Origin of the sequence: Neorhizobium tunisiense (assembly GCF_039631515.1) — a bacterium.
GTDB lineage: Bacteria > Pseudomonadota > Alphaproteobacteria > Rhizobiales > Rhizobiaceae > Neorhizobium.
In genome coordinates, this window is the sequence record NZ_JBDIUU010000007.1 from 286149 (window position 1) to 341807 (window position 55659).

Annotated in this window: 57 protein-coding genes, 1 tRNA gene and 1 pseudogene (2 of these 59 running past the window's edge); 38 read left to right on the forward strand and 21 right to left on the reverse strand. The window is 62.3% G+C overall.

Going from position 1 to position 55659, the window contains the following annotated elements; genetic code table 11:
- On the forward strand, positions 1 to 20 hold the 3' portion of the coding sequence (locus ABCW43_RS21155) for a PH domain-containing protein (protein ID WP_345928064.1). Its footprint begins 388 nt before the window's first position; 20 of the gene's 408 nt are visible here — the last part of the coding sequence; its start codon lies off the left edge, out of view; the stop codon is at positions 18 to 20.
- A gap of 34 nt (positions 21 to 54) precedes the next feature.
- A pseudogene (ehuA, locus tag ABCW43_RS21160) lies at positions 55 to 638 on the forward strand (ectoine/hydroxyectoine ABC transporter ATP-binding protein EhuA); the annotation flags it as partial.
- 278 nt (positions 639 to 916) lie between these two features.
- Here the strand turns inward: ehuA and ABCW43_RS21165 are convergent.
- Positions 917 to 1978, reverse strand: coding sequence for a helix-turn-helix domain-containing protein (locus ABCW43_RS21165; protein WP_345928066.1), 1062 nt, complete (start codon positions 1976 to 1978; stop codon positions 917 to 919).
- A gap of 243 nt (positions 1979 to 2221) precedes the next feature.
- Between ABCW43_RS21165 and ABCW43_RS21170 the strand changes: the two genes are divergently transcribed.
- From ABCW43_RS21170 to ABCW43_RS21185, 4 genes are all read left to right on the forward strand, one after another.
- On the forward strand, positions 2222 to 3358 hold the full coding sequence (locus ABCW43_RS21170; protein WP_345928068.1) for a helix-turn-helix transcriptional regulator: 1137 nt from the start codon (positions 2222 to 2224) through the stop codon (positions 3356 to 3358).
- A gap of 223 nt (positions 3359 to 3581) precedes the next feature.
- Entirely contained in the window at positions 3582 to 3926 is a 345-nt protein-coding gene (locus tag ABCW43_RS21175) for a hypothetical protein (RefSeq protein ID WP_345928069.1), read from the forward strand.
- Positions 3927 to 4199: 273 nt separating this feature from the next.
- A complete protein-coding gene (locus tag ABCW43_RS21180; protein ID WP_345928071.1) occupies positions 4200 to 4454 on the forward strand; it encodes a YjiS-like domain-containing protein in 255 nt (84 codons plus the stop codon).
- A gap of 320 nt (positions 4455 to 4774) precedes the next feature.
- The gene (locus ABCW43_RS21185; RefSeq protein ID WP_345928073.1) at positions 4775 to 4990 is read left to right on the forward strand and encodes a hypothetical protein; all 216 of its coding nucleotides are present in this window, start codon (positions 4775 to 4777) and stop codon (positions 4988 to 4990) included.
- A gap of 144 nt (positions 4991 to 5134) precedes the next feature.
- On the opposite strand, the gene ABCW43_RS21190 is transcribed toward ABCW43_RS21185, so the two are convergent.
- A tRNA-Leu gene (locus ABCW43_RS21190) sits at positions 5135 to 5221 on the reverse strand.
- Positions 5222 to 5323: 102 nt separating this feature from the next.
- Entirely contained in the window at positions 5324 to 5626 is a 303-nt protein-coding gene (locus ABCW43_RS21195; protein WP_345928076.1) for an Rdx family protein, read from the reverse strand.
- 152 nt (positions 5627 to 5778) lie between these two features.
- On the opposite strand from ABCW43_RS21195, the gene ABCW43_RS21200 reads away from it, so the two are divergent.
- Positions 5779 to 6228 (forward strand): DoxX family protein, encoded by a 450-nt coding sequence (locus ABCW43_RS21200; RefSeq protein ID WP_345928078.1) that lies wholly within the window; start codon positions 5779 to 5781, stop codon positions 6226 to 6228.
- A gap of 34 nt (positions 6229 to 6262) precedes the next feature.
- On the opposite strand, the gene ABCW43_RS21205 is transcribed toward ABCW43_RS21200, so the two are convergent.
- Positions 6263 to 7150 (reverse strand): NAD(P)-dependent oxidoreductase, encoded by an 888-nt coding sequence (locus ABCW43_RS21205; RefSeq protein ID WP_345928079.1) that lies wholly within the window; start codon positions 7148 to 7150, stop codon positions 6263 to 6265.
- Positions 7151 to 7270: 120 nt separating this feature from the next.
- Between ABCW43_RS21205 and ABCW43_RS21210 the strand changes: the two genes are divergently transcribed.
- The 3 genes from ABCW43_RS21210 to ABCW43_RS21220 all read left to right on the forward strand — a co-directional run bounded on the left by ABCW43_RS21210 (position 7271) and on the right by ABCW43_RS21220 (position 9536).
- A complete protein-coding gene (locus tag ABCW43_RS21210) occupies positions 7271 to 7756 on the forward strand; it encodes a GFA family protein (RefSeq protein ID WP_345928081.1) in 486 nt (161 codons plus the stop codon).
- Between the two features lie 23 nt (positions 7757 to 7779).
- On the forward strand, positions 7780 to 8334 hold the full coding sequence (locus tag ABCW43_RS21215; RefSeq protein ID WP_345928083.1) for a sugar O-acetyltransferase: 555 nt from the start codon (positions 7780 to 7782) through the stop codon (positions 8332 to 8334).
- A gap of 128 nt (positions 8335 to 8462) precedes the next feature.
- On the forward strand, positions 8463 to 9536 hold the full coding sequence (locus ABCW43_RS21220; protein WP_345928084.1) for a glycoside hydrolase family 25 protein: 1074 nt from the start codon (positions 8463 to 8465) through the stop codon (positions 9534 to 9536).
- Positions 9537 to 9604: 68 nt separating this feature from the next.
- Here ABCW43_RS21220 and ABCW43_RS21225 read toward each other — a convergent pair whose 3' ends face one another.
- Positions 9605 to 10681 (reverse strand): class I SAM-dependent methyltransferase, encoded by a 1077-nt coding sequence (locus ABCW43_RS21225; protein WP_345928086.1) that lies wholly within the window; start codon positions 10679 to 10681, stop codon positions 9605 to 9607.
- Positions 10682 to 10830: 149 nt separating this feature from the next.
- Here ABCW43_RS21225 and ABCW43_RS21230 point away from each other — a divergent pair, with 149 nt between their 5' ends.
- A complete protein-coding gene (locus tag ABCW43_RS21230; protein WP_345928088.1) occupies positions 10831 to 11874 on the forward strand; it encodes a GlxA family transcriptional regulator in 1044 nt (347 codons plus the stop codon).
- A 48-nt stretch (positions 11875 to 11922) separates the two neighbouring features.
- Here the strand turns inward: ABCW43_RS21230 and ABCW43_RS21235 are convergent, their stop codons facing one another.
- Positions 11923 to 13278, reverse strand: coding sequence for an aminotransferase-like domain-containing protein (locus ABCW43_RS21235; protein WP_345928204.1), 1356 nt, complete (start codon positions 13276 to 13278; stop codon positions 11923 to 11925).
- Positions 13279 to 13495: 217 nt separating this feature from the next.
- Here ABCW43_RS21235 and ABCW43_RS21240 point away from each other — a divergent pair, with 217 nt between their 5' ends.
- Both ABCW43_RS21240 and ABCW43_RS21245 read left to right on the forward strand, forming a co-directional pair.
- On the forward strand, positions 13496 to 14359 hold the full coding sequence (locus ABCW43_RS21240) for a DMT family transporter (protein ID WP_345928090.1): 864 nt from the start codon (positions 13496 to 13498) through the stop codon (positions 14357 to 14359).
- Positions 14360 to 14446: 87 nt separating this feature from the next.
- The gene (locus ABCW43_RS21245; RefSeq protein WP_105420733.1) at positions 14447 to 14770 is read left to right on the forward strand and encodes a hypothetical protein; all 324 of its coding nucleotides are present in this window, start codon (positions 14447 to 14449) and stop codon (positions 14768 to 14770) included.
- A 67-nt stretch (positions 14771 to 14837) separates the two neighbouring features.
- On the opposite strand, the gene ABCW43_RS21250 is transcribed toward ABCW43_RS21245, so the two are convergent.
- From ABCW43_RS21250 to gcvA, 4 genes are all read right to left on the reverse strand, one after another.
- On the reverse strand, positions 14838 to 15503 hold the full coding sequence (locus ABCW43_RS21250) for a DUF2161 domain-containing phosphodiesterase (protein ID WP_345928093.1): 666 nt from the start codon (positions 15501 to 15503) through the stop codon (positions 14838 to 14840).
- A gap of 473 nt (positions 15504 to 15976) precedes the next feature.
- The gene (locus ABCW43_RS21255) at positions 15977 to 16237 is read right to left on the reverse strand and encodes a type II toxin-antitoxin system prevent-host-death family antitoxin (protein ID WP_345928095.1); all 261 of its coding nucleotides are present in this window, start codon (positions 16235 to 16237) and stop codon (positions 15977 to 15979) included.
- 78 nt (positions 16238 to 16315) lie between these two features.
- Complete coding sequence (locus ABCW43_RS21260; protein WP_345928097.1) at positions 16316 to 18034, reverse strand: ABC transporter ATP-binding protein; 1719 nt, start codon at positions 18032 to 18034, stop codon at positions 16316 to 16318.
- Between the two features lie 124 nt (positions 18035 to 18158).
- Positions 18159 to 19100 (reverse strand): transcriptional regulator GcvA, encoded by a 942-nt coding sequence (gcvA, locus tag ABCW43_RS21265; RefSeq protein ID WP_345928099.1) that lies wholly within the window; start codon positions 19098 to 19100, stop codon positions 18159 to 18161.
- A gap of 170 nt (positions 19101 to 19270) precedes the next feature.
- On the opposite strand from gcvA, the gene speB reads away from it, so the two are divergent.
- The 13 genes from speB (at position 19271) to ABCW43_RS21330 (ending at position 32484) form a co-directional block, all read left to right on the forward strand.
- On the forward strand, positions 19271 to 20329 hold the full coding sequence (gene speB, locus ABCW43_RS21270) for an agmatinase (protein WP_345928101.1): 1059 nt from the start codon (positions 19271 to 19273) through the stop codon (positions 20327 to 20329).
- A 74-nt stretch (positions 20330 to 20403) separates the two neighbouring features.
- On the forward strand, positions 20404 to 21492 hold the full coding sequence (locus ABCW43_RS21275; protein WP_345928103.1) for an ABC transporter substrate-binding protein: 1089 nt from the start codon (positions 20404 to 20406) through the stop codon (positions 21490 to 21492).
- A 205-nt stretch (positions 21493 to 21697) separates the two neighbouring features.
- Complete coding sequence (locus ABCW43_RS21280; RefSeq protein WP_345928105.1) at positions 21698 to 22735, forward strand: ABC transporter ATP-binding protein; 1038 nt, start codon at positions 21698 to 21700, stop codon at positions 22733 to 22735.
- Positions 22732 to 23586, forward strand: a complete 855-nt coding sequence (locus ABCW43_RS21285; protein WP_345928107.1) for an ABC transporter permease — start codon at positions 22732 to 22734, stop codon at positions 23584 to 23586. Before ABCW43_RS21280 ends, ABCW43_RS21285 begins: the two co-directional genes overlap by 4 nt.
- Complete coding sequence (locus tag ABCW43_RS21290; protein ID WP_345928109.1) at positions 23583 to 24377, forward strand: ABC transporter permease; 795 nt, start codon at positions 23583 to 23585, stop codon at positions 24375 to 24377. Before ABCW43_RS21285 ends, ABCW43_RS21290 begins: the two co-directional genes overlap by 4 nt.
- Positions 24378 to 24389: 12 nt before the next feature.
- Positions 24390 to 25160, forward strand: coding sequence for a carbon-nitrogen hydrolase family protein (locus ABCW43_RS21295; protein WP_345928111.1), 771 nt, complete (start codon positions 24390 to 24392; stop codon positions 25158 to 25160).
- A 108-nt stretch (positions 25161 to 25268) separates the two neighbouring features.
- Positions 25269 to 26348 (forward strand): iron-containing alcohol dehydrogenase, encoded by a 1080-nt coding sequence (locus tag ABCW43_RS21300; RefSeq protein ID WP_345928113.1) that lies wholly within the window; start codon positions 25269 to 25271, stop codon positions 26346 to 26348.
- Positions 26349 to 26407: 59 nt separating this feature from the next.
- Positions 26408 to 27310 (forward strand): IclR family transcriptional regulator, encoded by a 903-nt coding sequence (locus ABCW43_RS21305; protein WP_345928115.1) that lies wholly within the window; start codon positions 26408 to 26410, stop codon positions 27308 to 27310.
- 559 nt (positions 27311 to 27869) lie between these two features.
- A complete protein-coding gene (gene gtdA, locus ABCW43_RS21310; RefSeq protein ID WP_345928117.1) occupies positions 27870 to 28919 on the forward strand; it encodes a gentisate 1,2-dioxygenase in 1050 nt (349 codons plus the stop codon).
- Between the two features lie 25 nt (positions 28920 to 28944).
- A complete protein-coding gene (locus ABCW43_RS21315) occupies positions 28945 to 29814 on the forward strand; it encodes a fumarylacetoacetate hydrolase family protein (protein WP_345928119.1) in 870 nt (289 codons plus the stop codon).
- Positions 29811 to 30311, forward strand: coding sequence for a MarR family winged helix-turn-helix transcriptional regulator (locus ABCW43_RS21320; protein ID WP_345928121.1), 501 nt, complete (start codon positions 29811 to 29813; stop codon positions 30309 to 30311). Before ABCW43_RS21315 ends, ABCW43_RS21320 begins: the two co-directional genes overlap by 4 nt.
- 170 nt (positions 30312 to 30481) lie before the next feature.
- Positions 30482 to 31540 carry an alcohol dehydrogenase gene (locus ABCW43_RS21325; protein WP_345928123.1) on the forward strand — a complete coding sequence of 353 codons (1059 nt, stop codon included), beginning with the start codon at positions 30482 to 30484 and terminating at the stop codon, positions 31538 to 31540.
- Positions 31537 to 32484 (forward strand): thioesterase family protein, encoded by a 948-nt coding sequence (locus tag ABCW43_RS21330; RefSeq protein ID WP_345928125.1) that lies wholly within the window; start codon positions 31537 to 31539, stop codon positions 32482 to 32484. The genes ABCW43_RS21325 and ABCW43_RS21330 overlap by 4 nt, the downstream gene beginning before the upstream one ends.
- Positions 32485 to 32552: 68 nt before the next feature.
- On the opposite strand, the gene ABCW43_RS21335 is transcribed toward ABCW43_RS21330, so the two are convergent.
- The 5 genes from ABCW43_RS21335 to ABCW43_RS21355 form a co-directional block, all read right to left on the reverse strand.
- Complete coding sequence (locus ABCW43_RS21335; RefSeq protein WP_345928126.1) at positions 32553 to 33275, reverse strand: enoyl-CoA hydratase/isomerase family protein; 723 nt, start codon at positions 33273 to 33275, stop codon at positions 32553 to 32555.
- A 10-nt stretch (positions 33276 to 33285) separates the two neighbouring features.
- On the reverse strand, positions 33286 to 35637 hold the full coding sequence (locus ABCW43_RS21340; protein WP_345928128.1) for a xanthine dehydrogenase family protein molybdopterin-binding subunit: 2352 nt from the start codon (positions 35635 to 35637) through the stop codon (positions 33286 to 33288).
- 274 nt (positions 35638 to 35911) lie between these two features.
- The gene (locus tag ABCW43_RS21345) at positions 35912 to 36691 is read right to left on the reverse strand and encodes an alpha/beta fold hydrolase (RefSeq protein WP_345928130.1); all 780 of its coding nucleotides are present in this window, start codon (positions 36689 to 36691) and stop codon (positions 35912 to 35914) included.
- 14 nt (positions 36692 to 36705) lie between these two features.
- Entirely contained in the window at positions 36706 to 37830 is a 1125-nt protein-coding gene (locus tag ABCW43_RS21350) for an LLM class flavin-dependent oxidoreductase (RefSeq protein ID WP_345928132.1), read from the reverse strand.
- 69 nt (positions 37831 to 37899) lie between these two features.
- Positions 37900 to 38511, reverse strand: coding sequence for an NADPH-dependent FMN reductase (locus ABCW43_RS21355; RefSeq protein ID WP_345928134.1), 612 nt, complete (start codon positions 38509 to 38511; stop codon positions 37900 to 37902).
- A gap of 203 nt (positions 38512 to 38714) precedes the next feature.
- Here ABCW43_RS21355 and ABCW43_RS21360 point away from each other — a divergent pair, with 203 nt between their 5' ends.
- Positions 38715 to 39422, forward strand: coding sequence for a GntR family transcriptional regulator (locus ABCW43_RS21360; protein ID WP_345928136.1), 708 nt, complete (start codon positions 38715 to 38717; stop codon positions 39420 to 39422).
- 48 nt (positions 39423 to 39470) lie between these two features.
- Here ABCW43_RS21360 and ABCW43_RS21365 read toward each other — a convergent pair whose 3' ends face one another.
- The 4 genes from ABCW43_RS21365 to ABCW43_RS21380 form a co-directional block, all read right to left on the reverse strand.
- Positions 39471 to 40142, reverse strand: a complete 672-nt coding sequence (locus ABCW43_RS21365) for a spermine/spermidine synthase domain-containing protein (RefSeq protein ID WP_345928138.1) — start codon at positions 40140 to 40142, stop codon at positions 39471 to 39473.
- A 194-nt stretch (positions 40143 to 40336) separates the two neighbouring features.
- Positions 40337 to 40522 (reverse strand): hypothetical protein, encoded by a 186-nt coding sequence (locus ABCW43_RS21370; protein WP_345928140.1) that lies wholly within the window; start codon positions 40520 to 40522, stop codon positions 40337 to 40339.
- A gap of 406 nt (positions 40523 to 40928) precedes the next feature.
- Entirely contained in the window at positions 40929 to 42089 is a 1161-nt protein-coding gene (locus tag ABCW43_RS21375; protein ID WP_345928142.1) for an LLM class flavin-dependent oxidoreductase, read from the reverse strand.
- A complete protein-coding gene (locus ABCW43_RS21380) occupies positions 42086 to 42868 on the reverse strand; it encodes an alpha/beta fold hydrolase (RefSeq protein ID WP_345928144.1) in 783 nt (260 codons plus the stop codon). The genes ABCW43_RS21375 and ABCW43_RS21380 overlap by 4 nt, the downstream gene beginning before the upstream one ends.
- A 236-nt stretch (positions 42869 to 43104) precedes the next feature.
- On the opposite strand from ABCW43_RS21380, the gene ABCW43_RS21385 reads away from it, so the two are divergent.
- The 6 genes from ABCW43_RS21385 (at position 43105) to ABCW43_RS21410 (ending at position 51540) form a co-directional block, all read left to right on the forward strand.
- A complete protein-coding gene (locus ABCW43_RS21385; protein WP_345928146.1) occupies positions 43105 to 43896 on the forward strand; it encodes an SDR family NAD(P)-dependent oxidoreductase in 792 nt (263 codons plus the stop codon).
- 140 nt (positions 43897 to 44036) lie between these two features.
- A complete protein-coding gene (locus ABCW43_RS21390) occupies positions 44037 to 45500 on the forward strand; it encodes an NAD-dependent succinate-semialdehyde dehydrogenase (protein ID WP_345928148.1) in 1464 nt (487 codons plus the stop codon).
- A gap of 39 nt (positions 45501 to 45539) precedes the next feature.
- Entirely contained in the window at positions 45540 to 47240 is a 1701-nt protein-coding gene (locus ABCW43_RS21395) for a thiamine pyrophosphate-requiring protein (protein ID WP_345928150.1), read from the forward strand.
- Positions 47241 to 47252: 12 nt separating this feature from the next.
- Entirely contained in the window at positions 47253 to 48482 is a 1230-nt protein-coding gene (locus ABCW43_RS21400) for an alpha-hydroxy acid oxidase (protein WP_345928152.1), read from the forward strand.
- A gap of 29 nt (positions 48483 to 48511) precedes the next feature.
- A complete protein-coding gene (locus ABCW43_RS21405) occupies positions 48512 to 50167 on the forward strand; it encodes a thiamine pyrophosphate-requiring protein (protein ID WP_345928154.1) in 1656 nt (551 codons plus the stop codon).
- The gene (locus tag ABCW43_RS21410; RefSeq protein WP_345928155.1) at positions 50164 to 51540 is read left to right on the forward strand and encodes an FAD-binding oxidoreductase; all 1377 of its coding nucleotides are present in this window, start codon (positions 50164 to 50166) and stop codon (positions 51538 to 51540) included. The genes ABCW43_RS21405 and ABCW43_RS21410 overlap by 4 nt, the downstream gene beginning before the upstream one ends.
- A 24-nt stretch (positions 51541 to 51564) precedes the next feature.
- On the opposite strand, the gene ABCW43_RS21415 is transcribed toward ABCW43_RS21410, so the two are convergent.
- The gene (locus ABCW43_RS21415; protein ID WP_345928157.1) at positions 51565 to 52068 is read right to left on the reverse strand and encodes a hypothetical protein; all 504 of its coding nucleotides are present in this window, start codon (positions 52066 to 52068) and stop codon (positions 51565 to 51567) included.
- A gap of 110 nt (positions 52069 to 52178) precedes the next feature.
- On the opposite strand from ABCW43_RS21415, the gene ABCW43_RS21420 reads away from it, so the two are divergent.
- The 5 genes from ABCW43_RS21420 (at position 52179) to ABCW43_RS21440 (ending at position 55126) form a co-directional block, all read left to right on the forward strand.
- A complete protein-coding gene (locus ABCW43_RS21420; protein ID WP_345928159.1) occupies positions 52179 to 52367 on the forward strand; it encodes an AbrB/MazE/SpoVT family DNA-binding domain-containing protein in 189 nt (62 codons plus the stop codon).
- Positions 52368 to 52563: 196 nt separating this feature from the next.
- Positions 52564 to 52938 carry a GFA family protein gene (locus ABCW43_RS21425; RefSeq protein ID WP_345928160.1) on the forward strand — a complete coding sequence of 125 codons (375 nt, stop codon included), beginning with the start codon at positions 52564 to 52566 and terminating at the stop codon, positions 52936 to 52938.
- Between the two features lie 57 nt (positions 52939 to 52995).
- Positions 52996 to 53415, forward strand: coding sequence for an HD domain-containing protein (locus tag ABCW43_RS21430; RefSeq protein WP_345928163.1), 420 nt, complete (start codon positions 52996 to 52998; stop codon positions 53413 to 53415).
- A 74-nt stretch (positions 53416 to 53489) separates the two neighbouring features.
- Positions 53490 to 54272: an SDR family oxidoreductase gene (locus ABCW43_RS21435; RefSeq protein WP_345928164.1), complete on the forward strand. Its 783-nt coding sequence runs from the start codon at positions 53490 to 53492 to the stop codon at positions 54270 to 54272.
- A 296-nt stretch (positions 54273 to 54568) separates the two neighbouring features.
- The gene (locus ABCW43_RS21440) at positions 54569 to 55126 is read left to right on the forward strand and encodes an isochorismatase family protein (RefSeq protein ID WP_345928166.1); all 558 of its coding nucleotides are present in this window, start codon (positions 54569 to 54571) and stop codon (positions 55124 to 55126) included.
- Between the two features lie 224 nt (positions 55127 to 55350).
- On the opposite strand, the gene tmk is transcribed toward ABCW43_RS21440, so the two are convergent.
- Positions 55351 to 55659, reverse strand: the end of a protein-coding gene (gene tmk / locus ABCW43_RS21445) for a dTMP kinase (protein ID WP_345928167.1). 363 nt of this gene lie beyond the right edge of the window; the window shows 309 of its 672 coding nt (coding positions 364-672); its start codon lies beyond the right edge, outside the window; its stop codon occupies positions 55351 to 55353.

Genomic DNA, 55659 nt, shown 5'->3' on the forward strand with positions numbered 1-55659 from the left:
AGGACGCATCTCGCCCGTAGTGCCGGTTAACGGGGTTGGGAATGGTTACAGGGACTTACGCTTGCTGGCACGTCCTACCACGAGCAGGGCGGCAAGGGCCGGTTCCAGGCCTCGGAAAAACACCTTCGCCAGATCCGCAATCATGTCGGCATGGTCTTCCAGAGCTTCAATCTCTTTCCTCATATGACGGTACTTCGCAACGTTGTCGAAGCGCCGGTGCGAGTACTGGGAATGGCGCGCGCGGAAGCCGAAGCGCGTGCGCTGGACCTGCTGCAGATGGTGGGGCTCGCGGACAAGAAGGACCACTATCCGGTCCAACTTTCCGGCGGGCAGCAGCAGCGTGTGGCCATTGCGCGAGCGCTTGCGATGCGCCCACGGGTTCTGCTTTTCGATGAACCACATCGGCACTTGATCCGCAACTGGTGGGCGAAGTGCTTTCGGTCATCCGCGCCCTGGCGCATGAACATGATCTCACTATGCTGATGGTCACCCATGAGATGCGCTTTGCCCGAGAGGTGTCGGATCGGGTCTGCTTTTTCGATAAGGGGCGCATCTGCGAACAGGGTGCACCTGAAGAGATATTCGGCGCGCCGCGAATGGAGCGGGCGCGCGAATTTCTGTCATCGGTTCTAGGGTAGCCAGGAAATCCGACGGGGGGGACATAGGCGGAAGGCTTAGAAACGTTGGAAAGAAGCTCTTGATAGGATTGGAACCAAAGACCCTGTGGGCCGCAATTCATATCTTCGCAAGCGTCCGGTCAGGAGACTTCGCGCGCCCTTTCGCTTTCATGCCCTGCTCGATAGGATGGAGGACGTAAACGAACGAATGCTCTGGGAAGCGCTTCGCATGTTCGTTCGCGATTGTTCGGTCTTGCGGCAATTGCATCCAATGGTCCCGCCACACGTGAAAGCCCGCACTAGGCGATCGGCAGGGTAAGCGCTCCCCGGACGGACGCACGCCGCGCCATTTCCGTGGGTGTCGTGCCGAACCGGCGCCGAAAAGAGGCAGCGAACCGTGCCGTGTTGGTGAAACCGTATCGGCGGGCGATCGTGTTGACCGAAGCGCCGGATGCACCGGACGCGAGCTCAGCACGCGCCAGATCAAGCCGGATAGAGTGCAGCATTCCCAGGGGCGTCGTACCGCGGAAATGGTGAAACACGGCGGTCAACGTTCGCAAACTGCATCCGGCTGCCGCGGCGACATGCGACATGCGAATAGGCTGTGCACTATGAGCGCGCATAAAATCCTCCGCTCGCCGAACATAGGCTGGAATTGCGCTCCCGGCTGTACCAGTCAGCCGATCAGTATGGTTGTGCGTAGCGCCGCGAAGAACCAGCGAGACAAGCAAGTCTGTCAGAGATGCAAGAGCGACCGGGCTGCTCGCTACGCCGTCCACCTGCTGAAACTCCTGGATAACAAAATCAAGCTGGCGTTTCAGGCTTGCTGCCAGCCCGGCGCTCCAATCGAGATGAGTTTCGAAGACAAGTGGGTGGCGCAAGTTGTCATCGAGCATGTGTTCGAGAGCACTCTCCAAATCCGTCACCTTGAAGAAGATGTTCGTTCGCGCGTTGTCGTCGCTAATCAATAACCGGGTGCTCGGATCGGGTCTCCAGGCGAGTCCGACATGGTTACTGGCCGTCGTAGATTTTCCCTCTCGTTCCAGTCTCATATGGCCTGCGAGCATTGTCGTGAAACAAAATAGATCTCCTTCGTCACCATCGACGGAGACATCGGTCGCAAAACTGCTATCGACACAACTTGCCAGAATGGAGCCGGCGCCTCGCGTGGCGAGTGTGAAGATCGGCTGATCGAACCGCATGCGCCAAAGCGCACGATCCCGCAGTTGGTAAGTGTAGACGCGACTCGACCTCACAACACGTTCGCTCACGCGCATCGTGCCGCTGAGATCGTCGGGATCCTTCGCACGGACGACATCGAACATCCCTAGCAGCGCAGGATTCACTAAAGAGGCTGCCATATCACTCCCCCACCCTCGCCACCCCTGTCGATCGCCCGCCAACTTAGACAAAATCGGCAGCGCGTGGACAAATTCGGCGACAAAATCCGGTAGCCGTCAAAATCGGCATCACCCACGTCATTGGACATGGCAGTATCAAGCCAGGCGCTATTTTTCGGAGCGCAATTCCTTTCAGAGGCTACATAATTAATGCTGCAATACAATCCCATCCCCTCTCATAACATAGTTGGCTTAGACGGAATCTTGGCGCAGGCGCTATCGGATACGATCGGAGCGATCTATGATTGCGCTCTTGATCCGCACCAGTGGCCTGGCGCGTGTCGAAGTATTTCCAATCTCTGTGAAAGCTCGGCGGGCGGGATATGTGTGCACGACCTCAAACACACACAGAATGACCAGCTGTTTGTTTTTGGATATCGGCCGGAGTTCCTGGAGAAATTGGGTTCGCACTACGCACAAAGCCCGATGGCAGAGGCGGATATCGTTTCCAACGTCGGCGACGTCAGCGCCCTCTCCATGACCCCTTATGAATTGCTCGAAACCAGGTTCTTTCGCGACGTACTGAAGCCCTTTGGAATCCAGGACATCATCTGGTTCCCCGCCTTGCGGACCGAGGGCCGCATGGCCTCCATGCATGCCTCCCGAAGCGAGAAGGTCGAGCATTATAAAAAGCGCGAGATCGATCTATTCAAGCTTCTCTCACCGCATGTCTGCCGTGCGCTCGCCATCTCGGACGCGCTCGATATTAAGACGCTGAATTCAGAGATGCTCGAACGGACGCTCGATTCACTGGTTGCCGGTGTTTTCCTCACGGCACGCGATGGCCGCGTCGTTTATATGAACGCCGCCGCCGAGCGTCAGACCCGAATGGGCAACTCCATTCGCATCGTCAACAACCGGCTTTCTCCCATTGATCAGACGGCGCGCGCCGTACTGTCCAGGGCCATCGAACAGGCCGGAAGTGATGACGTGGATATCGACATGACGGCATATTCCCTGGCCATCCCGGATGCCCAGGGCACCGGCTATGTTGCGACCTTTCTTCCGGTCAAGAGTGGTCAGCGCCGCAACACTGTCGCCCCATTTGCAGCATCGTGTGCCGTGTTCATGCAGGATCCTGTTCAGGCACCGCTCATGCCCGGTGAAGCCTTTGCAAGACTTCACCGGCTGACCGGCAGCGAGCTTCGCGTGCTGCTGGCACTTGCCCAGGGATTGGGCGGAAAAGAAGCGGCTGACCTGCTCGGCATCAGCGAGGCGACCGTGCGCACGCATCTCAAGCACCTCTTCTCCAAAACAGGCACGTCCCGGCAGGCCAAGCTCCTGCAGTTGCTGCACAACTCGACGCCACCGATCCGGGCACCGCAGCGGACCGTTTGTTAAATTCCGAGGACATACTTCTCCAACCGCGCAGACTGCAGCGCTCGCGCCGTCGAGCCAGGCCCTTGATGACCGCGCCGTAAGAATAAGCACCCGCGTCATTGGTTCCGATGATGCGGGTGCCAGCAACCTGCCTAACATCCGCAACTGCCCGAACGGCGATCGGAGGCGTGGCCCATTCTTCAATGCTGAACGGGTCACGCATACCGGGACGAGGAGATGAGCGATGAAACGAAGTATCTTTGATTGGCCAGGCATTCGAGAAAAAGGGACACGAGCGCTTTTCTGCGGCTGTTTCCTCGCAGGCGCCTACCTCGCATCAACGACGGATGCAAAGACGCAAGTGCAGACGGGGCACTTTGCCCGCGAGTGCGCCCTTAAGGAAATCACTGTCATCACCCTGATCGAGGATCATGGGGCGGCCGCGGACCTGCCTGCGGATCAGCTGCACAACGCCGCATTGATGCAATTGCGCGCGCGTTCGGCTTGCTCCGAGGGTCGCGTCCACGAGGCGCAGGCGCTCTACGACAACATTCTCGATCTCGGGCCTGTGGCATCGGCCAAGCGCTAGAAACCCATCCAGCGGGTGTTCACAGGACGGGATGCCAAAGCCGATCTGCTTCATCAGAGCTTGCGGGCTCACCGCCGCCGCTTTCGGCTCGGTCAAAAACCAGCCTGATCCTGTCTAACCGCAGGGCGCACTGCAAATTGGTCTCTCTCGGCACCGTCATATAGCCGTACCGCCGTAAGAATATGCACCCGCATCATTGGTTCCGATGACGCAGCGGCACCAGCGGATCGCTTAGCATCGCTCCAGTTGCCAAGAATTTTCGGGAGACCATCGATGACGGAAACGCTTTCCAACACGCCAGAGACGAACAGCCTCGCTCGCGAACTAGCCGAGCCACTGACCAGCAAGGCGGCTTTCTATTTCAGCTTGGCCCGCCGGCATGTGCGGCGGGCTCGAACCAAGAAGATCCTTCGAACGCTGAGCAATGAACAGCTCAAGGATGCCGGCATTGACAGGTCTCTGATCCATTCTGGCCCGGAATTCGAGGTCGATACTCGCCTGCTGAGCACTCTGATGTCGCTGAGATGAAAAGTCGGAAGATTGCGGCTTGATCGAGGCTGAGCGAACTCGGAAATCCTAAATGCCTGGTCCCAACCTTAGCTTTAGGATGAGACCCGCGTGGGGGACCCCCTGCGCGGGTCTTTTGATCTGCCGCGACATGCGGGCAGGATTCGGGCCCTCGAGACCGTGAGGAAAGGGTCACCGGTACCGTGCCGGGCGCAGCACAAGGCATGTGGGTGCGCCGGCCGTAGCATACCAAACGGTGACCAATACCAAACCGCCGCTGAGGCAGCAAAATCCGCCAGAAGTGATGTCATCAAGGCCAATCGAAGCGAGAGAAACGGCGGATGTCCGTACACATCGAGGAATACCGCGGGTACCGCGTCGCGATCTACAGCCGAAATGATCATCATGCGGTGATTACAGCGCCTGGAGGCAACGCCGCAATGGACTTCGGGATCTACTGGCCGCGCTCCACCGTCGTCGAAGGAGCTGCAATCTGCCTAGAACGGGCAATGGCGCTGATCGATGAATTGACCGAGAGCGTAAGTGAGGACCGGTGAATGGCCCGGCCGCTGCAGAGCCAGATCGACAGGTCGTTGCTGATCGGAACAAACCGCCAATGACTTTGCCCCAACCAAATCGAGTTGGAAAAGGCGGGACAAAGGCCGGCAAAAACCGAGCAAAATCAATGCTCGAAAATGGAATGGTGCCCAGAAGAGGACTCGAACCTCCACACCCTTTCGGGTACCAGCACCTGAAGCTGGCGCGTCTACCAATTCCGCCATCTGGGCGACGGAGAGCCATGTACGGGTGTGACCTTCCCCTGTCAACTGGCTTTTTGAAGTTTCCGTGCCTGTCGCCAAAAAACCTTCACGGATCTGTCACGGACGGCCTCAGCTCTCGCTGTCTTCCTTTGCCTTGCGGTCCAGGTGGCCGAGATCGCGGTCCGGGTCAATCATGTCGCGCACCCGCTGCTTCAACTCCTTGGGTCCGGGAAACCCGCCGTCTCGCTTGCGTTCCCAGATGAGTTCGCCATTCACCTGGATCTCGAAATTGCCTCCGGTGCCGGGGATCAGCGCCACTTCGCTGAGCGCATCGCCAAAGGTCTGCAGAAGCTCCTGCGCCATCCAGCCGGCCCGGAGCAACCAGTTGCACTGGGTGCAATAGAGAATCGTAATGCGCGGTTTTTCCATCATGTTTCACCTCCTACCCTAGTCAATTTAGTCTCACAATAATGTCAACTATAATGGTCAAGTTTTTGAACGCACGCATCTCGACAGAACGAGCGCGAACGTCAATTTGGGGCTGCAGCAACGATAGTCGCGTCGTTTTCATAAAAAGAGGTTCCATGGCTCTTCAGTCCACCACCCGCTCCCGCCTGATCATTCCGGCGCTCGCCCCTGTTTATACCTCCGCCCATGAGATCGTCGAGACGATCCTGCGCGTGACGGCCGGCGTTTTGCTGGTCACCCACGGTTTCGGCAAGATCACCAATCCGTTCGGCGCGGTCGGCATGGTGGAAAGCCTCGGCTTCTATCCGGGCGCCTTCTGGTCGCCGCTGCTCGCCGCCACGGAATTCTTCGGGGGCATCCTCGTCGCCATCGGCCTCTTCACCCGCCCCGCCTCCTTCGCGGCGATGATCGTGCTTCTGGTCACCGTCTATTTCCACGGCATCGCACAGAACCAGGGTCTCGCCGGCGCGGAAAAGTCCATCCTCTGGGCGGCAATCTTCCTGTTCTTCGCCCTGCGCGGCGGCAATAGCCAATCGGTCGACGCCCGCCTCGGCCGGACGTTCTAACCTCGCTGTCAAGGCTGGGCCTCTTCCCGAGGGCTCAGCCTTTTCCTTCGAGCGCCAGCCGCACGACGGTGCCGAGATCAGCCTCGGCAAACCCAAGCGCCGCCGCATTCTCGAAGCTGGCGCGCGCCGCTTGGATGGCCGGGGTCGCGACGCCAAGGCCGCGGGCAAGATCGAAAACCACGCCCATGTCCTTCAGCACGCCGGAGACTGGAAAGCCGACCGCCTCGGTCTCGCCGAGTATGACGGGAAGCCGAGACCGCATGGCCGGGCTTGCCGCCGGGCTGCCGGAGAGGATTTCGATCATCTTGTCGCGCCCAAGCCCCGCCTTGCCACCGAGTTCGACGGCTTCCTTCATGATCTGCCACAGCCCCATCAGCATCATGTTGTTGACGAGCTTGGCGGACGCGCCGTCGCCTAGCGTCCCGACATGATGAATCCTGTCCGAGAGGTTTACCGCGACCGGCAGAAATCGCTGAAAATCCTTCTCCGCCCCCCCGATATAAAGGCCGACCGTGCCCGCCAGCAGCATTTCCGGCCCGCCTGAGATCGGCGCATCGAGAAGCGCGGCGTCCGCCTTGCTCATAGCGGCTTCATGGGCGCGCAGCGTCTGGGGACTGACCGTGCTGGTATCGACGATCAGCTTGCCGGCGAGATCGGCGGCGGTGAGCTCACCGAGCATGGCGTGCACCGCGGCATCGTCGAGCAGTGCCAGGATGACGATATCCGAAACATCGAGAAGTGCAGCCAGATCGATTGAGGCGGTGATCCCGAGGGTCGCCGCCTTGTCGGGCAAAAGACCGCTGCGTGTCCACCCCGCCACCGCAAATCCCTGCGTTGAAAGGCGCTTGGCCATGGCGCTGCCCATCCGGCCGAGGCCGACGATACCAATCCGCTCTTTAATCATGCGTTTGATCCTGCTCATGTCGTGTCCGCGAACTTTAAAGCAGAACATGCCGATCCCGTCTTGTTCATTTTGCATTGCGGGAGGCTTGAGGAATATTTCATATTCGACATGCGTAATCTGAGGGAGCCCGGACGGAAGATGAGCGAGATATTCGAAGGCGGCTGCTTCTGCGGCAAGGTCCGCTATCGCATGCATGGGCGGCCGATGTTCATCCATTGCTGCCATTGCACCGATTGCCAGCATCAGACGGGCGGCGCCTTTGCCATCAATGCGCTGATCGAGGCCGACCGGGTCGAGATCACACAGAGCCGACCGGTCGCAGTGGCCATGAAGACCGATAGCGGCTTGCCCCACGATATCTACCGCTGTCCGCAATGCCAGACAGCGGTCTGGAGCGACTACGGCCGGCGCCAATGGATGCTGTTCGTCCGGGTCCAGACGCTCGAAAGGCGCTCCGAGTTCTCCCCCGACGTACATATATTCACCCGCTCGAAGGTCGCCTGGGTGGGCCTGCCGGAAGACGCTAATGTCTTCGATGAATATTATAGTACGAAGACGATGTGGCCACCCGAAAGCCTTGCGCGACGCGAGGCCGCCCGGGTCAAGGCCGGGGCGGAACGCTGAAGCGGGGAGGGTGACGAGGCAAGATGGCGAGCGAACGCAAAAAGATGGCCGCCGGCGAATGGTATTGCTGCCTCGATCCGGAACTCGATGCGTTGAGGGACAAGGCGCGGATGGCCGTGCATGCGCATAACGCCATGTCGCCCGCCGAGCGCGGTGCGATGGCGCCTGCCCTGGGTACGCTGCTCGGCGCAGCGGCTGGCGCGTTTCTGGAAGCGCCCTTCCACTGCGCCTACGGCTTCAATGTCTTTCTTGGGCAAGGCGTCTATCTGAATGCCGGCTGCACGATCCTCGACACCGCACCGGTCAGAATCGGTGCCCGTTCGATGCTGGGGCCGGGCGTGCAGCTTTATTGCGCGGATCACCACCGCGACCCCGTCCTGCGCGCTCAGGGTCTTGAGATCGGCCGCCCGATCAGCATTGGCGCCGATGTCTGGATTGGTGGCGGCGCGATCATTCTCGGCGGCATCACCATCGGCGATGGAGCGATCGTCGGGGCCGGGTCGGTGGTGACGCGGGATGTGCCGCCGGGCGCCACGGTTGCAGGAAATCCGGCGCGGCTGATCCCACCGCGCGGCTGATATCAGAACATCTCCGCGCGTAAAGATTGGATTCAGCATTTTTTGGTAATTTTCCGTTAGCAATTCTCGTCAGGGGTTTATCGACGGCGGGGGCGGCCGTCTTTGTTGTCTTGCGTACGGGTCTCAAAATGCGTTTATCGGCTGTGCCAGCACTCCTCGTCACCTGCCTCGCCTTGGCGGGCTGCGCATCGGCATCCGGTCCGGACGAGCTGGTGGCCAATGTCGCGACCCAGGAGAAGACGGGTTCCGTCGACCTGCCCGCCGCCCCGGTCCCGTCGGTCGGCGTCGGCAAGACCTCCCGGATCGGCGCGGTGCAAGCCCCCCCGCAGCAGACCTTACCGCAGCAGGAGGATATCGCCTGGACCGGCGCGATGCCGGCGCCACAGGCCTTCGTGCGGGAAACGACGGTCGGCATGCCGCTTCCAGCCGAGCGGCCGGTTGCCATGCTGGTGCCCGACGAGCCAGCGCTGGAAACCGTGCCCCGCAGGGGGCGCCTGCAGATCTACAGCCGCCAGTTCCGCGATGCCAAGCCGATCAATTTCGGCAGGGTTTCGCCGAGAAGCTACCCGGTACACGGCGTCGACGTGTCGCGCTGGCAGGGCGACATCGACTGGGCGAAGCTTCGGACCCAGGGCGCCAACTTCGCCTATATCAAGGCAACCGACGGGGGCGACCATCTCGATCCGATGTTCAGGACCAATTGGCGACGAGCCAAGGAGGCGGGCATCAGGCGCGGCGCCTACCATTTCTTCTACTGGTGCCGCACCGCCGGCGAGCAGGCCGACTGGTTCATCCGCAACGTCCCGCGCGATCCCGACGCGCTGCCGCCCGTGATCGACGTCGAATGGAACGGCGAGTCGAGTTGCAAGGCGAAACTCTCCCGCGCCCGGGTGCTCGAAAAGATGCAGGTCTTCATGGACAAGCTGGAGCGCTATTACGGCCAGCGGCCGATCATCTACACGGCACCGGATTTCTACGAGGACAATCTGTCGGGCGAACTGCTCAACTATCCCTTCTGGCTGCGCGCGGTCGCCCAGCACCCTTCCAAGGTCTATCCGGGCCGCAGGTGGCTGTTCTGGCAATATTCCGGCTCCGGCCTGTCGCATGGCGTCGACGGCAAGATCGACCTCAACGTCTTCCACGGCTCGGAAGAGCAGTGGCACAACTGGGCCTCGCCGCGCACGACGATCGCACAGAATTAGAACAAGCGCGCAGGGCCCTGTGAAACAGGCCCCGCGCGCTCCCTGGAGGTTACGTCAACGCGGATGGATTACAGCCGCGCCTCGAGGACGAGGTTGAACGGCGTTGCCATCGCCCGTCGGAAGCGGGTGAAGCCGGCCTTGTAGAAAATCTCCCGCAGCCTTGCTTCGCCGGCTTGCGCGCCGAGTACCATGTGGCCGCCGTCGGAAATCGCATGCGCGCAGCAGATCGTCGTCGATGCCGCGTAATACATGCGGGCAACGGGCGAGATGTTGTCGTCGACGCGGTCGTTGGCGAAGGGCTCGACGAGCATCACCGTACCATCCGGCGCAAGCGTTTTCGCGGCATGCCGGGCTGCCGCCAACGGGTCGCCCATGTCGTGCAGGCAATCGAAGAAGCAGATCAGGTCGTAGCCCTTGCCGGGATAGTTTTCGGCGCGTGCCGTCTCGAACGCGACCTGTCCGGTGACGCCCGCTTCCGCCGCGATCTTGCGGCCCTCGTCGAGGGATACCCGATGCGTATCGAAGCCACGGAAATGCGAAGCCGGGAAAGCCTGCGCCATCAGCACCGTGGAGTGACCATGGCCGCAGCCGACATCCGCCACCGAGGCGCCGCTCTTCAGCTTGTCGACCACACCGTCGAGCGCCGGCAGCCATTCCGGGACCAGGCTTGCCTTGTAGGCGTTGCGATAAAGCGAGGCGACACCGCAATAAAGCCGGCCGTCATGGTCGCCCCAGGGAATGCCGGAACCCTTGCGAAAGGCCTCCAGCGCCTTTTCCTCGTCCGACCACATGGAAGCCGGCACGCCCCAGGCGGCGGCGAGGAAGACCGGGCTATCCTCGTTGGCAAGCACCAGCGCCTGTTCCGGGGTAAGTTCGAAGCTGTCGCTGACGGCATGAAACAGAACATAACCGCCGGCAACCTGCGAACTCAGCCACTCGCGGATATAACGTTCGGCGCAGCCGGTACGGCTTGCCAGTTCCTGGGCACTGAGTGGTCCGGCCCCGGCCATCGCCTTGTAGAGCCCGAGACGATGGCCGATACTGACCATGACGCCTCCGTACCCCGCCGATAGATCGCCGATGGCGCGGGAAACGATCGCGTCCAGCTTGGCCGGATCGATCTCGTTGGTCTTGACGTAGTCCATATTGCTATCTCCTGTTCCTTCATCGGAAGTTGATGATGGCAAAGGATCGCAGGTCCGACCCGGTTCGGGCAGAGCGGGAAAATCCACAATCGGGCCGTTTGCGCCATTCTCAGGCTCGGTGTACGGATTTGATCATTGGAGGGATCGTTATGCGGCGTGGGGCGACCGGGACAGGCTTGAAGCCGCTGCATGTAAGCCTGGTGGCCATTCCCGACGCCGTGGTCTCGACGCTGAGCGGCGTCTTCGACGTGATGAACGCCTTTTCCGTCCTGCCGCCACCGGACGTCGCGATAACCCGCCCGTTCGAAGTCCAGATCGTGGGCATAGAGGCGGGGCCACTGACCCTCGCGAGCCTGGTGCCGGTCACCGTCCAGCGCAGCATCGCCACGCTTGAGGCGACCGATATCGTCATCGTTCCGTCGATCCTGCTGAGGCCGGACGGCTGGCGGAAAGGCCGCTACCCGGAGCTGGTCGACTGGGTAAACCGGATGCATGCGGGCGGCGCGCTGATATGCTCGGCCTGTTCGGGCATTTTCCTGCTGGCCGAGACCGGCCTCTTCGACGGCGCCGATGCGACCGTGCATTTCGGTTATGCCGGTGCCTTCGCGGCCGCCTTTCCGCAGGTGCCTATCCATCCCGAACGGGTGCTGGTGGTTTCCGGGCGGCGCGAGGAGCTGATCAGCTCGGGCGCCTCGATGACCTGGCATGACCTCGTCCTCTATCTTATCGCCCGCCATATGGGGGCTGCGGCGGCCCAGTCGATCGCGCGCTACTTCGCCCTGCAATGGCATCAGGACGGGCTCGCCCCCTATATCGTCTTCGAAGGCCACAGGGGGCATGGCGATACGGCAGTCCAGGCGGCACAGGATTGGATCGCAACCCACTTTTCCATCGCTAACCCGCTCGAAGAGATGATCCTGCGGGCTGGCCTTGCCGAGCGCACGTTTAAGCGTCGTTTCACGGCTGCAGCAGGCGTCAGCCCGATCGCCTACGTGCAGCGCCTGAGGATCGAGGAGGCCAAGCGCCAACTGGAGGGCACCGAAGCGTCGGTCGACAAGATCAGCTGGCAGGTCGGTTATGAAGAGCCCGCCTTCTTCCGCCGTCTGTTCAAGCGCGTCACAGGCCTGGCCCCCGGCGCCTACCGGCGGCGTTTCCAAATCCCCGATTTTGCGCGCCCGGACAAGAATACCTGACGACCGAACCTCGGCCGGCAGCTCTCAAGCCGTTATTGACCCAGGCCGTCATTGACGCAAGGCGTCCAGAGCTCGCTCCAGGCTCCGGAATATCCTCGCATCCTCCGACTGCGCCACGTTGAAGCGCAGGAAGCTGCCGGCGTTCTGGGAGAGGCTGAATGCGTTACCCGGAGCGAGCACGATATTGTCGGCAAGGCAGGCCTGCGCCACATCCGCCGCCTCTATCCCGTTCGGAAGCCTGCACCAGAGAAACAGGCCGGCGCGCGGCTGCAGCCAGGGCGTGATGCCGAGCTTTGCAAGCCGCTCTGTCGTCGCCTCCATTGCCCGCGAAAGCCGGACGCGCAGCTCTTCCAGATGTTTCCGGTAGCTGCCGTCGGTCAACAGCAGCAATACGAGCTCGGAGGACAGGCGGCCCGCCGCAAAGCTCGTGGAGATCTTCAGATCGACGAGGCCCTCGATCCATTCCCGCCTGGCGGCGATGAAGCCGCAGCGCGCCGAAGCCGACAGCGTCTTCGAAAAGCTGCCGATCTGCACCACCCGGTCGAGCCCGTCGAAGGCGGCCAGACGCGGCGCCGGCTCGTGCTCCAGATCCGCGAAGATGTCGTCCTCGATGACCGTCAGCCCGGCCCGGTCGGCGAGTTTCAGCAGCCGGTGCGCTACCACCGGCGAGAGCGTCGCGCCGGTCGGATTGTGGATCGCCGAATTGGTGATGTAGAGCCGCGGCTTGTGCTCTTCGAGCGCTTCACCGAAAGCCTCGATATCCGGCCCGGCCGGTGTCATCGGCACGCCGACGACTTTTGCGCGATGCGCACGCAGCAGGGCGTGGAAATTGAAGTAACAGGGATCGTCGACCAGAACCGCGTCTCCCGGCTCGATCAGAAAACGGCAGAGAAGGTCGATCGCCTGGGTGCCGGATTCCGTGAGGATGATCTGGTCCGGGGCGGCCGGTATGCCGTGCTCGCCCATGCGCCGGGAAAGGAGCTGCCGCAATTGCGGCGAGCCGAGCGGCGTGCCGTAGTCCGACAGGACCCGGTCCTCGCCGCGCGACAGACTGCGCAAAGCCTTTCGAATCGCCGCCTCGGGCATCCAGGAGGACGGCAGCCAACCACAGCCGGGCTTCAACAGGTCGCCGTCCTCCAGCGCCTGGCGTGATACCCAGAACGGATCGACTGCCCGGTCGAGCTTCGGGCCGATCTCGGAGAGCGACAGCGGCGCGAGCGGGCTCGACACATAGAAACCCGACCCCGGCCGGGAGCGGATCAACCCTTCCGCGGCCAGCCGCTCATAGGCCTCCACCACCGTCGAGGCGGAGACATGCATCGCCTTGGCGAACGCACGCACCGAAGGAAGCCGGGCGCCGGGCACCAGTCCGCGGCCGGCAATGCGGCTGCGGATCTCCGCCATGACGGCCCCGATACGCTGGCCGCCACCCTTCCGATCCGCCCTTGCATCCACCGTACTGCTCCACAAACCATAACAGTTTCTAGAAATTGTATCGCATTGTCTCTGGCGCCGCCATGGCTTCCAGCCGATAGCCGGAAAATACCCAAGGAATGCCACCAATGAACGTCCAAGGGAGACGTTCAAGGGAATGCTGGGCAAAAGATACAGGAGACTTTCGATGAACAACACGACAAGCGGCTGGATCAGCGGTTTCGTTGGCGTTTTGATCTTCAGCGGGTCGCTTCCCGCCACCCGCATTGCCGTCGCGGGGTTCGATCCGCTGTTCCTGACCGTGGCGCGCGCCACGATTGCCGGGCTGCTCGCCATATGCCTGCTCTTGGCCTTTCGCGAAAAACGCCCGGCCCGGTCCGATCTTCTGCCGCTGGCCGTCGTCTCGCTCGGCGTCGTCATCGGCTTCCCGCTGCTGACAGCGCTGGCCCTGAAACACGTCACCTCGGCTCACTCCATCGTGTTCGTCGGCCTGCTGCCGCTGTCGACGGCGATCTTCGGAGTGCTGAGGGGCGGCGAGCGCCCGAAGGCCGTCTTCTGGTTGTTCTCCTGCCTCGGCAGTGCCATCGTCGCCGGCTTCGCGCTGTTTCAAGAAGAGGCTGCCTCATCGGTCGGCGATCTCCTGATGCTGGGGGCGATCATCGCCTGCGGGCTTGGCTATGCGGAAGGTGCCAGCTTGTCGCGCAAGCTCGGTGGCTGGCAGGTCATCTCCTGGGCGCTGGCACTTTCTCTGCCGGTGATGCTGGCTCTGTCGCTCGCCGCGATGCCGGATTCATTCCCGGATCTCGACAGCACGTCGTGGTTCGGCCTCGCTTATGTCTCGCTGTTCAGCATGCTGATAGGATTCATCTTCTGGTATCGCGGCCTGGCGCTCGGCGGCATTGCGGGAGTGAGCCAGCTGCAGCTTCTTCAGCCCTTTTTCGGCCTGGTTCTGGCCGCCGCACTTCTCGGCGAAAAGGTCAGTCTCGGCATGTTCGCGGCGACGCTTGCGGTGGTTGCCTGCGTAGCAGGCGCCAAGAGATTTGCACGTTAATTCGGCATGACCTGCTTGCGTCGTTCACGAATTCGGGAACCAAACGCGTGCCGAGGCATTATCCGGCTGCAGAAGGAGGAAGCAAGCATGACTTTTGATCCCAATGACAGAAAGTTCGAGACCCGTGATCCGGATCTCCGGGCCACTGAAGTCCGGAGCAGCACCTCTTCGTGGGTACCGTGGGTAGCCGTGATCGCGGTCATTCTGGTCGGCGCTTTCGTATGGTCGCAGATGGGCGGTTCCTCGACCGACCCGCAGACTACGTCTTCGACCAACCCGCCGGTAACCGACAACTCCACGTCATCCCCGGCACCGGCTCCGATGACCCCGGCAGCTCCGCCGGCTAACAATGCCACTCCGGCAACTCCGCCGGCTGGCGGCGCGACTGGCGGCACCGGCACGCAGCCGTAAGGTTGGTGCTTGGGAGATACCCAAAGCCGTCCGCCTTTCGAGGCGGGCGGCTTTTCTGTCGGTGTAATTAAAGCTCTATCTCGCCCGGCTGCGGCCACCGCTCCAGCGCCTGCCGCCCCACATCCGTCAGCGCATAGATTCCCTTGTCGATGCGTTCGAACCAGCCGTAATAATTGGCGCGCAGGATCGCGCCGGCCGTAGGCGCGGTCTGCTTCATGTCGCGCGGCCGAAGCGGGCCGCCGCTAAGCGCCGAGGCGCAGGCGAGCGCCTGCTGGCGATAGGCGGTCATCACCGGTACTTTCGTACTGCCGCCGACGGCCGGATCGCCTTTGCGCTTGCGATGTTCCTTGACCAGCCGCGTGCGCCGTTTCGGGTTGGTGCGCGGCATCGGCGAAACCGAACTGACCAGCACGCTCACCTCGCCCTGATCCGAGACGCCGAGCATGCCGATTCCGAGCCGGCGGCAGAGATCACGATACCGCCTGTCTGCTTCGCGACCCCTGCCCTTGGCGGAAACCCGAGCAGCGATCCAGACCTCGTCCGAAACCCCTGCCCGGTCGACCGCCTGCAGGATCAGTTCGAGATTGAACGTGAGCTTCAGCTCGCAGATAACCACAACCGGCGGATCCGTCTCACTCAACCCTACCAGATCGCAGCCGCCCACCTCCCCCTTCACCTCGTAACCGAAGCTTTCGAGAAAGGTTTTGACGGGGAGATAAAGCGAAGTTTCCATACGGTCCGGCGGCGGTGATTAAGTCTGTATATGATAGCACTACTCAGTACGCCCAACCTGGCCGAAACGACGGCGCCGGTGAGCTTCCAGAATCTTGTCGCGGAGATGAGCAAAGAACCGCGGCGGCAAAATTCCGAATTCGTAGCGAGGGGGTTTGGAACCCGGCACTGGCCTCAAATCCGGACCTGGCCAGATAAAATCATTCGCTTCCGTCACCACAACCCAAGACGGGACATCGTCCAGCCCCAGATGCACCTTGAGTGCCGCCGGAATTTCGACTGCATCGGCCGGATCGAGCGGAGGAGCGTGAGTGACCGGTACTACCGTCACCACCTGACGGCCCTCGATGACTTGGCGTGCCGCGACTATGGCGCAGGGTCGGTTTTTGGCGCCCTCCTCGATTCCGCGTCGACTTTCAACCGCCCAAAGATAGGAGTAGCAAATGACGAGGCCTGGTCGCGGGACAGGAAGGCTCACGCTTTCCAGTCTTTCAGCAGATCATCAAGGTCGGCATGATCGGCGGGCACGCTGCTGTTTGCGATGGCCTTCAGCGTGTCTTCGTCCAGATCTTCGACGTTGCGAGCGATGCGGCCCTTGATCGCCAGATCGAAGAATTCCGCCGATACCAGGACCGTATGGGTCCGGCCATTCTTGGTTATAGCAACGGGCGAGCGCTGGGCAGCATCCTGATAGCGGCCGACATTTTGCTGAAATTCGGTGGACGTGATTTTCATTTCGAGACTCCCTTCTATCTATTATAGATAAAATGGATATTCTTGCAATGGATCGACACCGGTCCTGCGTCCCATGTCTTACATCATCCCTGACTGCGCCGCGTGAAGCCTGGTATAGGCGCCGCGTTTGTCGATCAGGTCCTGATGTGTGCCCTCTTCGAGGATGCCGTTGCCGTCGATGACGACGATGCGGTCGGCGCCCTGGATGGTGGCGAGACGATGGGCAATGATCAACGTCGTACGGCCTTGCGAGAGCTCGGCAAGCGAGCGCTGGATGGCGCGTTCCGTCTCGGTATCGAGCGCCGAGGTCGCCTCGTCCAGGATCAGGATCGGCGGGTTTTTCAGGAACATGCGGGCGATCGCGACACGCTGCTTCTGGCCGCCGGAGAGTTTCACGCCGCGCTCGCCGATCACCGTATCGAGCCCCCGCGGCAGGCCGGCGACCATTTCTTCAAGCCGCGCCCGCCGCGCCGCCTCGATAATATCGGTTTCGCTGGCGCCGAGGCGGCCATAGGCGATGTTCTCGCGGATCGTCCCGCCGAACAGGAAGACGTCCTGCTGCACGATACCGATCTGCTGGCGCAGCGACACCTTTGTCATGGCGCGGATGTCGATGCCGTCGATGGTGATGCTGCCGGAGCCTATCTCGTAGAAACGCGGCAGCAGCGAGCAGATCGTCGTCTTGCCGGCGCCCGAGGGACCGACGAAAGCGATCGTCTCGCCGGCGCGGATCGAAAGATTGACGTTTTCGAGCACCGGCTTGTCCGGGCTGTAGCCGAAGGAGACGTTCTTGTAGGCGATCTCGCCCTTGAGATGCTCGACGTCGACCGCATCAGGCGCATCAGCGATATCCGGCTCGGTATCGATCAGTTCGGTGAAGCGGCGGAAGCCGGCAATGCCCTTCGGATAGGTCTCGATCACCGAATTGATCTTCTCCACCGGGCGGAAGAACACTCCGACCAGCAGCAGGAAGCCGATGAAGCCGCCGGCGGTCAACTCGCCCGACAGCACGAAATAGGCGCCGGCGATCATCACCACCATCTGGGTAAGCCGCATGCTCATGTAGCTGAGCGAACTGCTGGCGGCCATCAGCTTGTAGGCATCGAGCTTGACGCGCCGGTAGTTCTGGTTGTCCTGTTCGAAGAGCTCTCGTTCGTGTTGCTCGTTGGCGAAGGCCTGCACAACCCGGATACCGCCGACATTCTCCTCGATGCGGGCATTGAAATCACCGACGCGGCCGAAGAGGCGGCGGAAATTGTCGGTCATGCGGCCGCCGAAATGGCTGGTGACCCAGGCGGTCAGCGGCACGACGACGGCGGTGATCATCGCCAGCTGCGGGTTGACCGAGAACATCAGCGCGAGAGCGCCTGCAAACGTCATGGTGGCGATGAACAGGTCTTCCGGTCCGTGATGGGCGACTTCGCCGATCTCTTCAAGGTCCTTGGTGAGGCGCCCGACGATATGGCCGGTCTTCTGGTTGTCGAAATAGCTGAAGGAGAGCTTCTGAAGATGGTTGAAGGCGGCCCGGCGCATGTCCGTCTCGATATTGATGCCGAGCATGTGGCCCCAATAGGTGACGATCGCCATCAGGCTGGTATTGATCGCATAGATCAACAGGAGCGCCGCCGAGGCGAGCAGGATCAGCAGCCATTCGTGGCTGAGGAGAAGCCGGTCGACAAACAGCTTCACCGCCATCGGAAAGCCGAGTTCCAGCACGCCGGAGATGATCGCGCAGCCGAAATCCAGGAGGAAAAGCCCACGGTATGGACGGTAATAGGCAAAGAAGCGACGAAGCATCGGACACTCTAGGAAATCAATAGATGAGAAGCAGAGACAAGTTTTTGAAAAGGCTTAGCCGGGTTCTCCAGCGAGGTAAACATTCGTCTTATTATCGCTCGGACAATAGATAGGGCGATAGATATCAGGCGCGGCGGCCGCGCAACAGGGTGCGCGCCGAGGTATGCGGTTCGGCGAGCTGGTCGGCCTCCAGCGAGGCGAACAGCCAGTCGATGAACACCCGCACGATCGGCGCCGAACGCATGGCCGGCCGGCAGGCGACGTAGAAGGCGTCATTGGCCGGAACACTCAAGTCGAACGGCACGACCAGTTCGCCGCGGGCAATCAGCTTGCTGGCGGTGATCGTGTCGCCGAGCGCGATGCCCTGGCCGTGCAGCGCCGCTTCCGTCGAAAACCGGGCGTCACCCATGAAATATTGCTGCCGGCGCGGCAGGTCGACGGCATCAGCGGCGGAAAGCCAGGTGTTCCATTCGCGCCCGTCCGCATCGCCATGCAGCAGGACATGGTCTTCGAGATCGCGCATCGAACGCAGCGGCCGACTGTTGAGGAGGGTGGGGCTGGCGACCGGAAAGAGCTGCAGGTTGCTCCAGAGCCGCGTCCAGGCATCGGGCCAGTTGCCGTCGCCATAAAGAACGGCGACGTCGACATCCGAGGAATGCAGCACGGCCGGATCGTTGGAGGCAGCGAGCTTCAGCCTGACACCCGGGAACTGCTCGGTGAAGGAATTGAGGCGCGGCACGATCCAGAAAGAAAGGAGCGCCGGTACGCAGGTGATCGATAGTTCGCCTGAAGTCGCCGGCCGCTTCATCTGCGCGGTCGCGGCGGCGATCTCACCGAAGGCCTGGCTGACGGCGGGCAGCAAGAGAGCACCCTCTGAAGTGAGCTTCAATCGCTTGGCGCCGCGCTCGAACAGCGAGACCTTGAGCGAACCTTCCAGCGCCTTGATCTGGTGGCTGACCGCACCATGGGTGACGTTGAGCTCCCGCGCCGCCGCCGAAACCGAGCCTCGGCGGGCGGTTGCCTCAAAAGCGCGCAGCGGATTGAGGGGCGGCAGGCGGTTGGTCATATCGATCCCAAATTGATCTTAAGTGTTAGTTTTTCTCACAGCAACTGCTAGAACAATCTCAATTGCTTTTCCACCCACACCTGACGGATAATGATGAAAACAAGGGCGACAAGCCCGGCGGAACAAAAATTAGGCTGCACACAAGCAGCCGGCAGACAGGCGAGGCGATCATGACATTCGACGCGAAGAAGCTCGGCGAATTGCGCGCAAAATATCTCGACAGCCCGGGCGGCGAGATTTTTGATCCGAAGTTCAGACGAGTCGGCGAGAAGATCTTCGACAAGGCCGGTACACGCGTCGCACCTTATGCCGGGATTCCGACGCTTCTCGATGCGCCCTACAGGCCGCTCGATGCGGAGAATCCGGATTTCGGCGACCTGCAGGTGGCGATGGTCGGCATGCCGATGGACCTCGGCGTCACCAACCGGCCAGGCTCGCGCTTCGGGCCTCGGGCGTTGCGCACGATCGAGCGTGTCGGTCCCTACAACCACGTGATGGAATGCGCGCCGATCTACGAGCTGAAAGTCGCGGATATCGGCGACGTGGCCTTCCGCAGCCGCTACCGGCTGGAAATGAGCCATGACGACATCGAAAAGCGCATCGGCCAGGTCGTCGATGCGGGCGTGCTGCCGCTCTCGGTGGGCGGCGACCATTCGATCACCCATCCGATCCTGAAGGCGGTCGGAAAAAAAGCGCCGGTCGGCATGATCCATATCGACGCCCATTGCGATACGAGCGGCTTTTTCGACGAGACCAAGTTCCACCACGGCGGGCCGTTCCGCAATGCGGTACTCGACGGCGTTCTCGACCCGACCCGGACGATCCAGATCGGCATCCGCGGCGCGGCGGAATATCTGTGGGAGTTCTCCTACGAATCCGGCATGACCGTCATCCATGCAGAGGAGGTGACGGGGCTCGGCATTCCGGCGATCATCGAGAAGGCGAAGAAGATCGTTGGCGATGGCCCGACCTATGTTTCCTTCGATATCGACAGCCTCGACCCCAGCTTTGCCCCCGGCACCGGCACGCCTGAGATCGGCGGGCTCACCACCCGCGAGGTGCTGGAGCTGGTCCGCGGCCTCAAGGGCATCAACATCGTCGGCGGCGACGTGGTCGAGGTCGCGCCGCAATATGACGCGACCAACAACACCGCCCATGCGGGCGCCCAGATATTGTTCGAAATCCTGAGCCTGATGGTCTTCAGCCCTTCCGTGAAGGGCCGCACCTGACGTAAACTGCAATCAATTGGGGAACTCGCCAGCCGGCCAAGCACCGGCAGGCCTAAAAAACAAAGGAGAACATCATGCGTGACATTCTGAATGCCAAACTCGGCCGCCGCGGCGTGCTCGGTGCCGGTCTCGCCGGCGCCTCCATGCTGGCCATGCCCTCGGTGCTGCGCGCCCAGGACAAGTCGCTGAAGGTCGGGGTCTATGGCGGCTTCTTCAAGGATTCGTTCGACAAGAACATTTTCCCGGACTTCACCAAGGCGACCGGTATCGCGATTGAATCCGTCGCCGAGCCGACCGGCGAAGCCTGGCTGGTGCAGCTCGAACAGGCCGCCAAGGCGGGTGCCGCTCCGGCCGACGTCTCGATGATGTCGCAGGTTGCGATGCTGAAGGGCCAGTCGACCAAACTCTGGGCGCCGCTCGACGCCGACAAGCTGCCGAACTCCAAGAACCTCATCGACCACTTCGTCAACAAGTATCCGGACGGCAAGATCGCCGGCATCGGCGCCGTCTCCTGGTACATCACGCTGGTCACCAATACGCAGGTCTACAAGGAAGCCCCGACCTCATGGGCAGCCCTGTGGGACAAGGCCAATGCCGACAAGCTCGGCCTGCTCGCGCTCGTCTCCAACTCCTTCCTGCTCGAAGTGACGGCAAAAACCTTTATGGGCGGCACCAAGGCGCTCGACACCGACGAAGGCATCCTCAAGGCGCTTGAAAAACTCGCAGAAGTGAAGCCAAACGTCCGTCTCTGGTATCGGGACGAGGCGCAGTTCGAACAGGCGCTGAAGTCGGGCGAAATTCCGATGGGCCAGTATTACCACGACGTCACCGGCCTTGCCGCCTCGCAGGGCAGCCCGGTCCGCTCGACCTTCCCGAAGGAAGGCGGCATCCAGGATTCGGGCTGCTGGGCGCTGTCGCGTGCCTCGAAGAAGACCGAGGAAGCGCACACGTTCATCAATTACATGTGCCAGCCGGCCATCCAGGCGACCCTGTCGCGCAAGGTCGGCACCTCGCCGACCGTCAAGCGCGACCTGCTCGATCTCACGGCGGAAGAATTCGCTTCGGTCTCCTCCGATATCGAGCCGATCATCCCGCGTTACGATCTCTACCAGACCAAGTCCGACTTCCTGAACCAGAAGTGGACGGAGATGATCGCGGGCTGATCTGAATCCGTATAAGGCCGGAGCCGGAAACCCCCTCACCCGGCCTCCGCTTCGCTCGGCCACCCTCTCCCCAAGGGGAGAGGAGAAGCGGCAACGGTTCGGCATACCTCTTCTCCCCAGCGGGGAGAAGGTGCCGGCAGGCGGATGAGGGGGCTGCTTCATGCCTCTCTATCGAATTTAAGAGGGCTAAAACCGCGGAGACCGAATGTCCGGATTGAACCTCAGCCATGTGACGAAGCAGTTCGGCAACTTCACGGCCGTCAACGACGTAAGCCTTTCGGTTCCGGATGGCACGTTCGTCTGCCTGCTCGGGCCTTCCGGCTGCGGCAAGACGACATTGATGCGGATGATCGCCGGTCTCGACCTTCCAACCGGCGGCTCGATCGAACTCGGCGGGGCCGATATCACCGCCGTGCCGACCCACAAGCGCGATCTCGGCATGGTCTTCCAGTCGCTGGCGCTTTTCCCGCACCTGACGGTCGGCGAGAATATCGCCTATTCGCTACGGATCCGCGGCGTTGCCAAGGATGTGCAGAAGAAGCGCGTCGATGAACTCTTGGCAATGATCCATCTGCCGGGCTTTGCGGACCGTTCCGTGGCGAAACTCTCCGGCGGCCAAAGGCAGCGCGTGGCGATCGCCCGAGCGCTCGCCATCTCGCCAAAGCTCTTCCTGCTCGACGAACCGCTCTCTGCGCTCGATGCAAAACTGCGCGAGGCGATGCAGGTGGAACTGCGCCAGCTGCAGCAGCGGCTTGGGATCACCACCATTGTCGTCACTCACGACCAGCGCGAGGCGATGACCATGGCCGATACGGTCGTCGTCATGAACGGCGGCGAGATCCGTCAGGCGGCCTCCCCGGTCGATATCTACCGCCGCCCGGCCGACAGTTTTGTCGCCGACTTCATCGGCCAGACCAACCTCCTGCCCATCGAGGCCGATAGCGCCGGCCGCGCCAGCGTGCTCGGAGAGGTGGTCGAAGGCATCACGCTACCCGCAGGCACGGCGAAAGGCCTGTTGTCGGTCCGGCCGGAAGACGTGCAGCTCACCGTTCCCGGTCACGGCGCTATTGCCGGCACCGTCACCTTCATCCGTGATCTCGGCGGGGCCATTGAAACCTTTGTGGAGGCGGGCGGAACCCAGGTGATCGCAGTCTCCTCGCCGCGCAACCGGCCGGACGTCTCGATCGGCCAGAGCGTCGGCATAAGGCTCGATCCGGCCACCAGCGTGGTGCTCGCCAGATGAGACGCGAACCGCCGCAGCGTCTTGTCGACTATGGACCGCTCTTCTTCCCGGCGGGCATGCTGACCTTGTTCTTCGTGGTGCCATTCGCCACGATGATCGCCGTGTCCTTTTTCCAGCGCGAGCAGGCGGGCTTTTATACGCCCGCCTTCGTATTCGATAATTACGCCCGCTTCCTCAGCCTGTTCTTCGGTAAGGTTCTGGGTTTCTCGCTATTTCTGGCCGTCGCAGTCGCGGTTGCCTGCGTGGTGATCGGCATTCCCTTCACCTATCTGCTCTCACGTTCTCCCCGAAGGACCCAGATCGTCTGGCTGGTGGTGCTGCTCTCCATCCTGTCGCTCTCCGAAGTGATGATCGGCTTTGCCTGGTCGACGCTCTTCTCCCGCACCGCCGGCATCACCAACTTGTTCGTCTGGCTGGGGCTGATGGCCCAGGCCCAGGCATTAACCCCCAGTTTCGGCGCGGTCATGACCGCCATGACCTATCAGGCCTTCCCCTACACGGTGCTGGTCCTCTATCCGGCGCTGGTGCGCCTTGATCCGACGCTCACCGAAGCCGCGCGCACGCTCGGCGCCTCACCGGTCAAGGCCTTCTTCACCGTCGTGGTTCCCGCGCTGCGCAACACCATTCTGGCGACGCTGATCATGGTCTTCATCTTCGCGCTCGGTTCCTACCTGCTGCCGCAGCTGCTCGGAAGGCCGCAGCACTGGACGCTGTCGGTGCTGATCACCGACCAGGCGATCTACCAGTCGAACATGCCGTTTGCCGCCGCCATGGCCGTTTTCCTGGTGCTCGTTTCGCTGGCGCTCGTCGGCCTCGCGCTTTACGCCGGACAGCAGAGGCAAGCGAAATGACAGCACTGCGCCGCCTGTTCTTCTTTGTCGTCGGCCTGTTCCTGGCCCTGCCGCTGATCGTCGTCGCCGGCGTCTCGATCAATGCGCGCCAGACGCTCGCCTTCCCGCCGCAGGGTTTTTCGCTTTCCTGGTACGGCCAGATATTTACCAATGCCGAATGGCGCAATGCGCTGATCGCCTCGCTGACGCTTGCCGCCTCCTCGGCTTTGCTGGCCCTGCTGATAGCGCTGCCGCTCGCCTGGTTCCTGTGGCGACGGGTCGCGCCCTGGGCCAATATCTTCCAGCTTCTCGGCGTCGCGCCCTTCACCCTGCCGCCGGTCATCACCGCGCTTGGCCTGCTGACCTTCTGGGCGACCACCGGCTTTTACGGCCAACCATGGACGGCAGTAATCAGCCACGGCATCTTCTTCGTCACCCTGCCGCTGGTGACCCTGTCGCTCGGCTTTTCGGCCATCGACCGTTCGCTGGTGGAAGCGGCCGCCACCATGGGCGCCGACGACGGCAAGATTTTCCGCACCGTCGTGCTACCGCTGATCCTGCCCTATCTAGTCTCGGGTTATGCCTTTGCCTTCGTTCTGTCGCTGAACGAATATATCGTTGCCTACATGACTGTCGGTTTCACCATGGAAACCCTGCCGATCAAGATCTTCAACGCGCTGCGCTACGGCTATACGCCGACCATGGCCGCCGTGACGGTGCTGTTCCTGGTCATCGCGGCAGTGGTCTTCGGTCTGGTGGCCCGGTTCGGCGACCTGCCGAAACTGCTCGGCGCCATGTCGGACGAGCGTTAAAGGAACAAGCCCATGAAGATCGCCGGTTTCCAGATGCAGCCTGTCGTCGGTGACGTCGAGGCGAACCTCGCCAAGATCGAAGCGGCTGCCGAAAATGCGGCCACCAACGGCGCGGCACTGCTGATCGCGCCGGAACTCGCGCTGACCGGTTATGGCGCGGCGGAGAAATTCCCCGATCTCGCCACGCCCGCCCATGGCCCTGTAACCGACCGGCTGTCGGAGATCGCCGCGAACCATGGGCTCGCGATCGTCGCGGGTTTCGCCGAAAAGACCTTCGAAAACACCTTCAACAGTGCCTTCTTCACGGATGGCAAGGGCCAGACGGCGGTCTATCGCAAATGCAATCTCTACGGCTCCTATGAGCGGAAATGGTTCACCCAGGAGGACCGCCGCCAGGTTCTGGTGACGCACGAGGGCATCAGGCTCGGCTTCCTGATCTGCTACGACGTCGAGTTCCCGGAAAACGTCCGGCAACTGGCAAAGGGCGGCGCCGATCTTATCGTCGTGCCGACGGCGCTGCCGACTGGCTGGTCCGGTCGGTTCATCGCCGAACACATGATCCCGGTCCGCGCCTTCGAGAACCAGGTTTTTGTCGCTTATATCAACCACGCCGGCTCCGACGATCTGTTCACCTATGCCGGCCTGTCGCGGGTTGCGGCTCCGGACGGCAAGCTGATTGCCGAGGCGCCTGCCGAAGGTGAGGCCCTGATCATCGCCGAGATCGACCCTGCGGCTTACGCGCAGTCGCGGGCGGAAAACACCTATCTCGCAGATCTGGTATGAGTTCCAGGCCGGATATACGACCCTCAAGTCAATACGACCTTCGCTAAACTCCCATTTCCTTTGATAATGTTGTATAGCATTCGACGCTACAGCATTCCGGGGGGAGTCATGACGCGTATATTCCGGGCGCCGGCCTTTTATATTCAAGGCCCGGGAGCCCTGAGCCAGCTCGGTGAAAAGGCGGCGACGCTCGGCCGCTCGGTCATCGCGATCTGCGATTCGCTCGTGCTTCCCCATATCGAGCTGGATCTGACCGAGGCTCTGGACCGACAGGACATTTCGCCGACCGTCATCCCCTTCGATTCGGACGTCACCCACAAGGAAATGGACCGCCTCGCCGAACTGGTGCGCGCCGGGGGCGGCGAAGTCGTGGTCGGCATCGGCGGCGGCCGCACGCTCGATGTCGCCAAGGGCGTCTCGCGCCGAACCGGCCTGCCCTTTGTCAGTGTGCCGACGGTCGCTTCCACCGACGCTCCCTCGACCCGAGGCATCGTCATCTATGACGACCATCACTCAATGATCGCCGTCGAGCAGATGGACCAGAACCCGGCATTTGTGATCGTCGATACGGCGATCATCGCCAAAGCCCCTGCCCGGCTGCTGCTCGGCGGCATCGGCGATGCGCTGACCGCAAAATTCGAGACGGAAGGCGCCTGGAAGGGTACCGGCCTTTCCAAGCAGGGCACGCGGCCGCTGAAGACGGGTGTGATGCTCGGCGATGTCTGTTATCGTACGCTGCTCGAACATGGGCCTGGCGCCATGCGGGTCGCCGGCACCGGCGAGGTGACGCCGGATCTCGAAGCCGTCATCGAGGCGATCCTCTGGCTCAGCGCCGTCGCGTTTGAAAATACCGGCCTTTCCATCGCCCATGCGGTCGCAACCGAGCTCGGAGCGATCGAGCCGGTCAGGAAACACTCGCTGCATGGCGAACATGCCGCTTATGGCACGCTGGTGCAGGCCGTCGCCGAAGGCCGTCCGGAAGATGAGCTTCAGACGCTCTTCGGCTTCTATGACGAGATCGGCATGCCGCGCCGGCTTTCCGATCTCGGCATGCTGGATGTCGCCGATGCGGCGATCGAGAACCTCGCCGCCCGATGCGCAAAAAGCCCGTTCATGGTCAACCAGGAGCGGATGCTCGACGCAAATGACCTTGCTGCCGCCTTTCGGGCTGTGGAAAACTACGCATAAAGCCGGCTCGACCTGCTGCAAATATAAATATAATTGTCTGGGAACACAGGGGATTTAGGATGCCGTCAGATAAGACCAAGGCGCCGGAGGAATGGACCCAGCGCCGCATTCAGTCGATCGAGGTCGGCTTCCAGGTCATTCGCGCCATGGAGGCGGCGAACGGCCCGCTGCCCCTGCGTGACATTGCGGCCGCAGCCGGCATGCCGCCCAGCAAGGCGCATCTCTACCTCGTCAGCTTCGTCAAGGAAGGCGTCGCCTTCCAGGATCCGGTCACCGGTCACTACGGGCTCGGGCGCTTCGCGATCCAGCTCGGCCTGTCGGCCATCCGCCAGCTCGACGTGGTGGAATTCGCGCGCGAAGAGCTTGCGGCGCTGCAGCGCACCGCCGGTTTCGCCACCTATCTTTCGCTCTGGGGTGATCGCGGCCCTGGCATCGTTTCCAAGGTGGACGGCGAGCGGCAGGGATCGCTTGCCGTGCGCCTCGGCTACGTGCTGCCGCTTCTCACCTCGGCAACCGGCCAGGTCTTCCTCACCTATCTCAACGAAAGCGAGACCATGGCGGTACGCCAGGACGAGATCGCTGCAGCCAAGCGGGGTGCGCCGGATGACACCGCCTCGCTCTCGCCGCGCGTCACCACGACCAGGGAAATCCAGAAGATCATCGAGACCGTGCGCCACCAAGGTTATGCGATGACCATCAACAGCATCAATTCGAGCTTCGCCGCCATCGCTGCGCCGGTCTTCGACTATAGCGGCCGGATCGTTGCGACCATGACCGTGCTCGGCTCCGACAAACAGCTCGCCGGCCCCCGCAAGAAGCCGACCATCGACGCGCTGCTCGCCGCAGCACATCGACTTTCGGAACGGCTGGGGGCACCCGGCCGCGGGGCGAAGGGCGAGGACAACGTCAAGCCGCCCACGCCGCCGAAGTCGACGCGGGCGAAGAGCACGGCAGTGCGGTGAAAATATCAGGTGGTGCATAGCGTCAGCCTCACCCTCGTTTGTGGGGCGTGTGCAAAGGGTTTTATGGTGCCACACCCGTCCTGTAATGGAATAGTCACAAATATGATCGGAGGACGAACTCAATTATCAAGTTGAACGTCTATAGGGCATGCGTGCTCATCTGCCTCGCGTCGATCGCCTATAAATGGCCAATCGCCGGTATGGTCATTGTCGGATGGTGGGGAGGCGCATTGATCGGCCTTTGGGCAAAGAAAATACGGCCCTCCAACGTGGACAGGTCGACTTTCGAGATCATAAATTCCAGTAGCCTTGGCTTGTTGAGCGTATGGCTCGGTGTCTGGAATGGCTTCTACGTCTGGAAGGATCTAGATCGCGATTATTGGCGAAAAGGCCGTGAGTGAAAGTTGGCCAAGCCAAATCTTGATGTACAGCTGTGACCATCGACTTCTGCTCCGCGTGCGGAGTCGGACGGTGCCTAGATTCCGTTCCTAATTGACCTCATCAAATTAATTAGTATACCTTACGATCTTCGGCTGGAGGAGCCAAGGAGGAGGATTTCATGCACGGGATCGATGCCGCCACCGTTGCGAAACGGGAAGAATTTTATGCACGGCTCAAGCCGCACAACATGGCGCCCCTATGGGAAGTGATGAAGGGCATGCTGCCGCCGGAGCCGACCTCAAAGGCGCAGGCGCATCGCTGGCGTTATGACGACATCCGCCCGCTGATCCTCGAATCCGGCAGCCTGCTGACCGCCGAAGAGGCCGAGCGCCGGGTGCTGATCCTCGAAAACCCCGCCTTCCCGGCCCAGTCGCGCGCCACGTCGACGCTTTATGCCGGCATCCAGATCATCATGCCGGGCGAAGTGGCGCCGGCCCATCGCCACACGCCTTCGGCGTTGCGCTTCATGCTGGAAGGTTCGGGCGCCTATACGACCGTCGGCGGCGAGCGCACCCGCATGGCGTTTGGCGATTTCGTCATCACGCCCGTCTGGGCCTGGCACGACCATGGCAATGACGGCGCCGACCCGGCCGCATGGCTGGACGGTCTCGACGTGCCGATGATCGCCTTCTTCGAAGCCGTGTTCCGCGAGGATTCCGACGACACCGAACAGGAGCTGCTTCGGCCCGAAGGCGACTCGCTTGCCCGTTTCGGTTCCGGCATGATGCCGATCGGCGGCACGAGCCCCTATGGCCAGACGACGCCGATCTTCAACTATCCGTACGAGCGCAGCCGCGAGGCCCTCTATCGCGCCTCGCGCGGCGAAGTCATCGACGCCCATATCGGCACGACGCTTCGTTATGCCAATCCGGTTGACGGCGGCTGGACGATGCCCACCATGTCCGCCTGGCTCAGCCATGTCCCCAAGGGCATGGAAACGGCAAAGATCCGCTCGACGGACCATATCGTGATGTGCATCGCCGAAGGCACAGGCTCGATCACGATTGGCGTAAAAACCTTCGACTTCGGCCCCAAGGACGTGATCGTCGTGCCGGGCTGGTCGTGGCGCTCGTTCAAGGCGAACGAGGACGTCGTCGTATTCTGCTTCTCCGACCGCGTGGCGCAGGAAAAGCTCGGCTATTTCCGCGAAGACCGCACCCGCGTCTGAGCGAACGAGATCAGGGAGAGAAATCATGCGTTTTTGCCGCTACGACGATAATCGTCTCGGCGTGGTCGTCGGCGATCAGGTGAAGGATGTCACCGGCGTCCTCGATCGCCTGCCGAACTACCGTTACCCCTTGCCCCATGGCGACCAGTTCATGGCCCATTTCGCCGAGCTGCGGCCAGTCATGGAAGAGATGGCGAGGACCGCGCCGTCGAAGCCGCTGGCCGATGTCGCGCTTCTGAGCCCGATCGCCAATCCCGGCAAGATCGTCGGTGCCCCGGTCAACTACCGGCTCCATCTCGACGAAGTGCTGGACAGCGACCAGCTGCATCACGGCATGAAGATCAAGCCGATCGCCGAGGCCGGCGTGTTCCTGAAGGCGGTCAGCTCGCTGATCGGCCCGTCGGAAGGCGTCGTCGTCGACTGGGCCGACCGCCGCACCGACCACGAGATCGAGCTCGCCGTCGTCATCGGCAGACAAGCGTTTCGCGTGTCGGAAGCCGATGCGCTGGATTACGTCGCCGGTTACGCGATCTGTTACGACATCACCATTCGCGGCCCGGAAGAGCGCAGCTACCGCAAGTCGCTCGACACGTTCAGCGTGCTCGGACCTTATGTGGTCACCGCAGACGAGATACCGAACCCGAACAATCTCGATTTCGAGCTGACAATCGGCGGCGAGAGCCGGCAGAAATCGAACACCAGCATGCTGATCTTCAATGTCCAGAAGCTGATCGAATTCGCCAGCAAGGCCTACACGCTTTATCCGGGTGACATCATCATGACCGGCACGCCGGAAGGCGTCGCCCCGATCGCTCCCGGCGACGTGCTGCACGGCACGTTCGAGGGCATCGGCTCGATGGACGTGAAGGTCTACGGCAACTGGGACAAGACATGAGTTCGGAGCCCAGCCCATCGGCAGAGAGGGACGGCCATGCCGTCCTTCTCGACGGTGTCGTCGGCATCCGCATCCGCCGCCTGCAGTCGTTGTTCGGCAACCATTGGCAGAACTGGTTCCGGGCCCGCTCGCTCGCGGTCACCCCGGTCCAGGGCGGCGTGCTGCTCCTGATCCGCCGGTATCCGGGCATCAGCCAGATCGCGCTCGCGAGGCGGTTGCGCATCGAACCGCCGACGCTGGTCCAGACGCTCGCACCGCTCATCAAATTCAAACTCGTCGAACGCGACCGCGCCGCCGATGACGGCCGCGTCTATGAACTGCGGCTCACCAAGGCAGGGATCGAGGCCGCCGCCCTGGTGGAAACGTCGTTGCCGCAGCACGAGGCCGACCTGCTGCGGTTTCTGTCCGCAGAGGAGCGGCAGAGGTTTCTGGAATTGCTCGACAAGGCGATTGCAGGCGCTGAGGCGGCGATCGAGGGGCAAGAGAAGGCGGGGTAGTCTACGCCTGCCTGCAGGAAGGTCGGGGGTCTCCTTCCTCATCCCTGCGCTTGTCACAGGAATGAGGTGGAACAGTCGACGCCACCTTCTCGAACCAACCACCCATTTCCCGATTGCCACATAACAGGCGACCTGATACCTCTTTCCTATGCATCTGGGAGGAGCAGGACATGCGGTCATGGCAGGTATTCGAGGCATCGGAAGTACTGCGGGAGGTCGAGGAGGCGAACCCGAAGCCGGCGGGCTCGGAGGTCGTCGTTTCGGTGTCCCATTGCGGCCTCTGCCATTCGGATCTGACCCTGTGGAAGGGCATTTTCGACATGGGTGACAAAAAGGTATCGCTCGACAGCATCGGCATGAAGCTCCCACTCACCCTCGGCCACGAAATCCTCGGCACCGTTACCGCCATCGGCCCGGACGTCACGGGTGTCAAAGTCGGGGATGTCAGGCTCGTTTATCCGTGGCTCGGCTGCGGCGAATGCGACACCTGCCGCGCCGGACAGGAAAACCTCTGCATGCAGGGCCGGCCGCTCGGGATGCGCAGGCCGGGCGGCTTCGGCAGCCATGTCGTGGTGCCGGACAGCCGCTATCTCATCGACATCGGTGACCTCGACCCGGCACTTGCCGCCACCTATGCCTGCTCGGGCCTCACCGCCTATTCGGCAATCAGGAAGGCCATGCCGGTCCGTCCGGACGAGGCGATCGTCGTGGTAGGTGCCGGCGGGCTAGGCCTCAGCGGCATCGTCGTCCTCAAGGCGCTCGGCCACCAGAACATCGTCGTGGTCGATGTTTCCGAAGACAAGCTGAAGATCGCCGCGGATGCCGGCGCCCACGGAACGGTACTTTCGACCGGCGACGACGTGACGAAAACGATCGTCGATGCAGTCGGCACACCGGTGCGCACCATCATCGATTTCGTCAACAACAGCCAGACGGCGGCCTTTTGCTTCCCGGCGCTGGCACGCGGCGGCCGCATCATCATGGTCGGCATGTTCGGCGGCCAACTCACCATCCCGACCATGCGCATGGCGCAGGGGGGCCTCAGCCTGATCGGCAGCATTACCGGCTCACTGCAGGAATTGCGCGATCTGGTGGACCTCGCCAAAAGCGGAAAACTCGATGCCATTCCCTATGAGGCGGTGCCGAAATCATCGATCAACGACGCGATGAACCGGTTGTCCAAAGGCACGGTCAAGGGACGCATCGTTCTGGAGGAGGTGCCGGCGTGAGTGCACAGCAAGGCGAAATGCATGAAGTTTGGCGCGGCAGCGTGCGCCAGTGGGAAGTTGACGAGAACGCTCACTGGAACACCCAGTACTACGTCGCCCGCGCCAACGAGGGCCTCGCGGTTCTGTTCGGTCTCAACGGGTTGCCCGGCCTCCTCTCGCCCTCGTCCGCCACGACGATCGTCTATAACGAGCATCATATCCGCTTCCATCGCGAGGCCCATGCGGGCGCCTCGCTGCACATGACCGCAGGTTTCCTCGATATCGGCGAGACGACGGCGTTTGCGGTTCTCATGCTGCACAACAGCCATTCCGGCCAGCTTGCCGCGAGCTTCAGGGTGCGGCTGACCCATGTCGATACGGCTGACCTGAAGACGCCCCGCCCTTGGCCCACGGCCTTCCGCGAAAAAGCCGCCACCTCGCTGGTCGAGGCCCCCAAGGAAGCTCTCGCCCGCGGCACCGGCGACGAACCTGTGGCGATCAGCGCCTCCCGCGACCAGGCACTCTCGCTCGGCCTGAGGCGCACCGCCATGAGCCTGATCGAGCCGGAAGCCTGCGATGCCTTCAACCGCCTTGCCCCTCAGAAATTCATCGGCGCGGCCGGCGGAGGGGTGAAGCAGCTCACCGGCCCGATCCGCGAAATCGTCAGCAAGCACGCCGAAACGCCGCCCGGCAAGGTCGGTGGAGCGGTGCTGGAATTCCGCATTCTCTATGGCGAGGCCCCGCGTCTCGGCGACTGTTTCGAGATCTGGGGCGGGTTGCAGAAGACCGACCAGCGCGTCATGTCGCTGATCTTCTGGATGGTCGATCCCTTCAGCGGCCGGGTGTTCGGCACGATGCAGTCGGTCGCGGTGGTGTTTGATCTGGATGCAAGGGCGATCGTGCAGATCTCACCGGCGGCGACGGAGGCATTGGCTCCTCTGGTGACCGAAGGGCTGGCGCTTTAGGGTGCAAACCACCCCGCTGCCCCGCCGGGCATCTCCCCCGCAAAGGGGGAGATTGGTATGCAGCGCTCTCAGCGAAATTTCTCCGCCGTCGCCACGCAGTTGATGAGCGCGGCCAGTTCCTTGCGCGATGCAAACGAGGTTTCCGGGCTCATCGACAGGAAGGCCTTGATGCCGCGCACGGTGGGGACAGAGTTCTTCTCCAACTGGCCGACGATGCGTTCCACTTCCGCGTCGATGCCGGCGTCTGCGACCGTGATGCCAACGATGCCGAGCATTTTTGCTTCCGTTGCGGGAATCACGTCACGGGTAAGAACCATTCGGGCGAGCGTGGCGCGGGACACCCGGTCGGCGAGCGCGTTGAGCACCAGTGTCGGGGCAATGTCGTGGTTCATTTCCGGCACCTGGAAGGTGGCGCTTTCGGCGGCGATCGCCACGTCCGCGAGAGCCGCGATGGCGCAGCCGACGCCGGCAGCCCTGCCGCGGATGGCGGTGATGAACGGAACCGGGATTTCGCGCAGCACCTCATAGAAATCGAGAACCGGATCGGAGATTGCGCTGCGCAGGTCGAGCGCGGTGGCGCGAGACCCGGCGGCCGGCATGGCGGCGCTGCGGCCGGTGCAGAAATCGCCGCCCTTGGCATTCATCAACACGACGCGGGTTTCCGGCGACAGCGACTTCAACGCGGCGGTGATGGCCTGCGCCATCTCGGGCGTCAGCGCATTGCCCTTGTCGGGACGGTTGAGGGTGATCTCGAGGACGTTCCCCCAGGTATTGATCAGGACGTCGGACAATGTTTTCTCCTCACGCTTCTTGTTTGGCTTTTGCCGCCCGGATCGCTTCCCAGATACGGGAGGGCGTCGCCGGCATTTCGATATGGGTGACGCCGAGATCGGCGAGCGCATCGGTGATGGAGTTGATCGTCACGCCGAGCGACGGTGTCGTACCACCCTCGCCGCCCGGACGGAAACCGAGCGGGTGGCTTTTGGCCGGCACTTCGCTGATATGGGTATCGAAGCTCGGGAAATCGGAAGCACGCGCCACCTGATAGTCCATGAAGGTCGCCGACAGGTTCTGGCCGGTCTCCTGGTCGTAGTTCGACCATTCGAACAGCGCCTGGCCGGCGCCCTGGACGATGCCGCCATGAGTCTGGCCATCGACGATCATCGGATTCAGTGCCTTGCCGACGTCATCGACCGTCGAATAACGCGGGATATGGAAGAAACCGGTTTCCGGGTCGATCTCGATTTCGCAGACTGCAGCGCCGTAGGGATAGGCGAGCCCGTGGGTGGTCTCGTCGGAAATCGCCGCAAGCGTGCCCCGCAGCTCGTCCGGCAGGCCGAGGTCGTTTTCCGCAGCCTGCGCCGCCTCGAACAGGCTGACGACGCCGTTCGATCCGCGGGCGCGAAAATGCCCGTCGGTGAAGTCGATTTCTTCCGGCGTGACGTTCAGCATGAAGGCGGCGATCCTGCGGCCGCGTTCGATGACCTCGGCCGTCGCCTTGTGCATGACGATGCTCGCGAAACGCAGCGAGCGGCCGGAATGCGAACCGCCGCCGGCCGAGACGAAATCCGTATCGCTGGCGCGGATCTGCACCACCTCGTGGGAAATGCCAAGGAAGGACCCGACCAGCTGGGCGAACGCCGTTTCGTGCCCCTGCCCCGTGTTCTGGGTGCCGATGACGACATCGACGATGCCGGCGGTCGGATCGATAGTGATCTCCGCACGCTCCCGCGGCACGCCGCTGGTGCCCTCGATATAGTTGGAAAGACCGATGCCGCGATACATGCCGCGTTCGCGGGCTTCAGCGCGCCGCGCCTCGAAACCCTTCCAGTCGGCCATGTCGAGCACCTTGTCCATGCAACCGATATAGTCGCCATTGTCATAGGTGACGCCCATCGGGTTGGTATAGGGCGAGGCCTCGTCCGGGATCATGTTGATGCGGCGCAGCTCCACCCGGTCGAAACCGAACTTGCGGGCGGCAAGGTCGATCATTCGCTCGATGATGTACATGGCTTCAGGACGGCCGGCGCTGCGATAGGGGATGGTCGGCACGGTGTTCGACATGGCCGCGCGGAATTCCACATGTGCGACCGGCACGCGGTAGAGGCTGGTCATCAGCTGGATGCCCTTGTTGAGGGGCGTGTAGGACACCGTATGGGCGCCGATATTGCTGGTATTGACCGAGTGGAAAGCGAGAAACTTGCCGTCCGCGCCGAGCGCCAAACGCGCTTTGACATGCAGGTCGCGGCCCTGGAAATCCGACAGGAACGCCTCGATGCGCTCCGCCTGGTGCTTGACCGGCCGGCCGGTGAGCTTGGCGGCGTAGGGCAGCAGCACGAATTCCGGATAGGTGGCGTTGCGGGTGCCGAAATTGCCGCCGACATCGCGGGGCGCCACGACACGCACGAAAGCCATATCGACGCCGAGCGATGCCGCAATCTGCTCGCGCATCATCACCACACCATGGCCGCCGGAGGCGTGGATGGTGAACTTGCCGGTCTCCGGATCGTATTCGGCGGCGGAGGAACGCGGCTCCATGTGGACACCGGTGACGCGCTGCGCCCAGCTGGTGAATTCGACGATATGAGCGGCCTTGGCGAAAGCTTCCTCAGTGCCGGCTCTGTCGCCGACTTCGCCGTCCATCGCCTTGTTGCCCGGAACATGGTCCCATAGCTGCGGGGCACCCTCTTCCAGCGCGTCGACGCCGCGCACGACGGAGGGCAGTTCCTCCCAGTCGATCTCGATTGCCTCAGCGGCATCCTTGGCGAGATTGGTGCTTTCGGCGACGACCATGGCGACCGCCTCGCCGACGAAACGAGCGCGGTCGGTCGGCAGCGCCTGGTGGTGGGTGCGGGCGCGCTCGGTGCCGTCGTAGTTCTTGATGCGGATATCGGAGCCGAATTGCGAACTGCCGATCGCGTGCGGGATCGGCGCGATGCCGGCAGCAACGATATCCTCGCCGGTCAGGACGGCAAGTACGCCCGGCATGTCGCGAGCGGCGGACGTGTCGATACCGCGGATGATCGCATGGGCATGCGGCGAGCGCACGAAGGCGGCATAGGCCGTGTTTTCGAATTTGAGGTCATCGGCGTACTGGCCTTTGCCGGTGATCAACCGGTTGTCTTCCTTGCGCCTGACGTCTTCACCGATCATGCCATTCCTCCCATTCACATCGTCCCACATATCCCGGACGATGGCATTCCGCATGCGGCTCTTGGGCCTTCCTGAAGCGAAACGCAAATCAATTCATAATAGGCATATTATATCCGTCAATGTTGAAAATCATGGCCTGCGGAAATTGGTATGGAAAGACTTTCTCTTTCGGCGACAACCGAACGCCGACCGGAATGAGGGAAAGTACAAAGTCTCGTAAGAAAAAATGCCCAGACCGGGGTCTGGGCCAGGCTTCCCTGGGAAGTGAGTAGCGTCAGGCGGCCTCAGGCCCCTGGTTGAGCACGTAGCCGGGGCCGCGCTTCAGGAAATCGGTCCAGAGCCGCAGCGTACGTTCCGGCTGGTCGACCTCGATCGAATGGGCGGCATCGAAGATGAAGGCGCGCTGCGAGGTCGGGATGTTGCGCTTCAGGTGAGCACCCGCCTCCGCCGGCACGACCTTGTCTTCGGTGCCGAGCAGGATCAGCGTGACTGCCTCGATCGAGGGCAGGCGCTCACTGAGCGCCTCGTCAACCTGAATGTTATTGGCGAGGCGCTCGTAGGTTTTGCCGTTGCCGGCCATGACTTCAGGCGATTTCGGCGTGGACTTGATCTTCTGCGGATGGGCATAGAGCGCCTTGAAACGCTCTTCCGGATCGGCGGGCAAACCGCCCCTGCCCCCGAAGCGGAAGCCGGCCGGCACTCCGAGGATCAGGTGGTCGACCATTTTCGGATGTTCGGCGGCAAGCCACAAAGCCGACCAGCTGCCGAAGGACGAACCGATTACGTCGAAACGCGGACCAACCAGCTTTTCGGCGAACTCGGCGACCATGGCCACCCAATCCTGCACCGTTTTCAGGCTGTCGTTGCCCTCGGTGCCGTCGAAGCCCGGGCAGATCGGCGCATAGACCGTGTGGTTGCCCGTCAGCGCCTTCAGCGGCTCGGTCAGCATCACGCCGCCGGCGGCATGCAGGTAGACGACCGGCGTTCCGGTGCCGCCGATATGATAGGAGAGCCTGCCGCCGGAAAGCTCGATCGTCTTCAATTCAAAGGTCATGGATCAAACTCCTCTTACAAGCCAGCGACTTCGGGGGCGATGCGGTCGCGGAACAGTTCCATGCCACGGCGCACGACGCTTCCCGGCATGTTGCCAACCTTGATCGTCAGGTTCAGCAGGCCGCAATCCAGTTCCTGGCGCAGGCGTTTGATCTGTTTGATGACCGATTGCGGGCTGCCGCAGATGATAGAGCCGGCTTCGATCTGCTCTTCCACCGTGCGGCCGCGCAGCGTGGCGAGACGCTTCTGGAAATTCTCGCCGGCATCGGCATCGGTGTAGTAGCGGCTCTGCCCCAGAACGAGTTGCTGGGCGGAGCGCTGCGGGCGCATCAGCGTCTGGTGGAAATAGGTCTGGGCGGCGGCCATGTGATGCCTGGCCTCCTCGTCCGTATCGGCGATGCAGATCTGCTGGCCGACCAGGATGTCGTCCGGTGTAGGCTCCCACCCGTAGGAGCGGGCGGTCTTTTTGAAATTCTCGACCGCAGCCTTGGCGATCGACAGGTCCTGGATCAGCGTGATGCCCATGATGGCGCGCATCTTGGCGACGAACTCGGCCGATTCCGCGTTGCTGGCGGACATCAGGATGCGCGGATGCGGCTTCTGGATCGGCTTCGGCCAGATGGAGACCGCCGGGAACTGATAGTGCTCGCCTTCCCAGCCGAACGGTTCGTCCTCGGTCCAGCACTTGATGATCAACTCGGTCGCTTCGCGCAGGCGACTGCGGGATTCACTCGGCGGGATGTTGTAGGCAATGTATTCGTGCGGGATGCCGCGCAGGAAGCCGGCGATCAGGCGGCCACCCGACATCACATCGATCATTGCATATTCTTCGGCGACGCGGATCGGGTTGAGGAGCGGCAGAAGGTTGCCGACGATGGCGATCTTCGCCTTGGACGTCTGGCGGGCGAGCGCCCCGGCGATCAGGTTCGGGTTCGACATCAGGCCGTAAGGGCTGAAATGGTGCTCGTTGCAGCCCACCCAGTCGAAACCGTAGTTCTCGGCATCAACCATCTCGTCGATATATTCGTTGTAGAGCGCCTGGATGCGGGTGCTGTCTATGCCATGCGTGCTGACGGGCCATTCATGCGGCAGCTTGTCGTAGTCCGGATAGGGCATCAGGTGGAAAAAGTTGAACTTCATGGAAAACTCCGCTCTGACCGTCGCCGGATGAAGGCAAAACGGATCCGACGATGACGATTGAAAATTGGATCAGTTGCTGGCGACGAGGCGCGGCGCGACGTCGTCGATGCGGCTGGCCATTGCCATTTCGGCAAAGCCGACGACCTGCGAAGCGACGATTTCGAGCGGCTGGGCAACCTCGCGGCGGGCCGGTTTGCCATCGACGAAAGGTTTCTCGTTGGATTTGATGGTCGCCGCATAAGGGGTAGGCCAGCCACGCAGCGCATGCACGACCGAGCGCAGTCCGATCAGCGTTGCCCCGAGCGCCTGGTCGCCGGCGGCGCAGACGATGCAGCCGACGGCGCGGCCGTCGAAATAGGAGCGGACGTCGCCCCGCATGTCTTCCGTATAGTCGATGGCGTTCTTGATCGTGCCGGACATGCCGCCGTGATAGCTCGGCGTTGCGATGATGACGCCATCGGCGCGGCGAAGCGACTGGAGAAGACGAAGGGCGGCCGGAGTGCGGTGCGTCACGCCCGGATCGAAGAGCGGCAGTTCAAGTTCTGCGCCGCAGATGAGGTCGATTTCCGCGCCGGCCTTTTCGGCAGCCGCGAGGCAGTAGCGCAGGGCAAGCTCGGAACTCGAGCCGGGGCGCTGCGTCCCACCGATACCGACGATAAAGGGTTTGCGGGTCTGCGTCATGGGTTTTCCTCCTTCGGCCGCAGCCGACTGCCTTATCAGGCCTCCTGACGGAATTTTTGTATACCTTTTGGCGAAAAGTCAAGGAAAATGTGCAGAGATAACGCTCCCGACGATAAAAAGGTATGCACTTCTTGACGATTGGCTTCGACGGGTTGTTTGTCGTAGTCTCCCCACATCATCAGGGAGAAGGAACAGGTGACGGCTTGACGAACGAGACAACCAGAGACGGAGCCAGGGACGGGGCGACACAGAGCGCCGTCGAGACCGCCTATCATCGCATCCGGCACCTGATCCTCACGGGCGAGATGCGCTCCGGCGACAAGCTGCTCGAAAACCAGCTCGCCGCCGCGATCGGCGTTTCCCGCACGCCGATCCGCGAGGCTTTGAACCGGCTGAATGCCGAGGGCCTCGTGGTGCTGGAACGTTACCGGCGGGGGATCGTCGCGGATTTTTCGCTCGACGACGCGGTCGAAATCTTTCGCCTGCGCGCCATTCTCGAAGGTCATGCGACCAGCCGCGCCGCCAGCCGCATTTCGGAAGCCGACCTGCAGCGGCTTCAGGAGTTGGAACGGGTGATGGAGGCCCAGTTCGAGGAGCTCGGCTGGAACGAACATCTCGAAGGGTTCGACAAGCTCAACGCCGAATTCCACGCGGTGATCGCCGCGGCCGCCGAAAGCCCGAGGCTCGAAAAAATCCTCGCCTCCTCGCTGGAATTGCCGGCTTCGATCTTCAACCGCTATTCGGAGCCGGTCGAGGTTCGCACACGCCGCACCCATGCCCAGCACCGGGAAATTCTCGCCGCGCTAAGAGCCCGCAATCCCGAATGGGCGCAGGCGGCGATGAACGCCCATCTCTTCTCGCTGCTGCCGACCGCTTCGGGCTCGCTGGAGCATGAAGACGGAGCGAAATGAGTGCGGTAACCTGCACCCTTTAAGGCTTCGGCGGCCGCTGCGGATTTCTTACCGATTGGTGGCCATCCACAGGACGTGGCGCCCGCCGCGCTTGCCGTTGGCGCGCACATAAATCTCCTCGGCGGCAAACCCCACGTCCCGCAGCCGCCGGGTGAAGGCGGCATCCGGCGCCGACGACCAGACGGCTAGAACGCCGTTGTGGCGCAGCGCAGCCTTGGCGAAGCGAAGACCGGCGTGGCTATAAAGGCTGTCGTTGGAGGCCCGCGTCAGCCCGTCGGGGCCGTTGTCGACATCGAGCAGGATGGCATCGTAAGCAGCATTGCGCGACCGGATCAGCGCGCCGACATCGCCGACGTGAATATCGACACGCGGGTCGTCGAGCGTACCCTTGTGAAAAGCAGCCATCGGCCCGCGCGCCCAGTCGACCACGGCCGGAACCAGTTCCGCGACGGTGACCCTAGCATCGTCCGGGAGGACTCCAAGAGCCGCCCGCAGGGTAAACCCCATGCCGAGACCGCCGATCAGCATATGGGCATTTTTCCGGCCGGCAATCCGTTCGCAGGAGAGCGTCGCCAGCGCCTCCTCCGAACCGCTCAGCCGGCTGTTCATCAGCTCAGTCGAGCCGAGCATGATCGAAAATTCGGACCCGCGCTGCTTCAGGCGCAACTCGCCGCCTTCGCCGGGAATGGTTGCGCGGTCAAGCTGGATCCAGGGAAGCATCGGCCTATCTCATCGTCTCGTGTGGGACGCCTCCTAACACAGACGTTGCGGGGAAAACACCGGACTATCGGCGGTCGGCGGAAGAATCGGGTCACCCAGGCCATGCTGCCGATGGTGAATTCGACATCGCCGGTCTGGAAGCGGCCGCCAGAGGCTGAGGTGGAGGCATGGAGGGCGGGGAACTACCTCCCTCCTCATTCCGATGATTGTTGTGGGGTACGCTCCGCAACGCCCGACCTGGAACAGGCCGATAGCAGCGGAATTGTCAGTGCCTCGATCAGCACAAAAGCGAGCTCTTCGAGTTCGCCATCGGTAAGCTCCGAATAATCGTCTCCGATCGGAAGATTATCCGAGCCCCCATCGTTGTTTTTTGGATTCATGTCTCGCCCCAGCCCGCGGCGAACATGCATGAAATTTTATAAATAGCATCACCTTTTTGATGCTGTGCTGCAAAAATAAAAAGGCCCGCGCCTTTTCCCCCTGCGCGGGCCTCTCCTAAGACGTAACCTCTTCTACGCTCGACTTAGGAGAACGCCATTGTACTCCCGACTGCGAAGTCCTCAATTCGTCCAAAAGACCTAGCACAAGGGGTATAGCCCCGGGGGGGAGCGGCCGGCTTTTGGGGCGCCGGCCGCTAAGACCGCAGCGACTGGGGGGTGACAATAGTGCGGTCCTGCGCCTCAAATGACGACAATCGCGATCGCACATCAAGATGAACCTTGGGTGATATGGCTACGCCCAAAGGCTTCATAGCCTTATCAAAATCATCAAATCAGCATCCCCTCGTCAGGCCGCCCGCCTGGCGGTCACGTTGCGCAGATACGGCATGACCTCCTTGGAGTAGATCTCCATATTCTTGCGGGTTAGCTCGGCCGGTAGCGTACCGAACTGCAGAAGCGTGAGCAGATGGCCAAAGCCGATCTGGGCCTGGTATTCTTCCAGCTTTTCGCGCACCGTTGCCGGACTGCCACAGATGAATTTGCCCTCGTCGATGACGCTGTCGATCGTCTGCTTCATCGAATGGCCGGCCTTGGCCGACATAGCCCCGACCATGGATTTCACCGAGGTGTAGCCCGGCGGCAGCAGCATCTCCATCGGCATGCGCAGGAATTTCTGGAGGAAGGCCTCTATATGCTCCTTGGCTTCCCTGCGGGCGATCTCGTCTGTCTCGGCGACATAGAGCGGCAGCGACCAGCCGAGCTGGTCCTCGGTCGCCTCGTAGCCATAACCGGCAGCAACGTCCTTATACATCTTCATGTAGCGGGCGACGGTCGAAACCGAGGCGAAGGTCTGGAGATAGGTGTATTTGCGGTCCGGATGGGCGGCCCATTCGATCGTCTCGCTGGACCCCTGGCTGGGTATCCAGATCGGCGGATGCGGATTGTCCTGGTAGACCCGCGGCCAGACGTTCACGTATTCGAAATTATAGTGCTTGCCCTCGAAGACGCTCGGGCCGGGTTTTGTCCAAGCCTGCAGGATCAGGTCATGCGCCTCCTGGAACCGCTCGTGGCTGAAGGCAGGATTGACGCCCCAGGAATGGTATTCGGCGCCGATGCCGCGCACCATGCCGGCGATCAGGCGGCCGCCGGTAATATTGTCGACCATCGCGAACTCTTCGGCGACTGTCAGCGGGTTGTTGAGAAGCGGCAGCGCGCGGCCGAGAATGGCGATCTTGACGTTCTTGGTGCGGCGGGCGAGCGCGCCGGCCATGACGCCGGGGATCGGCATCAGGCCATAGGCGTTCGAGTGGTGCTCGTTGACGCAAATGCCGTCGAAACCGAGCTGGTCGGCATATTCGAGCTCGTCCAGATAACGGTTGTAGAGCTGATGGCCCTTCTTCGGGTCGTAAAAGGTGTTCGGCAAGGTGACCCAGGCGGAATTGTGCTTCTCGTCATAGGACAGATCGAGATCCGCGTAGGGCATCAGGTGCATGAAGTAGAATTTCATCGCGTAACCTCCCCGATGAAGCCATTGACGAGTTCGACGAAATGGTCGGCCTTTTCGATCTGCGGCAGATGTCCGCACTTCTCGATGATCTCGAGTCGCGAATTGGGAATGAGGTCGCGCCAGGCAGGAGCGTAACCGACCGGCATTGCCTTGTCGTTGCCCCCCCAGACGATGAGCGTCGGCGCCGAAATGCGATGCAGCCACTTGTAGAGGTCCGGATTGAGGAACCTCGGTTCCCAGGCGAGCTTGGCCGAGGTCAGCCTGTTCTTCAGCAGTATTTCCATCCCCTCCCTGGTCTGCGGAACCGCCAGCATCGCCTCCGCAAACGCCTGGTCGTAGAAGAGGTTGCGGGCGGTCTCCTCTGGGCTCCACATGAACACGTCGCCCTTGCGCACGCCCTTCACTCGGATGCCGGCGGGCGCCACGACGGTCAGGGAACTGAGCTTGGTCGCATTGCGGATGGCGATCTCGGCCGCCAGCCAGCCGCCGATCGACGTACCGACAAGGTTGACCTTCTCAAGGCCGAGATGGTCGAAGACATCCAGATAAAAGAAGGCAAGGTCCGAAATGTTGTCGAGCCATTCGGGACTGTCGGAGGCACCAAAACCCGGATGTTCCGGCACGATGACTTCATGGGTTTCGGAGAGCTTCTCCATGAAGGGCAGCCAGCGCGAGGCGCCGCTCGTGCCATGCAAGAACAGGAGCGGCGCGCCAGTCCCTTTCCGCATGAACCGGACTTTGCAGCCGGTTATCGTCTCCGTGCTTTCGGTAACGCTCATCGGTTTCCGCCCCTCCCAAGTGCCGTTTACCGCAGACGACAAGCGCTCCTCTGCACCCGCCCGAATGCCTGTACTGGCGGCAATCTGTATAACCTTGGCAGGTGGGTCAATATGATTCTGTCAAATTTTGATTGATAATAGCGAATTTCTAACTTGCATCTTCGATAATTGCATACAAAGTAGGCGCCGCTCGGGTGGGGAGAGTCATGTTCGCCCGGTGCGCAGGGAGGATAGGAATGCAGGCCGAAAAACTGTTTGATCTCCATGGTCAGGTAGCGATCGTGACGGGCGCTGCGAGCGGCCTGGGGCTTGCGATCACCAAGGCGCTGGCCGCCAATGGCGCGCATGTGGCGTTGCTCGATCTCAACGCCGAGACCCTCGCCGCCGCCTGTCAATGGCTGAACGGCCAGGGCTTTTCCGCCGAGAGCCATCAGGTCGATGTTTGCGACAGCGCGAGCCTGCGCGACACGATCAACGGCATCGCCGAAAAGCACGGACACCTCGATATCCTCGTTGCCAATGCCGGTATCAGCGGCGGTCCGAATTCCCGCACGGAGGCCGGCGCGATCGAGAATGTCAGTGACGAGTTGTGGAACAAGGTGGTGGACGTGAACCTCACCGCCACCTTCGTCGCAATCCAGTCGGCCGCCAAGCATATGAAGAAGCAGAAAAACGGCCGCATCGTCGCAATCGCCTCGATCGCCGGCATGCGCGGCGACCCCATGACCGGTTACGCCTATGCATCCAGCAAAGGCGCCGTTGTCAACCTCGTCAGGCAGGCTTCCTGGGAACTGGCACCCTACAACGTGCTGGTCAACGGCATTGCGCCCGGCCCCTTCCGCACCAATATCGCCGGCGGCCGCATCCGCGAACCGGAAATCGAGAAGGCTTTCGCCGACACCGTACCGCTCGGCCGCATCGCCGAGACGGACGAGATCATGGGCCTCGCGCTGCTTTTGGCGTCGAAGGCCTCGAGTTTCATGACCGGCGCGGTGATCCCGATCGACGGCGGCACGGTCGCCATCTGAGCCCGTGTGAAATGTCGCAATTGACAATATCAGGCTCCCTGCTTTATCCCCTGAGAGGGGAATGAGGAGCCGGCCTTATCAAGGCGCATAATTGACGGATACCAAGTGCATTCGTCTCATGAAAGTCGGAGGAAATGACCATGAATATCGCGACCCATACCGCACCCTCTTCCGAGGCCTATGTTTCCGCGCGACTGCTGATCGACGGCGTCTGGCTGGAAAACGGCGACCGCAAGACGCAACCCCTTATCAATCCGGCCACGGAAAAGGCGATCGGCGTGGTGCCGCATGCGACGGCGCAAGATCTCGACCGGGCACTCGAAGCCGCCAAACGCGCCTTTCCGCTGTGGCGGGCCACCAGCCCGCGCGAGCGCGGCCGCATCTTGAAGCGCGCAGCACAATTGATGCACGACCGGCAGGAAGAGATCGCCACTCTTGCGACGCTGGAAATGGGCAAGCCGATCGCCGAGGCGCGGCTGGAAACCCATTTCGCCACGGAAGAAATGGAATGGTTCGCCGAGGAAGGCCGCCGCACCTATGGCCGCGTCATCCCGGGACGCATCGGCGAAACCCGTTTCCAGGTCGTCAAGGAGCCGGTCGGACCGACCGCCGGCTTTTCCGCCTGGAACTTTCCGGTCGGCAATGCCGCCCGCAAGATGGGCTCGGCGCTCGCCGCCGGCTGCACGATGATCTACAAGCCCGGCGAGGAGGCCCCGGCATCGGCTGCAGCCGTCGCCCAGTGCCTTCTCGATGCAGGCGTTCCGGCCGGCGTCATCGCCGTCGTCTATGGCGTGCCGGACTTCATCTCGCGCCACCTGCTCGCTTCGCCGATCATCCGCAAGATCTCGTTTACTGGCTCGGTCCCGGTCGGCCAGCACCTCATCCGGCTTGCCTCGGAAGGCCTGAAGCGCACCACGATGGAACTCGGTGGCCATGCGCCGGTGCTCGTCTTCGATGATGCCGACCAGACGGCTGCCCTTGATATGTCGGTGCAGCGTAAATACCGCAATGGCGGCCAGGTCTGCGTCTCTCCGACCCGCTTCTACGTGCAGGACAAATCCTACGAAGCCTTCTGCGCCGGTTTTGCCGAGCGTGCCGGCAAGATCAAGGTCGGCGACGGCCTCGATCCGGCAACCGGCATGGGTCCGCTCGTCCACGGCCGCCGCCGCGACGCGATCGAGGCGCTGGTGCAGGACGCGACCTCCAAGGGCGCCAAGCTGCTCTCCGGCGGTCATCGCGTTTATAACGAGGGTTTCTACTTTGCCCCAACCGTTCTCGCCGACGTGCCAAGTGATGCGCGGATCATGAGCGAGGAGCCGTTCGGCCCGGTCGCCGTGCTCAACCGCTTCTCGGATTTCGACGATGCGGTCACCAAGGCGAACGAACTGCCCTACGGCCTTGCGGCCTATGCCTTCTCCAATTCGCACAAGACCATCGCAAAACTTTCCGACGCGCTCGAAGCGGGCATGGTCGGCATCAATTCGTTCAACATCTCGATGCCGGAAACGCCATTTGGCGGAGTGAAAGCGAGCGGTCACGGTTCCGAAGTCGGGATCGAGGGCGTCGAGGCCTATATGGTCACCAAGACGGTCAGCATCACCTGATCCGGTTCAGGTCTAAAAAGCTTCAAGAGGACGAGAGTTATGAAACACGAAAAACCGACCGGGACATTCGCCGCCGAGGCCGTGCTGACCCACATGAAGGCCGCCGGCATCGATGTCCTGTTCGCCAATGGCGGCACCGACTTCCCGTCGATCATCGAGGCGTTCGCCCGCCAGCCCGAGACCGGCCTGAAGATGCCAGAAGCCCTGGTCATCCCGCATGAGGGTGTGGCGGTCGGCATGGCGCATGGCTATTACCTGATGACCAGCAAGCCGGCCGGCGTCATCGTCCACGTCAATGTCGGCCTTGCAAACTCGGTCATGGGCCTGATCAACGCCCGCTCCGAAAACGTGCCTGTGATGATGTTCTCCGGCCGCACGCCGATCACCGAGGCCGGCCGTTTCGGCTCGCGTTCCTCGCCGATCCATTGGGGCCAGGAAATGTTCGACCAGGGCGGCATGGTGCGCGAAGTGGTCAAGTGGGACTACGAACTGCGCTACCCGGAACAGGCGGGCATCGTTATCGACCGCGCCATGAGCATCGCCATGAGCGAGCCGCGCGGCCCGGTCTATCTCAGCCTGCCGCGCGAGGCGCTGGCCGAAGGGACCGAGATCGAAACAAGCCACCGTTCTACGGTCACTCCGACGACCTTCGGCCCTGCCGATCCGACACTGGTTGCTGAAGCTGCCGACCTGCTTTCCAAGGCGAAGAACCCGCTGATCATCACCCAGAGCCCGGAGCTCGCTCCCGATTTCGAACCGCTCGCCGGCTTCGTCGAGAAATTCGCGCTGCCGACCGTCGAAATGTGGGCGACCCGCCTGGCACTGCCGAGCGACCACCCGATGATGATCGGGCGGGACTCCACCCAGGTCCTGAAGGAAGCCGACGTCGTCGTCGTCATCAATGCCGCCGTGCCGTGGATATCCGATCATACGGGCCTTGCCGAAGGCGCAAAGGTCATCGCCATCGGTCCGGACCCGCAGCATAGCCGCGTGCCGATCCGCAGCTTCGAGATCGACATCGCGCTTGCCGGCGGCACCAACAAGACGATCGCGGCCCTTGCCGCGGCGATGGCCGAACGTGTGCCGGCCAGCGAAACCTTCTCCGAACGCCGCGAGAAATGGGTAAAGATCAAGGCAGCCCAAGCCGAAGCCGCCGACAGGCGCGCCGCCATGGGCAGTGGTTCGCCGATGACGCCGGCCTTCGTCAGCCGCTGCGTCTCCGACATTATGGATGAGAAAACGACTATCGTGAACGAACTCGGCATCGATCCATCGGTGATGAGCTTCAAATATCCGAAGTCCTATTTCTCGACACCGCTTTCCGGCGGTCTCGGTTTCGGCCTCACAGCCGCGCTCGGCGCCCAACTCGGCGACCGCAGCCGCCAGGTGATCGCCACGATCGGCGACGGTTCCTACATGTTCGCCAACCCTGTCGCTTGCCACCAGACCGCAACCGCGCTGAAGCTGCCGCTGCTGACGATCGTCTTCAACAACGGCATCTGGAACGCCGTGCGCCGCTCGACGCTCTACATGTATCCGGACGGCAGTGCTGCGACGGCCAATACCATGCCGATCACCGCGCTCGACCCGGCTCCCGACTATGCCGCCGTCGCCCGCGCCCACGGCGCCCATGCCGAACGCGTCGAGACCGGTGCCGATCTGCCGGCGGCGCTGCAGCGGGCACTCGCCGCGACCAGGAGCGGCCGGCAGGCCATGCTCGAAGTCATGGTTTCCTACTAGGAGGCGTCGGTCATGGGGGGAGCCGGAGACGACGCAAGGACGATAGAGACGCTGGCAGAGTTCCGCCGGCGCTATCCGATGGTCGGCGATCTCGAAAAACGGGCGAAATGGCGGATACCGCGTTTCGCCTATGAATTTCTGCAGGGCGGCGCCGGCGATGAAACCGGCCTCGACCGAAACCGAACCGCGCTGCAGGCGGTCGAAATCGTCCCGCGCTACGGCATCGACGTGTCCAAGGTCGATACCTCGGTCGAACTTTTCGGCCATCGTTACGCCGCCCCGATCGGCATCTCGCCGATCGGCTTCGACGGCATGATGTGGCCGGGTGCCACTGAGCGTTTCGCCAGGGCCGCCCAGGTCCACAACATCCCCTATCTGGTCAGCACGCTCGCCTGCGCGACGATCGAAAAAGTCGTGGAATGGGCGCCTGACGTCACCTGGTTCCAGCTCTACCCGATGGCGCCGAACAATCACCAGTACAGTCTCGAAATGACTGACCGCGCCCGCGTCGCCGGCGCCAAGGTTCTGGTCGCGACGCTGGACGTGCCGGTGCGTGCCAAGCGCCCCCGTGATCTGAGGAATGGCCTCACCATGCCCTTCAAGCTCACGCCGAAGGCGATGTTGGCGGCGGCCGTGGCGCCCTTCTGGCTAAACGCGATCCGCCGCAAGGGCATGCCGACCTTCGCCAATATGGCCGGTTTCGCCGGCGCGCCAGACCGTGTGACCACCTCCGCCTTCGTGCAGAAACATATCGGCGGCGGCTTCCCCTGGGAGCAGATCGCCCGTCTGCGCGACAGGTGGCCGGGGCCGATGATGGTCAAGGGCGTCATGCACCCGGCAGATGCCGAAAAGGCGCTGGAACTCGGCTTGAACGGTGTCGTCGTCTCCAACCACGGCGGCCGCCAGTTCGATGCGGCACCGGCGACGATCGACGTCCTGCCGGAGATTGCCCGCACCGTGGGCACGCGCGGCACCGTGCTGTTCGACAGCGGCGTCGTCTCCGGCGTCGACATGATGCGCGCGATTGCCTGCGGTGCCCATTCGTCCTTTGCCGGTCGTGCCTTCATGCTCGGCCTTGCCGCACTCGGAGACCATGGCGCCGCCCACATGGCGCAGGCCTTCATCGAAGAATACCGCATCACACTGGGCCAGAGCGGACTGCTGAATACCGGAGAGGCCCGCCGCGCGACCGTGCGCCATTCCGGTGCGTGGACGGCCGAAGATTTCCAACCTCACTTCTAATCGACCATGTCTCCGGGGAGGAGAAACCCATGAAAGTTGCCGACGCCATCGTGGAAATTCTGAAACGCGAGGGGATCGAGGTCATCTGCGGTTACCCGGTGAACCACGTTCTCGAACACGCGGCCATGGCCGATGTCCGCCCGATTATCGTGCGCCAGGAGCGCCACGGCCTGCATATGGCCGACGCCATGTCGCGGTTGAGTTCCGGCAAGACGATCGGCGTCTTCGCCATGCAGCTCGGACCGGGCACGGAAAATGCCTACGGCGGCATTGCCCAGGCCTATTCGGAATCCGTGCCGCTGCTGGTCCTGCCGATGGGCTATGAACGCCGCGTCGCGCATGTCGATCCGAACTACAATGCGACCCGCTCGATGCGCGACATCACCAAGTCCGCCGAGCCGATCACCTCGGCCGCCGAGATCCCGAACATTTTTCGACGGGCTTTCTCCAAATTGCGCAACGGTCGCGGCGGTCCGGTGCTGATCGAGATCCCGAACGACATGTGGCAGGACGACGTGCCCGAGCCGCTGGACTACCGGCCGGTTCTTTCCACCCGCTACGGGCCGGACCCGATCGCGGTACGCGACGCCGTCGACCTGCTGCTCGCCGCCAAGCGGCCGATCCTCTATGCCGGACAGGGCATTCATTACGCACAGGCCTGGCCGCAGCTGAAGCAGCTCGCCGAACTGCTGGCAATCCCGGTTTCCACCAGTCTCGAAGGCAAGAGCGCGTTTCCGGAAACTCATCCGCTGTCTGTCGGCGCCGGCGGGGCGGCGATCTCAAAGACCTTGCGCCACTTCCTCGATAGCTCCGACCTGATCTTCGGCATCGGCTGCTCGTTCACCGAGACCGCCTTCGGCGTGCAGATGCCGCTCGACAAGACAGTCATCCACGCCACGCTCGACCCCGATCACGTTAACAAGGATCTCGAAGCCAAGGTGGCGTTGGTCGGTGACGCGGCGCTGACGCTCGACGCGGTTCTCGCCGAGCTCGAAGCCCGCAAGATCTCGCCGCGCGACCATACCGAAGTCGCCGCCGAGATCGCCAAGATCCAGGCGGAATGGCTGGCGGAATGGATGCCGAAGCTCACCGCGCCGGACGCGCCGCTGTCGCCCTACCGCGTTCTCTGGGATCTGCAGCACACGGTCGATATCGAAAACACCATCATCACCCATGACGCCGGCAGCCCGCGCGACCAGCTTTCGCCTTTCTGGAAATCGGTGAAGCCGCTCACCTATATCGGCTGGGGCAAGACGACCCAGCTCGGTTATGGCCTCGGCCTTGCCATGGGCGCCAAGCTGATGCATCCCGACAAGCTCTGCATCAATGTCTGGGGCGATGCGGCAATCGGCTTTACCGGCATGGATTTCGAAACCGCGGTGCGCGAGCGCCTGCCGATCCTGTCCATCCTGCTCAACAATTTCTCGATGGCGATGGAACTGCCGATCATGAAGGTCTCGACGGAGAAATACCGCTCGACCGACATTTCCGGCGATTACGCCGCCTTCGCCCGCGCGCTCGGCGGTTACGGCGAACGCGTTACCGAGCCGAGCGAGATCATCCCGGCGATCAAGCGCGGCATCGAACAGACGAGACAAGGCGTGCCGGTTCTGCTGGAATTCATCACACGACAGGAAATCGCCCGGTCACGCTACCACCGCATGCTGACGGGTGAGAAGAAATGACCTCCCTGCAATCCACCATCGATGCCCTGAAGCTCCACTTCGGCGACCGGCTTTCGACCACGGAAGCGGTGCGCGAGCACCACGGCCACGACATGTCCAGGCAGCCGACCAGGCTGCCGGATGCGGTGGTCTATGCCGAAAGCGAGGACGAGGTGGCGCGCGTCGTCTCGGCCTGTTTCGAAGCGGGCATATCGGTAACGCCGTTCGCGGCAGGCTCGTCGATGGAAGGTCACACGATCCCGCTGAAGGGCGGGATCTCGCTCGACCTCACCCGCATGAACCAGATCGTCCAGGTCAATCACGAGGATTTCGACGTGCAGGTGCAGGCGGGCGTCACCCGCAAGCAACTCAACGCCCATATCCGCGACACCGGCCTGTTCTTCCCCGTCGACCCCGGCGCCGACGCCTCCCTCGGCGGCATGGCCTCGACGCGCGCCTCCGGCACCACGGCCGTGCGCTACGGCACGATGCGCGAAAACGTGCTGGCACTGCGCGTCGTCACGCCACAGGGCAACATCATCACCACCGGCCGCCGGACGAAAAAGTCCTCGACCGGCTACGACCTGACCAAGCTCTATGTCGGCGCGGAAGGTACGCTCGGCGTCATCACCGAGGTGACCGTCAGGCTCCACCCGATCCCGGAAACCATCGCGTCGGCCGTCTGTGCCTTCGAAACGATGCGCGGCGCGGTGGAGGCCGTCGTCGCGACCATCCAGAGTGGCATCCCGGTCGCCCGGATCGAATTCCTCGATGAAGTGGCGGTCGAAGCCGCCAACCGGCATGCCGGCCTGACCCTCAAGCTCGCTCCGACCCTCTTCCTGGAATTCCACGGCAGCCCGCGCTGGGTGGAGGAGCAGTCGAACACCGTGCGCGAGATCGCCAACGAGTTCGGCGGTTCGGACTTCGAATGGTCGACCCGCACCGAGGACCGCGAGCGGCTGTGGAGGGCCCGCCACGAGACGATCTATTCCAACCAGACACTGCGCCCCGGCTGCAAGGCGTTTACCACGGACGTCTGCGTACCGATCTCGCGGCTTGCCGAAGCGGTGCTCGCCGCCCGCGAGGACATCGACAATTCCTTCGTGATAGGCAAGATCATCGGCCATGTGGGTGATGGCAATTTCCATGTCGGCTACCTGATCAAGCCGGAAATCCCGCAAGAGCTTGCGGAAGCGGAACGCCTTGCCGAACGGCTCTACCAGCGCGCCATCGACATGGGCGGCACGTTCAGCGGCGAACACGGGATCGGCATTTCCAAACTGAAATACCTCCGCCGCGAACATGGAGACGCCGTCGACATGATGAACGCAATCAAGGCAGCCCTCGACCCCAAGGGCATCATGAACCCCGGCAAACTCGGCCAGGTGGAGTAAAGGCAGACGCCGGCGTCAAGTCGGTCAGCGGCTGAGCTCGATACGGCTGGTGACCACCGATTTGCCGCTCGAAAGATCCCTGTCGATCGTCTGGAGCCTGAGGCGATCGGTGCCGATCTTCTCGATGCTCATGTTGGCTGTCCGATCACCGTTGATTACCCTTGCCCAGCGGACGCCGAGATTGATCGCATTGCCTCGCCGGTTGCCGGAAAGGACCGAAGGCTGGCCCGAGGGACCGACATAGGTGCCACGATAACCCCGATCCGAAGCCCGGAGGTCGGCTGATATGCTGCGCCGGACGACCAGCAGGCCGCGGCAGGTTCCCTGCATCGACAGGGTGGTCGCGCCGGCCGTCGTGGTGAAGCTGCAGGTGACATCGATGGGACTCCCCCCGATGCGGGTGAGAACCGTGCCGTTGCCGCTCCAGTCGCCGGCAAGCGCTTTCAAGAAATCGCCTTCGGCCGCCAGAGCCAAGCCCGGCGAAAAAGCAAACGCGGTAAACGCGGCGGAGGCGAGAAATGAACGCATGGCGACGATCCATCTGAATGCTCGCATCGAACGCCGGTTGAGCCATTCTGTTCCATCTGGCATCCCAAGCCGCCATCGATCGCACAATCCCGCCGGTCCTCTTGAAGCTGATGCATATCGAAGTCGGCGATCAACTCACGCTTGATGTCGCCAACGGTGAATTGATCGCCCGTCCTGTCGAGAGCGGCCGCAAGCGCTATACCCTTAGCGAGTTGCTGAAGGGGAGCGATGCCATGGTGACGCTGAATGCCGCGGTCGCCGATGCTCACGAAGGCGATCCGACAGGGCACGAGATCTGATGATCCGCAGCAACGTGCCGAGGCGTGGCGCAGAAAACCGCCCAATTTATCGAGACGCTGGACGAGGCAACCATGAACGAAATCGTCTCCCGCGTGGTCAGCGCCATCGACCAGGCCCCGGAACCAGCCTGATCTCTTCCCTTCATCCTCCCCTGCCCTAACTGCGTTTCCGGGAGAGGAAGAAGGAGAAGCGAGCATGATCATCCGGTCTGGAAGCTGCCTTTGCGGCAAGGTGCGGTATTCCGTCAAGGATGCACCGCTCAGGATCGGGCTCTGCCATTGCGCCGATTGCCGCAAGGAAAGCGGCTCAAGCTTCGTCACCTTCGGCATCTGGCCGCGGCATGGCTTTGAAAGCACAGGCGAAGTCCGGTATTTCCGTGGGCGCGGTTTCTGCCCCGAATGCGGCTCGCGCGTCTTCAACGAGAGCGACGGCGACGAGATCGAGATCCGGGTCGGATCGCTCGACATGGCGCCGACCGATCTCGAACCGATCTATGAGATATGGGTGAAGCGGCGGGAGAACTGGCTGAGCCCGCTTCCCATCCCGCAGTTCGAAGAAGATCGCAATTGACGCAGTCGCCACGGACCGCCCCCCGAGAGTGCCGTCGAACTGAAGGGAAACGAACAAATGTCCGAACAGATCGACAAGGCGATCGCCATCGCGACCCAGGCGCATGAAGGACAATCGTCGAAGACCGGCGGTCCGTTCATCGACCATGTCAGACGAGTCGCTGAAAATGTGGCTGGCGAAAACGAAAAGCAGGTCGCCTGGCTGCATGACGTGGTCGAAAAATGCCCCGGCTGGACGTTCGAGCGGCTGCGCGAAGAAGGCTTTTCACAAGCGGTCGTCGATGCAGTCGATGCGATGAGCAAGCGCGACGGCGAGGAATATTTCGCCTTCGTCCGCCGCTCGATCGAGAACCCGCTCGCCCGCCCGGTGAAACGCGCCGACCTTACCGACAATCTTGCCCAGATGCGCAAGATGGGCGGCGACGGCTCGAAATTCGCCGAGGGCCTGCGCATCCTCAACGAACAATATCCGGCCTGACCCACGGAACCTTGAGCCGTCCCCGCCGTTCGTTTTCGCGCGGCAGAAGCCGCTCTCTGGCGATAGGATGGACTGTGGAACTCAAATCTCAGGTGGCATTGGTGACGGGGGCAGGCTCGGGAATCGGTAAGGCTGCAGCCCTGAAGCTTGCGGGAAACGGCGCCAAAGTGGGCGTACTCGGGCGCACGAAAAGCGAAATTGACGGCACGGCCCGGGAAATAGAAGAGGCGGGCGGCGAGGCGCTGGCGCTCGTGGCCGACGTTTCCGATGAGAACCAGATGCGCGAGGCGATCAACCGGCTTGCGAAGAAATTCGGCCGGCTCGATATCGTCGTCGCCAATGCCGGCATCAACGGCGTCTGGGCGCCGATCGACGACCTGAAGCCGGAAGAATTCGACAGGACGATCGCCATCAACCTGCGCGGCACCTATCTGACGCTTCACCTCACCGTGCCGCATCTGAAGGCACGGGGCGCCGGCGCGATCATCGTCGTCTCCTCGATCAACGGCAACCGCACGTTCACGACACCCGGCGCCACCGCCTATACCGCGACCAAGGCCGCGCAGGTGGCGATAGTGCAGCAACTGGCGCTGGAACTCGGCAAGCATCACATCCGCGTCAACGCCGTCTGTCCCGGCGAGATCGAAACCAATATCGGTGAAAACACCAATCTGCGCCACGAGGAGGAAACCGCAATTCCGGTGAAATGGCCGCAGGGCCAGGTTCCGATCAGCGACGGCAAGCCGGGAAAGAGCGAGGACGTCGCCGAAGTGATCGCCTTCCTCGCCTCCGACCGCTCCCAGCATGTGACCGGCACCCCGATCTACGTGGACGGCGGCCAGGGGCTGCTGAGGTAGGCACCCGCGTCTGCCGCTGATCGCCAGATCGTGAACTAGGGGGCGGCGGTGATCGGGCCGCCGCCCTTTCCTCCGGAAGATCGGTCGAGGTGATCGCCGCGGAACCAACCCGCTCCGTCCTTCAAAGCCTGCAATTTGCTTTCCACGAGTTGAAACTACCGGATCGCAAGAACAACTGCTCTCCCGGTTCGCCTTTTGCGGCCGACCACCGGCCGACGCTGCCCGCCAGCATAAAGATAAAGGTTGAAATGCGGAGGGAAATCGGCAATTTCCTGTCTGGAATGGAGGCTGATCCCATGTCCAGCACATCAGCGGCAAAAGCGCCGGTCGTCATCATCGACCTGCAGACCAACATGTTCGACGGCCTTGTCGAGCCACCACTCCACGAGGCTGATCTCCTCACCAACCGCGCCCGCAAGGTGATCGACTGGGCGCGGCGCGACGGCCGAGCGATCGCCTTCGTGCGCCACGACGGGCCGGAGGGCGATCCGCTGGCGCCGGGAGAGCCCGGCTGGCCCGTCTGGCCGGCACTCGGCCAGCGGGATGACGAGCCGACATTCGCAAAGTCGGTGCGGGACGCCTTCAGCAACCCGGAACTCGGCAAATGGGTCGAGAGCCAAGGCGCGCCGGAAGTGGTGATCCTCGGCGCCCAGACGGATTTCTGCATCGCCGGTACGGTAGAGGGCGCGATGGCCGCCGGGCTGAAGGTGACGGTAGTTTCCGATGCCCACAGCACGCTCGATCAGCCTGAAGAGAACGCCGCCGCTATCATCCGCCGCTACAATGCCCAGTTCGCCAAGGCCGGCGCCAATCTGGTGACGAGCGAGGCGCTTACGGGCTCGCCGGCCGCCTGAGACCGGTTCCTCGCATTCGAACCAGCACAACGACGAATATGGCTGCAGCGTCGAAAACCGCGGACACTTCCTCCTCGAGACATTGGCCGCCGTTCGCAAGGTCCGGCCCAGGCACCGTCCGCCTACGGCTCGCTTCGGCGTCACCGAGTTTGACGGCCGTGATGAGGAAACCCTGCAGGAACGGCGCCTGCCATGACCATCTGGTGTCGGCGCTTCCCCTCACGTCACCCTGCGACAGCCAAGGGCCGGCTGCAGTGTGCATAGATTCTCTGGCTGATTTCGGCAGGCTGTCCTGTGCCGTCCATGAATGTGAGGAGCGGCTTCATCGCAGTCCATCGCGCCTTGATCGAGTCAATACGTTCAGATGACTTTTCTTCGTGCTTGAGACTGTCGCCGTCACGCGCGCGCAGCCGCTGCAGAAGCGCCTCGGTAGGGACCTCGAGGTAGAACGCGAAATCCGGACGCGTCACGCCGCCATTGATCTCGATCAGAAAATCGGGGTCGACGCCTCGGTGAGTGAAGACGGCAAACGT

Coding starts and splice junctions, on each gene's coding strand:
- ABCW43_RS21210 (WP_345928081.1), top strand. CDS start 7,271: ATGAGCGAGATATTCGAAGGCGGCTGCTTCTGCGGCAAGGTCCGCTAT.
- ABCW43_RS21305 (WP_345928115.1), top strand. CDS start 26,408: ATGCCGTCAGATAAGACCAAGGCGCCGGAGGAATGGACCCAGCGCCGC.
- ABCW43_RS21375 (WP_345928142.1), bottom strand. CDS start 42,089: ATGAAATTCTACTTCATGCACCTGATGCCCTACGCGGATCTCGATCTG.
- ABCW43_RS21400 (WP_345928152.1), top strand. CDS start 47,253: ATGGGGGGAGCCGGAGACGACGCAAGGACGATAGAGACGCTGGCAGAG.
- ABCW43_RS21240 (WP_345928090.1), top strand. CDS start 13,496: ATGAACAACACGACAAGCGGCTGGATCAGCGGTTTCGTTGGCGTTTTG.
- ABCW43_RS21275 (WP_345928103.1), top strand. CDS start 20,404: ATGCGTGACATTCTGAATGCCAAACTCGGCCGCCGCGGCGTGCTCGGT.
- ABCW43_RS21165 (WP_345928066.1), bottom strand. CDS start 1,978: ATGGCAGCCTCTTTAGTGAATCCTGCGCTGCTAGGGATGTTCGATGTC.
- ABCW43_RS21215 (WP_345928083.1), top strand. CDS start 7,780: ATGGCGAGCGAACGCAAAAAGATGGCCGCCGGCGAATGGTATTGCTGC.
- ABCW43_RS21420 (WP_345928159.1), top strand. CDS start 52,179: ATGCATATCGAAGTCGGCGATCAACTCACGCTTGATGTCGCCAACGGT.
- ABCW43_RS21250 (WP_345928093.1), bottom strand. CDS start 15,503: ATGGAAACTTCGCTTTATCTCCCCGTCAAAACCTTTCTCGAAAGCTTC.
- ABCW43_RS21440 (WP_345928166.1), top strand. CDS start 54,569: ATGTCCAGCACATCAGCGGCAAAAGCGCCGGTCGTCATCATCGACCTG.
- ABCW43_RS21425 (WP_345928160.1), top strand. CDS start 52,564: ATGATCATCCGGTCTGGAAGCTGCCTTTGCGGCAAGGTGCGGTATTCC.
- ABCW43_RS21185 (WP_345928073.1), top strand. CDS start 4,775: ATGTCCGTACACATCGAGGAATACCGCGGGTACCGCGTCGCGATCTAC.
- ABCW43_RS21205 (WP_345928079.1), bottom strand. CDS start 7,150: ATGAGCAGGATCAAACGCATGATTAAAGAGCGGATTGGTATCGTCGGC.
- ABCW43_RS21200 (WP_345928078.1), top strand. CDS start 5,779: ATGGCTCTTCAGTCCACCACCCGCTCCCGCCTGATCATTCCGGCGCTC.
- ABCW43_RS21260 (WP_345928097.1), bottom strand. CDS start 18,034: ATGCTTCGTCGCTTCTTTGCCTATTACCGTCCATACCGTGGGCTTTTC.
- ABCW43_RS21255 (WP_345928095.1), bottom strand. CDS start 16,237: ATGAAAATCACGTCCACCGAATTTCAGCAAAATGTCGGCCGCTATCAG.
- ABCW43_RS21220 (WP_345928084.1), top strand. CDS start 8,463: ATGCGTTTATCGGCTGTGCCAGCACTCCTCGTCACCTGCCTCGCCTTG.
- ABCW43_RS21245 (WP_105420733.1), top strand. CDS start 14,447: ATGACTTTTGATCCCAATGACAGAAAGTTCGAGACCCGTGATCCGGAT.
- ABCW43_RS21350 (WP_345928132.1), bottom strand. CDS start 37,830: ATGAAGTTCAACTTTTTCCACCTGATGCCCTATCCGGACTACGACAAG.
- ABCW43_RS21195 (WP_345928076.1), bottom strand. CDS start 5,626: ATGATGGAAAAACCGCGCATTACGATTCTCTATTGCACCCAGTGCAAC.
- ABCW43_RS21380 (WP_345928144.1), bottom strand. CDS start 42,868: ATGAGCGTTACCGAAAGCACGGAGACGATAACCGGCTGCAAAGTCCGG.
- ABCW43_RS21235 (WP_345928204.1), bottom strand. CDS start 13,278: ATGGCGGAGATCCGCAGCCGCATTGCCGGCCGCGGACTGGTGCCCGGC.
- ABCW43_RS21370 (WP_345928140.1), bottom strand. CDS start 40,522: ATGAATCCAAAAAACAACGATGGGGGCTCGGATAATCTTCCGATCGGA.
- ABCW43_RS21285 (WP_345928107.1), top strand. CDS start 22,732: ATGAGACGCGAACCGCCGCAGCGTCTTGTCGACTATGGACCGCTCTTC.
- ABCW43_RS21325 (WP_345928123.1), top strand. CDS start 30,482: ATGCGGTCATGGCAGGTATTCGAGGCATCGGAAGTACTGCGGGAGGTC.
- ABCW43_RS21365 (WP_345928138.1), bottom strand. CDS start 40,142: ATGCTTCCCTGGATCCAGCTTGACCGCGCAACCATTCCCGGCGAAGGC.
- ABCW43_RS21345 (WP_345928130.1), bottom strand. CDS start 36,691: ATGACCTTTGAATTGAAGACGATCGAGCTTTCCGGCGGCAGGCTCTCC.
- ABCW43_RS21320 (WP_345928121.1), top strand. CDS start 29,811: ATGAGTTCGGAGCCCAGCCCATCGGCAGAGAGGGACGGCCATGCCGTC.
- ABCW43_RS21340 (WP_345928128.1), bottom strand. CDS start 35,637: ATGATCGGTGAAGACGTCAGGCGCAAGGAAGACAACCGGTTGATCACC.
- ABCW43_RS21290 (WP_345928109.1), top strand. CDS start 23,583: ATGACAGCACTGCGCCGCCTGTTCTTCTTTGTCGTCGGCCTGTTCCTG.
- ABCW43_RS21175 (WP_345928069.1), top strand. CDS start 3,582: ATGAAACGAAGTATCTTTGATTGGCCAGGCATTCGAGAAAAAGGGACA.
- ABCW43_RS21315 (WP_345928119.1), top strand. CDS start 28,945: ATGCGTTTTTGCCGCTACGACGATAATCGTCTCGGCGTGGTCGTCGGC.
- gtdA (WP_345928117.1), top strand. CDS start 27,870: ATGCACGGGATCGATGCCGCCACCGTTGCGAAACGGGAAGAATTTTAT.
- ABCW43_RS21225 (WP_345928086.1), bottom strand. CDS start 10,681: ATGGACTACGTCAAGACCAACGAGATCGATCCGGCCAAGCTGGACGCG.
- gcvA (WP_345928099.1), bottom strand. CDS start 19,100: ATGACCAACCGCCTGCCGCCCCTCAATCCGCTGCGCGCTTTTGAGGCA.
- ABCW43_RS21300 (WP_345928113.1), top strand. CDS start 25,269: ATGACGCGTATATTCCGGGCGCCGGCCTTTTATATTCAAGGCCCGGGA.
- ABCW43_RS21395 (WP_345928150.1), top strand. CDS start 45,540: ATGAAACACGAAAAACCGACCGGGACATTCGCCGCCGAGGCCGTGCTG.
- speB (WP_345928101.1), top strand. CDS start 19,271: ATGACATTCGACGCGAAGAAGCTCGGCGAATTGCGCGCAAAATATCTC.
- ABCW43_RS21230 (WP_345928088.1), top strand. CDS start 10,831: ATGCGGCGTGGGGCGACCGGGACAGGCTTGAAGCCGCTGCATGTAAGC.
- ABCW43_RS21295 (WP_345928111.1), top strand. CDS start 24,390: ATGAAGATCGCCGGTTTCCAGATGCAGCCTGTCGTCGGTGACGTCGAG.
- ABCW43_RS21430 (WP_345928163.1), top strand. CDS start 52,996: ATGTCCGAACAGATCGACAAGGCGATCGCCATCGCGACCCAGGCGCAT.
- ABCW43_RS21410 (WP_345928155.1), top strand. CDS start 50,164: ATGACCTCCCTGCAATCCACCATCGATGCCCTGAAGCTCCACTTCGGC.
- ABCW43_RS21280 (WP_345928105.1), top strand. CDS start 21,698: ATGTCCGGATTGAACCTCAGCCATGTGACGAAGCAGTTCGGCAACTTC.
- ABCW43_RS21355 (WP_345928134.1), bottom strand. CDS start 38,511: ATGACGCAGACCCGCAAACCCTTTATCGTCGGTATCGGTGGGACGCAG.
- ABCW43_RS21385 (WP_345928146.1), top strand. CDS start 43,105: ATGCAGGCCGAAAAACTGTTTGATCTCCATGGTCAGGTAGCGATCGTG.
- ABCW43_RS21405 (WP_345928154.1), top strand. CDS start 48,512: ATGAAAGTTGCCGACGCCATCGTGGAAATTCTGAAACGCGAGGGGATC.
- ABCW43_RS21415 (WP_345928157.1), bottom strand. CDS start 52,068: ATGCGTTCATTTCTCGCCTCCGCCGCGTTTACCGCGTTTGCTTTTTCG.
- ABCW43_RS21390 (WP_345928148.1), top strand. CDS start 44,037: ATGAATATCGCGACCCATACCGCACCCTCTTCCGAGGCCTATGTTTCC.
- ABCW43_RS21180 (WP_345928071.1), top strand. CDS start 4,200: ATGACGGAAACGCTTTCCAACACGCCAGAGACGAACAGCCTCGCTCGC.